The organism is Flavobacterium zhoui, from assembly GCF_042787235.1.
GTDB lineage: Bacteria > Bacteroidota > Bacteroidia > Flavobacteriales > Flavobacteriaceae > Flavobacterium > Flavobacterium zhoui.
On record NZ_JBHZPY010000017.1, the window covers coordinates 1 to 43,632 of the forward strand.

Below are 43,632 nucleotides of genomic sequence, written 5' to 3' on the forward strand. Positions count from 1 at the left end.
ATTAATTGACCAAGTATAGTTTTCACCAGAACAGATTGTAATAGGAGTAGACACTTTACTTGGTTTTGGATTTACGGTCAGCACTAATTCTTGGTCTGCAGTACATCCGTCGTATGTTTTGCTATACGTTCCGGCAGTAGTGTAGCTAGCATTATTAACTGACCAAGTATAGCTTTCACCAGAGCAGATGGTTATTGGAGTGGAGACTTTGGTTGGTTTTGGATTTACGGTCAACACTAATTCTTGGTCTGCAGTACATCCGTCGTATGTTTTGCTATACGTTCCGGCAGTAGTGTAGCTAGCATTATTAACTGACCAAGTATAGCTTTCACCAGAGCAGATGGTTATTGAAGTGGACACTTTAGTTGGTTTCGGAGTTACGGTCAACACTAATTCTTGGTCTGCAGTACATCCGTCGTATGTTTTGGTATACGTTCCGGTAGTAGTGTAGGTAGCATTATTAACTGACCAAGTATAGTTTTCACCAGAACAGATGGTTATTGGAGTGGATACTTTCGCTGATTTTGGATTTACGGTCAACAACACTAATTCCTGGTCGGCCGTACATCCGTCGTTTGTTTTGGTATACGTTCCGGCAGTAGTGTATGTAGTGGCATTTACAGACCAAATATAGTTTTCACCAGAACAGATTGTTATTGGAGTGGATACTTTCGCTGGTTTTGGATTTACGGTCAGCACTAATTCTTGGTCTGCAGTACATCCGTTATTTGTTTTGGTATACGTTCCGGCAGTAGTGTATGTAGTGGCATTTACAGACCAAATATAGTTTTCACCAGAACAGATTGTTATTGGAGTGGATACTTTCGCTGGTTTTGTATTTACGATCAGCACTAATTCTTGGTCTGCAGTACATCCGTTATTTGTTTTGGTATACGTTCCGGCAACAGTGTAGGTAGCATTATTAATTGACCAAGTATAGTTTTCACCAGAACAGATTGTAATAGGAGTAGACACTTTACTTGGTTTCGGAGTTACGGTCAAGTTCAGTACCTGATCCGCAATACAGCCATTATTGGTGATTCTTGTACCAGTTTGAATCGTTGTATAATCTGTACCATTCCATTCGAAAGTCTCCCCGGAACAGATGGTTTTGTCCGTAACTGCATCTGCCGGTTTTGGCGTTACGATCAAATTCAGTACCTGATCTGCAGTACAGCCATTATTAGTGATTCTAGTACCAGTTTGAGTCGTTGTATAATCTGTACCATTCCATGTGAAATTCTCCCCGGAACAGATGGTTTTGTTCGTAACTGCATCTGCCGGTTTTAGCGTTACGGTCAAATTCAGTACCTGATCTGCAGTACAGCCATTATTAGTGATTCTTGTACCAGTTTGAGTCGTTGTATAATCTGTACCATTCCATGTCAAAGTCTCCCCGGAACAGATGGTTTTGTTCGTAACTGCATCTGCCGATTTTAACGTTACGGTCAAATTCAGTACCTGATCTGCAGTACAGCCATTATTAGTGATTCTTGTACCAGTTTGAGTCGTTGTATAATCTGTACCATTCCATGTGAAAGTCTCCCCGGAACAGATGGTTTTGTTCGTAACTGCATCTGCCGGTTTTGGCGTTACGATCAAATTCAGTACCTGATCTGCAGTACAGCCATTATTAGTGATTCTTGTACCAGTTTGAGTCGTTGTATAATCTGTACCATTCCATGTGAAAGTCTCCCCGGAACAGATGGTTTTATTTGTAACGGCATCCGACGGTTTTGGCGTTACGGTCAACACTAATTCCTGATCGGCAGTACATCCGTTATTTGTTTTGGTATAAGTTCCGGCAGTAGTGTATGTAGTGGCATTTACAGACCAAATATAGTTTTCACTAGAACAGATTGTTATTGGAGTGGATACTTTACTTGGTTTCGGAGTTACGGTCAGCACTAATTCTTGGTCTGCGGTACATCCGTCGTATGTTTTGGTATACGTTCCGGCAGTAGTGTAGCTAGCATTATTAACTGACCAAGCATAGCTTTCACCAGAACAGATTGTTACAGGAGTAGAAATTTTGGCCGGTTTTGGCGTTACCGTCAACACCAATTCTTGGTCAGCTGTACATCCGTCGTATGTTTTGGTATACGTTCCGGCAGTAGTGTAGCTAGCATTATTAACTGACCAAGTATAGCTTTCACCAGAACAGATGGTTATTGAAGTGGACACTTTAGTTGGTTTCGGAGTTACGGTCAGCACCAATTCTTGGTCTGCAGTACATCCGTCGTATGTTTTGGTATAAGTTCCGGCAGCGGTGTAGGTAGCATTATTAATTGACCAAGTATAGTTTTCACCAGAACAGATTGTAATAGGAGTGGAGACTTTGTTTGGTTTAGGAGTTACTGTTACAGTTGCTTCAACGGTTGAAATATTATTTCCAGTGCATAGACCTGCACTTGAAAATACGGCTCTATATTTTGTAGTTTGAATCAAATTAGTAGCAGTATAAGTGGTTACCGGATTAATTATATCAATCCATGATGTAAATGGAGTAATTGATGATTGCCATTTATTAATAGTTGAGCTACTTGGAACACCACTTATTGTTAAAGTTGTACTATTTACCCCATAACATACAGTTGAGTTAGGCCCAACGGAACCTTTTAAAGGAATACCAAACGTAATAGGGGTGTCTACACATCTTCTTGAAGTATCAGAGTTACCACTAACAGATTCTAATTTTGTAATATTGATTAAGCCAGAATTAGTATTACATATATCAGTACCAATACTCCCAAAAGGAATATTAAATTCTAAAAATGAACCTCCTCCACTAATACAAATACTTCCGCTTTTAGCAGCAAGTCCATTATTAACAGTAAGTGAAGTTAGAGTACTCCCGTTTCCAGAATATAATTTAAAAGTTGAAGCATTAGAATTGATTTCTATAATATATTCGGCACCAGCTACAGATAAACGACCCCCAAAAGTATCCGATGTTAATCCAGTTGTAGGGTTATTATCGGTGTCTAAATAAAGTCGAAAAAGAGCTGCGCCGCTATTACCGAGATTCATTCCCAATCGCAATACTTGGGTTTGTGTATCTACTTTAGCCCAAATTGTTCCAACCTCACAAGTTGAAGATGGACTAGTCGATAACTGCACGTTAAAAACTATTCCGGTGGCGTATTCATCTCCTATTGCTCTGGGACCTGGACAATAATTTCCATCATAGGTGTCTTGAGCGTAACAATTTGTAACAAAAATTGATAGAAGTAATGAAACAAAACCAAAAATGGGCTTTAATTTTGAAGTGGGTAAAATTGTTTTCATATGATCAATACGATTTATAAATTAATCAATTTTTTTTAATTACTATTCCTGAATGAAATAACATGTATATTTCTTTTAATTAAGGAATAACTGTAAAAGAGTTAGGAGGTTTTTCATCATGATTTTTGATGACTTCAGAATATAAACAAATGGATGGTTTACATAGTAAATTAGGCACATTCTTAACATTCAATAGAGTAGATGATAATTTTTGTGCGTATAATCTCAAATCAGTATAGAATAATTTTTCTTTTTGAATAAAAAGGGTTGAATTATTTTCGCTTGAGACTTGTGCGAAAAGACTTGTACAATAAAATAGAAGTGCCAGTATTGGCAAAAATCTTTTTAAGAATAAAAAGAATAGGTTTCGCGATAAAAAAAAATTGTTTTGTAGGTTAACAATTTGATTTGGGAGGTTTTTTACCATAAATTAATAATTTTTTCAATTATTACTCATTTACTTTAAAATTTTAATAATTAACGTATTAAATACGAATCTAATTAGAAAAAATTATTATTAATATGTTTTTCTATCAATGACCTAAATACTCGTTGAAACGTTGTTTTTACTCTTTATTTAACAAAAAAATAGTAGTTTCATCATTCATAAAAGCTTAAATTTCAGTTGTTTTTAATTATTTTTTGAATCGATAACTTTTTTAAATCCCGTTGATTATAAGAATAATTATTTTTGCAAAGTTTTTTTGAATATAAAGACAATAAAAAACATTAAAAAATCATCTTTTCTTTTGTAAATTGTAGTGGAATATTTCACTAACTGAAACTTGGTTTTTCCTCGATTTCTAAATGATTATTTTCTTATGAAAAATTTAATTTTAATTAGACATGCAAAGTCAAGTTGGGATGCTCCTTTACATGACAAGGAACGGTCTTTGACGCATCATGGAATAAAAGATGCCCATCTCGTTTCTTCAAAAATAAAAGACGCGCTTCCTAAAACATATATTATCTGGAGTAGCTCAGCGAAAAGGGCTTCAGATACAGCAGTTATTTTTGCTCAAAATATTTCTTACCCTATAGAATCTATTGTTTATAAGGATGAACTTTATACGTTTGATGAAAAAAAACTGGAAAAAGTTATCAAATTATGCGATAATCTTTTCGATAGCGTTATTCTTTTTGGACATAATGGTGCTATTACAAATTTTGTTAATAAATTTGGGGATGTCATTATTGATAATGTTCCTACTGCCGGTTTTGTTTCCTTACAATTTAAAACGGACGATTGGAAAGAAATTGATAAAGGCCAAATAAATAAAATTTTATTCCCCAAAGATTTAAAATAAGTACATGCCAGAACATAAATATATTGATAGAGAAAAAAGTTGGTTAGCATTTAATGCCAGAGTTCTTCAAGAAGCAGCTGATGATTCCGTTCCTTTGCTAGACAGACTAAGATTTTTAGGAATATTCTCTAATAATCTCGATGAGTTCTTTAGAGTTCGTTTTGCAGCAATCAGACGATTAAGTCTTTCAGGAATATCCGGCGAAAAATATTTGGGTGGTATTTCGGCTCAAGAATTAGTTAAGGATATAACTGAAATTGTAATACTTCAACAATCTGAAAGTTTACGGATTTTAAGTACGATTGAGGCAAAATTAGAGTCTAAAAATATATTTATAATCAATGAAGATCAGATATCTATCGATCAGGAAATTTTTTTAAAAGATTTTTTCATTCAAAAGTTAAGCCCGGAATTAGTTACGATCATACTAAATGATTTAGCTGAATTTCCATTATTGAAAGACACTTCGGGATATTTAGCGATAAAGCTCATTATGAAACTTAACAATGAGGTTCGATATGCAATTGTTGAAATTCCAAAAACATTAAATCGTTTCGTTGTCTTGCCTTCAGACGATGAAAAGCAATATGTAATCTTAATTGATGATGTGATTAGGTTTCATTTAAGCAGTATTTTTAATATTTTCGATTATGAAAGTATTTCAGCTCATATGATAAAGATCACCAGAGATGCGCAATTAGATATCGATAGTGATTTGAGTAAAAGTATGATTGAAAAAATCACCACAAGTGTAAAAGACAGACGTATAGGGGAGCCCGTTCGATTTATTTATGATCAATTAATTGACAAAGATACGCTGCAGTTTTTTCTGGATAAAATGAATATAGTTGCTACAGATAGCATTATTCCCGGCGGCAGGTACCATAACAGGCGCGATTATATGAATTTCCCAAATCTTGGCAGATTTGATTTATTGTATAAAACTAACGATCCGCTGCCAGTCCCGGGTTTAAGTATGGAAGGGAGTATGTTAGAAAAAATAAGTAAAAAAGATTATTTATTAAATGCGCCTTATCAGTCATTTTCTTACTTAACAAAATTTTTGCGCGAAGCGGCTCTTGATCCAAAGGTAACGTCTATCAAAATTACTTTATATCGATTAGCTAAAAATTCTCAAATTATAAGTTCGCTAATAAATGCAGCCAAAAATGGGAAGAAAGTTACTGTTCAAATAGAACTGCAAGCGCGTTTTGATGAAGCCTCGAACATTTCTTACGCTGAGCAAATGCAAATTGAAGGTATCGAACTAATTTTCGGTATAAAAGGCTTAAAAGTACACAGTAAAATATGTGTTATTGAAAGAATTGAAAACGATAAAATAAAAAGATACGGTTTCATCTCTACTGGAAATTTTAATGAAGCGACAGCAAAAGTATATACTGATGTAACGCTATTTACAAGTCATCAACAAATTTTAAAAGACATCACAAAAATATTTGATTTCTTTGACATCAATTACAGAGTGCATCGATACAAACATCTTATTGTTTCTCCTCATTACACGAGGACTAAATTTTATAAATTGATTGACAGAGAGATTTTGCATGCATTGGCAGGTAGAAAAACATTTATAAAATTAAAAATGAATAGTTTATCAGATTTTAAAATGATTGATAAATTATATGAAGCGAGTACCGCAGGAGTAAAAATACAGCTTGAAGTAAGAGGTATTTGCTCATTGATACCAGGTATTCCTGGAATGAGTGAAAATATTGAAGCGATAAGTATTGTCGATAATTATCTCGAACATTCCAGAATTTACATCTTTGGGAATGCGGGACAAACAGAAGTTTTTATTTCATCTGCAGATTTTATGACTAGAAATTTGGATGGCAGAGTTGAAGTAACTTGTCCTATTTATGATCAAGAAATTAAAAATGAACTCCTTGATAATTTTAATTTAGGATGGAAAGGAAATGTAAAAGCGAGGTATCACTCCTTTAAATTAGATAATAAATATAGAATAAGAAATCAAGACCCCATTTTTAGAGCACAGTGGGAAACTTATAAATATTATCAAAATAAAGTTGAATTCTTGGTAGAAAAAGCAACTTAATGGTATACTATTTGTCATTAATTAAAATTAAAATAAATTTCAAATCATAATATAAGAATGATTAAAATTAAAAAATACGCTGCGATTGATATTGGTTCAAATGCAATGCGTTTGTTAATTACAAATATTGTAGAGCAGGATGGAAAGGAAACTCAATTCAATAAAAGTTCGTTAGTTCGTGTCCCTATTCGTTTAGGACAAGATGCCTTTACCGTAGGTGAAATTTCTGAAGAGAATATGGAGCGAATGTGTGATGCGATGAGAGCATTCTATTTGTTGATGAAAGTACATAAAGTGGAGCGGTATATGGCCTTTGCTACATCGGCAATGCGAGAAGCTTATAATGGTAAAGAGGTTGTTGCACTTATCAAGAAAAAAGCGGATATCAAAATAGAAATAATCGACGGAAAAAAAGAAGCGGCCATAATAGCTTCAACTGATTTGCATCATTTGCTAAAATCAGATCAAACCTATCTCTTTGTTGATGTAGGTGGCGGTAGTACTGAATTTACCTTATTTTCGAATGGTAAAATGATAAATTCCAGATCTTTCAAAGCTGGAACAGTAAGATTGCTGAATGATATGGTTTGCGATGTTGTTTGGGATGAAATTGAAAAATGGATAAAAATAAATACGCAAGACTACGACGAAGTAACTTTAATAGGTTCTGGCGGGAATATAAATAAACTTTTTAAGATGTCCGGAAAAGTGCAGGAAAAACCTTTGTCATATATCTATATGAACTCTCAATATGCTTTCTTGAATTCTCTAACTTATGATCAACGGGTAGCAGAATTGGGATTGAATCCGGATCGTGCCGATGTAATTATCCCTGCTACAAGAATTTATCTAAATGCTATGAAATGGAGTGGTGCCAGAAATATTTACGTACCTAAAATTGGACTTTCTGATGGTATTGTTAAAGCAATGTATCATGGAAAAATATAAGTTAAATTACTGATTTATAACTTATTAATTTAAAAATTGAAATTATCTTTATGATAAAAATTCCAAATGGACAAGCATAGATTAGAGATGTTTAGTGATGGTGTTTTGGCAATAATAATAACCATCATGATATTGGAAATTAAAGTTCCGATGGGGAATAATTTTAGTGATTTGACAGCACTTTTTCCTTCCTTTATTAGCTATGCGCTAAGCTTTATTTTTGTAGGGATTTATTGGAAAAATCATTATCACTTAATGCAGAGTATTTCTAAAATAAATGGTACCATATTATGGGCTAATCTGCATTTTTTATTCTGGTTATCATTGATTCCCATTTCAACTAAATGGATGGGCGTGCATCTTTTTGCCAAAGCCACAATGACTTTGTACGGTATTATTCTCTTTTTATGCTCCCTTCATTTTTGGATTCTGCAATGTGTAATTATTACAAACGAAGGGACAGATTCCTTGCTAGCTAAAGCGGTAGGGAAAGATAGGAAGGGAAAAGTCACTCTTATTTTATATTTTATAGCAATACTTTTTTCTTTTTTGAATGAATGGATTGCTGGGTCAATTTATGTGATGGTTGCTATGATATGGCTCAAGCGAGACAAAAAGATTGAGAGGAAAATAAATTCACATGAAATAGGTCCACATGAATAATAAATGTTTCATATTTCTTCAGTTTAAATTAATCACTTGTGTTTAAACATTTAGGTCAAGCCCAAAAGTAGTTCGCAACAAATCAATATTTGGATTTATTTCAAGAAGTCTGTTGTATCGGTCTTGGTCATTAAAATTTCTCTTACTTTCAACGCTTTCATTAACAATAACTTCTATTGTAATGTCGTGATTGTGCAAATGACCTTTCAAATGACCTAAAAGACCGTTTACTTCTTTTTCAAAATCTAATTTCGAACCTTCATTTGGCAATTCTAATGTGATGGAGGTTCCGTTGAGTTTTGGATCATTTATTAATAATAAAGACTCCATGATTTTATAGCCTTTGTCTCCTAAACGTTGTGCATATTTATTCCAAAACAATAACATTTCGGTTTCCGTGAAAGCTTCTGTAGGCAAATGAAGCACTTCTTTTACAATTCCTTTGTTGCTTTCTTCCAATGCTTTTTTGGCACGAATACTTGACAATGAAAAAGCAGAAACTTTTGTTTCACTTGAATTGGGAATGCCAATTTCCAAAGTAGGAATTGAAATTGTAGGAGCAATAACTATAGCTTCTGGTTGTTTTTCTTGGACTGATTCTACAACTGGGGTTTTTGCGGTACTTTCTACTTTAGCTTTTGAACTCTCTACTATTGAGTAATCGTTCTTTCTAAAATAAGTGGGTGGAATTATAAATTTGTCAACTTTTTTTTTTCTCCATCATAAGTGATAGAGGCCAATTGCATCAGGCAAAGTTCAACAAGAAGTCGTTGGTTTTGACTTAGCTTATATTTCAAATCACAGTCATTTGCAATTTCAATTCCTTTCAAAAGAAAGTCTTGACTGCATTTTTGTGCTTGCACACCATACATTTGTTGTGCTTGCTCGCCAACTTCCAACAAGGATAAAGTTGAAGGTGTTTTAGAAACCAGTAAATCTCTAAAATGCGATGCTAATCCTGATACAAAATGATGCGCATCAAATCCTTTAGAAAGAATGTCATTAAAAGCCAACAGTAATTCAGGAATTTTATTTTCCAGAATTAAATCGGTAACTGAAATGTAAGTTTCATAATCTAAAACATTCAGGTTTTCGGTAACTGCCTGACGTGTTAAATCTTTTCCGCAAAAAGAAACTACTCGGTCAAAAATAGACAAAGCATCACGCATGGCGCCATCCGCTTTTTGAGCAATGATATGCAAAGCATCATCTTCAAAATTTACGCCTTGACTGGTTGCAACTTCGGCAAGATGTTCTTTGGCATCTTTTACGGTAATTCTTTTGAAATCAAATATCTGACAACGAGAAAGTATCGTTGGAATAATTTTATGTTTTTCGGTCGTAGCCAAAATAAAAATGGCATGTTTTGGCGGTTCTTCCAGTGTTTTCAAGAAAGCATTGAAAGCTGCCGAGGACAACATGTGAACCTCATCAATAATATAAACCTTGTATTGTCCCGTTTGTGGCGGGATTCGGACTTGGTCAATCAAATTACGGATATCATCAACAGAGTTGTTTGATGCAGCATCTAATTCGAAAACATTAAAAGCAAAATCTTCATTTGGATCATCATAGCCTGGTTGATTTATTTTTCTGGCCAAAATACGAGCGCAAGTAGTTTTACCAACTCCACGAGGTCCCGTAAATAATAGGGCAGAAGCAAGGTGATTGCTTTCAATGGCATTCAATAAAGTATTGGTAATGGCTTTTTGTCCTACAACATCTTTAAATGTTTGAGGACGATATTTACGAGCCGATACAACAAATTGTTCCATAGAATTTTATTCGAAAGCAAATATAGGTTTTAATTTAAAGATGGAAAAATTTAAGTATTGAAAGATTTTATAATTTTTCAAATGGTTTTTATTTCCCAAATTCCCTAGCCCAGATAAAAGTGTAAATCCTTATGAGCTGTGGTTCGGCGAATAAAATTGCAACGGATAACTGGACACGAGCGAAGCGAACTGACGAAGCGAACTGACGAAGTAAATTGCTCCTAAAAATTGTAATTTTAAAAATATCAAATATTTGCAAATCTGATTGGAATGTTAACTTAGAATGACTTTTGAATAGTTTAAAAATTTCAAACCTGATAGCGGATATTCCAGAACTCCTTTTTGTTGTATTAATACTTTGAATTTCATTCCCATATCGATTAATAATCTATAATTTATGAGTGATTCCTTCATAGCTAATGCCAAATTATGGGGGTTATTATTCAAAACTGAATCTTGATATTCTTTGATCCCTAACGCTAATAAAAATTGCGCTTGATCCACTATTCCGCAACAATCCATCCCGTATTGCGAACCCCAATGTGAAAGCGCAGAAAAGTTGATGTGCGTTGTTATGTCCTGTTGACCAATAAATTGATAGGGGTTGTCGTTTTTTTGATGTTTGTAATAACACATGAGCGTTCCATAACTCCTGCGTTTGTTGTATAATTCAGCCGATAATGATCCATAATCGATAGTTATCACGTATCCTTTCTGCAAGAATTGGGAAACGTCTTTTATCCAAGATTTAGCTTCCAAATTTACTTCCGTGAGAAATCCTTCTGGCAATTGTACCTTTAATTCCGAAAAATAATCGGTGAGTTCCTTTTTTGCAGGTTTCAAAATTTCAATAAAATACTCGTTATAATCTACAAATATTTCTTGAAGCCGGTCTTTCATAATTACCTGATGGACAGAGAAATTATCAATTAATTCATTGGATAAAATACAGCCGTTAATTTCAGGAATTTCTTTAATTGCAGAATACCAGCTTACTTTTTCATGTAAATGTTTCTTTTGAATTTCTCGCATTCTTGGGCTTTTCTCAATAATGCAATAGTTTAAGCTGTCGTATAAAGAAATATTATTCTTGAGATAATCCAAAATATCATGACACAATAATCCTGTTCCGGCACCATATTCAACAATTTTAAAGGGATTTTTTTCTAGGTTTTGCCACATTTCTTCGATCTGGCGGCCTATCATAGCTCCAAAAGCTGCAGTAAGATTAGCGCTGGTGTAAAAATCACCATCTGCTCCAATTTTATTTTTTTCAGAATTATAATATCCTAATTCAGGGTAATACAATGCCATTTCCATGAAATCCCTAAAAGACAATGGACCTTCTTTTTTGATTCTTTCTATTATAATTTCGGAAAGTAACATTGGCTTTAGAAATTAAACCTTATTTTTTTCTCTTTAGACAAACATTATCTGTTTCTTCCTTTGATAGTAATTTCATTCAAGATTCTTGCAGCGTCATTTTCGGAATTTGCAGAAAATCCAGCTACAAAAACGCCTTTTTTACCTGAACTGGATTTTATACCGTACACGGTAGCCTCGTCATCAGGATTACTATCTCCTTCGTATCGATAAATGTGCTCGATTTCGTAGTGATGCGGATTCTTTATAATATCATCTGTGTGAAGGTTGAAATCATAGGTATATCCGTTTTCATTTAAATCATCCAAGGCTTTAGAAACTGTGGCGTAATGATACATATGTGACATAATAGAATATTATTGGTTAATTATTAAAGGTAACTATTTTATTATGAATTTGTTGTCAAAGACTTGTTAAAGTAACTAATCTAAAATCTTAAAACAGGAATAAAATAGTGTAAATTTGCACCGCAGACCGCCTTATCGTCGTTTTGAGTAATCAAGAGGGAGGAAAGTCCGGACACCAAAGGGAAGCATAGCGGGTAACACCCGTCGGTCTCGTCTTTACGGACGAGATTAGGACAAGTGCAACAGAAAGTATGTACAGGTAATGCTGTAGTGAAACCAGGTAAACTCTATGCGGTGAAATATCAAGTATATCAGCATTTAAGGGCTTCTCGTCCGTTGTTGAAGGGTAGATAGTTTGAGTCTCGCAGTAATGCGGGATCTAGATAAATGATAAGGCTCCGATTTATCGGGGACAGAATCCGGCTTATAGGTCTGCATTTTTTTATTAAAAGATTAATAAAATTAGGATTCTGAAATCTAAAAACGAACCATTAAGAAATTAGTTTCATTAAGTTTCAATGCTTAATTTTCTATATTTCTTAATGGTTTAATTTTATTTTTAATTAAGTATTTATGAAAACAAGAATTGGAATTTTAGGAATGGGTGGAGTAGGAGGCTATTTTGGTGGATTATTGGCCAAAGCATATTTCGAATCAGATTCTGTTGAAATAATATTTATTGCTCGTGGGGAAACTCAAAAGACGATTGCACAAAATGGATTGAAAATTATTGTAGATGAAAACGAAATGACCGTTTTTCCCAGTATCGTTTCCGATGACGCCAAGTTAATTGGAAAACTGGATTACCTTATTTGCGCTACAAAAACATATGATATTGAAGAGAGTCTTCTCTCTATTAAAAAAAATATAACCAAGAATACTGTTATTCTTCCTTTATATAATGGTGTCGATGCGCCAGAACGAATAAGTGATTTATTTCCTGATAACGAAGTTTTACAAGGATGTGTTTATATTGTTTCGATGATTGTATCTCCAGGAGTTATCAAAAAAATTGGAGCTTATGAAAAACTCTTTTTTGGATCAAGAACAGCCCCAATCGCTACATTAAATAAATTGCAATCTATTTTTGAAAAGGCTTCAATCGAAAGTTATCTGGTTGATAATATTGAAGAAACAGTTTGGGAAAAATTCATATTTATTTCCGCGTTGGCATCTGCAACATCGTTTTTAGATCAAAATATTGGAGAGATTTTAAACAGTCAATCGAGTCGAGGGGTATATGTTTCCTTATTAAACGAAATTACCATGATTGCCGCCGTAAAAGGATTGAATTTACCGGCTGATATTATCATGCAAACAATTCTAAAATTAGAGAAAACGCCTCGTGATGCTACTTCATCAATGCACCGGGATTTGATTGCGGGACGAAAAATAGAACTTTTTTCTTTGACTGAGTTTGTTGTAAATGAAGGTATTAAATATGAAATTGAAACACCTACTTACCAAATGGTTTTGGATAAATTGTCAAGTGTTTCAATTCCTAATTAAATATATAAGGACTATTCTTCTTCGCCATCATTTTCCGAAGATTCGTCGTCATTTTCGTCATCAGAATCTGATTCAATTTCGAAAAAACTAAAAATAGAACCACCATAACTTTTCTTGAAAGAGAAATTAATCATGTGATCCAGTTTGGTGTATTTAGAATGTTCAATTACCATCATTCCGTCTTGATTAAGCAATTCTTTTTCGAAAATTAAAGATACAATTTTCTCAAAAGTAGCTTGATCTAAAGCATAAGGAGGATCAGCAAATATAATATCATAGGATGTTTTACATCTCTCTAAATAGGTGAAAACATCACTTTTTGTGGCAGCAATATTAAAATCAAATTCTGTTGCGACTTGCTTAATGAATTTTACACAACCAAAATCACCGTCAACAGATGTGATTGGTGTACTTCCTCGAGAAGCAAATTCATAACTGATATTTCCTGTTCCAGCGAATAAATCTAATATTTTAAGTCCTTCGAAACTAAAATGGTTATTCAAAACATTGAATAATGCTTCTTTAGACATATCGGTGGTGGGACGAACGGGTAGGCCTTTTGGAGGAGAAATGCGTCTTCCTTTGTATTTTCCTGAAATGATTCTCATGAGTTGAAAAGTATAAAATGATTTCTGTTTTCGGCCTCAGAAAAATAATTGTTCCATCGCAAATCGTTTACGTCAATAAGCGAAACGTTGCGAATGTATTTATAAGCTATTTTGAAATAATCACTTACGGTGTCAATATTTCCGATTAGTTCCAATGGGAAATTCTCAGGATTTAGGTTCAATTGCTCTGCAGTGAATAATATGTAATACAAGAAATCTTCTGGTGTGTTGTAATCGAAAGAATTGAAAAGTAGTAGTTTTTGGTTTTGAATCACGATGATTTCAAAATGTTCCGAATTAATATGAACGAACATTTTTTTGTCATCTTTATTTTTGGAAGCAACCAATAATTTGGAAACCAAAATACTATTGGCGTGTTTGTAATCAAAAGCTCCAAACTGATCGATAAAAAAGTTATTGATATTCACGTACGGAATATAAACAGCATTCATTTCGTAATTTGCTATTTCATCAAATGCAAAAAAATCAGTCTTAAAAACCTTAGTGTTGTATTGCAAATAACTGCCTAGGAAGTTCTCGTCAAAAAGTGGAGCAGGAACAAACGTAGAAAGGTTGTTATTGTGAATAACCAAAATCTCGTCATAAGCATCCTTTAACTCCGGATAATCGCGAAAAGCATCGGCAAATAAATCTTCTATTTTTGTCGCTTTGTGAAAGGTATCAAAATGCACTTCATTAAAGGAAATAACCGTATCATTCAGCGTATCAAAGCAGCAAAACGAAAGCCCAGTCAGGGAAACCTGAATGGAAAGTTTTTTATATACCTTCTCGGTTATGTTTGTATTTTGTGTTGACATATCTGGATTTATATTCCATTTCTTCATTAGAAACTTGAAAGGAGTAAAAGCGTTGACAAACTTACAATTTTTTTTTATTCTAATGTCAATTTATGCGATTCCCTCGATTTTCATACTTATATTTGATGTTCATTTATAGCAATCCACTTCACATGAATTCCTCCTTGTTTTACAGTCTTTTACAGAAAAAATTCCCTTTTCAACCCACCTACAAACAGGATATTTTTTTTCAAAAAATTGCTATTTTTTTAACGGAGCCCGATAATAGAACCATTTTTGTACTAAAAGGATATGCAGGAACTGGTAAAACAACCGTGATTTCTACGATTGTAAATAATCTGGGCGACATTAATAAGAAGTATGTTTTGCTTGCGCCAACAGGTCGTGCGGCTAAAGTAATTGCCAATTATTCGAATAAACCCGCTTTTACGATTCATAAAAAAATATATTTTCCCAAGAAATCTTCGGGTGGCGGCGTTTCGTTTACGTTACAGCAAAACAAACACAAGAACACGATTTTTATCGTCGATGAAGCCTCGATGATTTCAGATACGAATTCCGATTCTAAATTATACGAAAACGGTTCTTTATTAGACGATTTGATTTCATACGTGTATTCAGGAACTAATTGTAAGATGATTTTATTGGGAGATACCGCTCAGTTGCCTCCGGTGAATTTAGATATTAGTCCTGCTTTAGATATTCAAACTTTAGGCATAAATTACGATAAAGAAGTGGAACATATCGAACTTGATGAAGTAATGCGTCAGGAAGAAAATTCGGGGATTTTGCATAATGCCACCGAACTTCGGGAATTATTGAAAGATTCGTTTATCACGGAATTCAAATTTAATGTTCGAAAATTCAAAGATATCGTTCGACTTACTGATGGATATGATATACAGGATGCGATTAATTCGGCGTACAGTAATTACAGTATAGAAGACACCGCGTTTATTGTTCGTTCGAATAAAAGGGCGAATCAATATAATGAACAAATCCGAACCAAGATCCTCGATAAAGAAAGTGAATTATCTACCGGCGATTTCCTGATGGTGGTAAAGAACAATTATTTTTGGTTGAAAGATTCTGACGAAGCAGGTTTTATTGCCAATGGTGATATTATTGAAGTGTTGGAAATTTTTAATATTAAAGAATTATATGGTTTTAAGTTTGCCAAAGTAAAAATACGAATGGTCGATTATCCAAGCCAGATTCCGTTTGAAACCGTTTTATTATTGGATACCATAAAAAGCGAATCCCCTTCTTTGACCTATGAAGAATCGAATAGATTGTATCAGGAAGTTTTGAAAGATTATGAAGGAGAAACCAAATATAATAAGTTCCAGAAAGTGAAAGCCAATGAATATTTCAACGGCTTGCAGGTTAAATTTTCGTATGCAATAACCTGTCATAAGTCCCAAGGTGGTCAGTGGAATACGGTTTTTATAGAACAGCCGTATTTGCCGGATGGAATTAATAGAGATTACATCCGATGGTTGTACACCGCTATGACCAGAGCAAAAAATAAATTATATTTGATAGGTTTTAAGGACGAAAGTTTTGAAGAATAAATTTCAAAATTTAAACCATTAAGAAATTAAGCTTTATTAAGAAAACCTAAGCCTTAATTTCTTAATGGTAAAAAAATATTTATCATGAACGCACTAAACGACTTGCATAAAATATCAGGTTCTTTTTCGAATACCGAAAAAATGCCGGTGCTGTTTTTGGGACACGGAAGTCCGATGAACGCTATTGAGGAAAATCAGTTTGTTACCGGTTTTAGGAACTTGGCTAAAACGTTGCCGCAGCCGAACGCCATTTTGTGTATTTCGGCGCACTGGTTTACCAATGGAACCAAAGTTACCGCAATGGAAATGCCCCGAACGATTCATGATTTTGGAGGTTTCCCGCAAGCGTTATTTGATGTGGAATATCCTGCAAAAGGAAGTCCCGAATTAGCTTTAGAAACTAAAGAATTACTGCTACCAACGGAAGTCGAACTAGACGAACATTGGGGCTTAGATCACGGCGCTTGGAGTGTAATCAAGCATTTATATCCCGAAGCCAATGTTCCTGTGATTCAGTTGAGTATTGATTATACTAAATCAGGGCAATACCATTTTGATTTGGCTCAGAAACTAAGTGCGTTGCGTACTAAAGGAATCCTTATTGTAGGCAGTGGAAATATCGTTCATAATTTGAGATTAGTAGATTTTCAAAATTTTGAAAAAGACAATTACGGTTACGATTGGGCTATTGAGGCAAGGGAAACAGTCAATAATTATTTACTGGACGGGAATTTCCAACCATTGATAGATTTTGAAAAACAAAGCAAAGCGTTTCAATTAGCGATTCCTACGCCAGAACATTATTTGCCTTTGATTTACACTTTGGGTTTAAAAGGAAAAACAGAGGAATTGAGTTTATTTAATGATAAGTTATTGGGTGGTTCTTTGAGTATGACTTCAGTGAAGATTGTATAGAATGATTTTGTGAAATAAATCTTATATTTGGAGGATTGAATTAAATTAAAAAGTCAAAAATGGCTATACCAAAACACGATGAAATTAGAGTTCCTGCAATGGAACTATTGTTGAAAAACAGTGAGATGAAACTTAGAGATTTTATCGAACCACTTTCTAAATATTTCAATCTTTCAGAAGAGGAAATTAATGAAATGTATCCTTCTGGGAATGGACATATTTTTTATGACAGAATTTCTTGGGCGTTGAGTTATTTGAATATGGGTGGTCTTTTAGATAAACCAAAACGAGGAATATTTAAGATTAACCAAAAGGGAATTGATTTACTTAAAACGCCTGAAAATGTTGATTTATTTATAGAAAAACAATTAGAAAAAAGAGAACCAAATAGGACAAAAAAGAAGTCAACAGAAGAGCAAATTAATGTTGAAGAAATTGCTTCGGAATTAACACCTCAAGAAAGACTATATTCATCTTTTTCCAATATTCGTAACTCTGTTTATTCGGATATTTTAAATACAATTTTGACAAAGACACCAACTTCATTTGAAAAATTAGTAGTGCTGCTTTTGCAAAAAATGGGATATGGTGGAGAAATTGAAAATTCTGGTTTAGTAACTAAAGTATCGAACGATGGAGGAATTGACGGTATTATTAAAGAGGACGTTCTTGGACTTGGGAGAATACATATTCAAGCTAAAAGATATAAAATGGATAGTTGTATTGGAAGAGAAGAAATTCAAAAATTTGTCGGTGCTTTAGCTGTAGCTCAATCAAATAAAGGTGTATTCATAACAACTTCTTATTATTCGAAAGGAGCAATGGAATATGTGAATAATTTGAATGGATCAACAACGATAGTTCTAATTGATGGAAAACAATTAGCAGAATATATTTATGATTATAGTCTTGGAATGCAAGTTGAACAAACAATCGAAATAAAAAAACTTGATGCTGATTTTTGGGACTCTATGAAAGATGAAAATTAAATGAATAATACTTTGCTATTTTCTAGCAAAAATTAAAAACTTCAGCTAGCGCGAGCGTCCCGCTCGTGACCATAATAAAATTACAATTAATATATTTGTGTTAGATACGAGCGGGACGTTCGCACCAGCAATTTAAAATAAAACTTTGCGACTTACTGTCTTCGTGACAAATTAAAAAAACATAAAAATGAAAATAATAGCCGTCATTCCCGCCCGATACGCTTCCACACGATTTCCCGCTAAACTGATGCAGGATTTGGGAGGCAAAACCGTGATTTTAAGAACCTATGAAGCTGCCATAAACACACAATTGTTTGATGATGTTTTTGTGGTAACAGATTCGGATATAATTTATGAAGAAATTATTTCTAATGGTGGAAAAGCCATTAGGAGCATCAAGGAACACGAATCAGGAAGTGATCGAATTGCGGAAGCGATTGAACATTTGGATGTGTCTGTTGTGGTCAATGTGCAGGGAGACGAACCTTTTATAGATGCGGAACCTTTAGCAAAGCTTATTGAAATTTTCAGACATGATTCGACTCAACAAGTTGATTTGGCTTCTTTGATGCGCGAAATAAAAAATGATGATGAAATCCATAATCCTAACAATGTAAAAGTGGTCGTGGATCAAAACGAATTTGCGTTGTACTTTTCGCGTTCGGTAATTCCATATGCAAGAGAGAAGAATGTAGGTGTTCGTTATTTTCAACACATCGGGATTTATGCTTTTAGAAAACAGGCATTATTAGATTTTTATCATTTACCAATGAAATCTTTGGAAGCATCCGAAAAACTGGAGCAATTGCGTTATCTGGAATTTGGAAAACGCATCAAAATGGTCGAAACCACTCATATCGGAATTGGAATTGACACTCCAGAAGATTTAGAAAAAGCAAGAAAGATGTTGTAAATTAATTTTCATTTTCTTGCTCAAAATACCCTTTTGATTTTATTTTGGTGGAGAAAAAATTTAAAAATAACACTACAAAAAATAAAAAAAGTAAGGCTTGTGTACTTACTAAAAATTTACCTTGCGTAGTTACCGGATAGAAATCTCCATACCCAATTGATGATGAAGTTATGATACTGAAATAAACAGCATCAAACCAGTTGCTAAAAGGTTTATTCAAATAACTGTCACAAGAATACAAAACGGCGTATGCAAAAACAATTTCCAGATAGTTAAGGAACAGCAATAACATGGATCTTTTATAAGATCGTGGTTTTGAAAATAAGTCGGAAGCGAAAATCAATGTTGGTATATACAAGATTGTTTCCAGTAAAACATAAACTAAAAGTGCAACAAGAAATGGGTTGTTGTGTAAACCGCTTACTAAAAGCACTAAAGGGAATGTGACTTTAAGCAAAACATAAAAATCGACTGCCAAATCTTCATATTCAGGACCTCTTTTGAAAGCAAAATATTTGATGTAAATTCCTGGGAAGAGCAACTGAGAAGAGGAAAGAAATAAACGAACCATTTTTTCTATTCCATTATCATCCTGATGGTCGTTGTTCCAAATGGCTTTTATATTTTGAATGCGCTTCTCAACAGGATTAAATTCTGGAGGGGCAACCTTGGAAATATTTCCCAACAGCAATTTTTTTATGATTTTTTTCACTGAATTATTGTTTAGGAAATCCTATCTAAATGTACAAAATAATTTGCGGAACTTTAAAAGCGCGGGGCAAACTTTTATTACACCATTTTTTCTATTACAATCAATTCATTGTGAACTTCTATTCTTGGAATAGTTCTGATTTTGAATTGGTGCTCGTTAAAATCAGTCAAGTATTTTTTATTTCTTATATTTTGACTTTCATTCAGAATCATGGTATTGAAAAGTACGAACCCTTTATTTTTTAAAAGGTAACAAATTCGATTGATAAAGAAAGTTTCAAATAAAAAGTTGGGCATAGTAATATCCTGAAAAATGTCTATGATTATTAAATCGTATCTATCTTTGGTTTTTAAAACAAATTCAAATGCGTCTCCAATAACAACTTCCAGATTTTTAATTTCATTCAGCTTGAAATATTTGTTAGCCACTTTGATTATTTCAGAATCAAGTTCAACACCCGTTATTTTTCCTTCAAATTTAATTTCATCCACCAAAGTTTTTATAACGCTACCACCTGCGACACCCAAAACTAAAATGGAATCCATGGCGATTATTTTTTTATAACCAATGTTTTTCAAACCAACTTTTAAAATGCGTTGCAAACTGCCGTACGAATAATTAGTATTTTCTGAATCTAAAACCAGCTCACCGTTTGCCCAAGTAACTTCTATAGATTTACTCAGAGCTGATTTTGCCTCATAAATTTTTACGGGAATAAGATAACTGAAAAGTTTTTTAATCATAAGTGACGGTTTTACTCAAAAATAAGATTTAAATTATTTATTTTGTACGAAAGAACGAAAGAATGAAGAAACAAATATATAAATGGATATTTTTCAGGCTTATGGGTTGGAAAATTAAGGGTTCAATAGATCCTGCTATACAGAAATGTGTAATGATGGTGATGCCGCATACCAGTGCTCATGATTTTTATTTGGGAATTTTCACCAGAGGAATTACAGGATTAGAGATGAATTGGGTGGGTAAAAAAGAATTGTTCCGTTTTCCATTAGGGTTTTATTTTCGCTACATGGGAGGAGAGCCTTTAGATCGAGCAGGAGGATTGAATAAAGTAGATTCTATTGCCGCTATTTTTCAAAGAAAAGAAACGTTCAGACTTGCCGTCCTTCCTGAAGGAACCCGAAAAAAAACAGATGCATTAAAAACAGGTTTCTATTATATTGCATTAAAAGCAAATGTTCCTATAATTCCAGTTGCTTTTGATTTTGGTAAAAAAGTAGTTAATTTGGGAAAGCCGTTAATGCCTACTGGTAATCTAGAGGAAGACCTACTTATTTTAAATAAACATTTTATCGGTGTACTTGGCAAAGTTCCTGAAAAAGGATTTAAAGTATAAGTTTAAGTTTAAAATAAAAAGACAAATTCTTTAATTTGGGTTAAATACTTTAAACGTTCCATTTTTATAAAAGAAAACAATTTTTTCCACTTCGCCCGAAAATGCTTCTTTAGGTATATTTTTATTTTCCATTTTTTGTGTTTCCAATGCATTTTGATGTATTGGATTTTGTATTTCAGAAAATAAGTTTTTTGAAATATTTTCTTCTTTCAAAGATGTAGGGATGTTTTGTTTAAAAACTTCCTCCGTTTGATTTTCTCTCTTTTCAATAGCAATGGCATTTTTTGGAAATGTTCCTTTTCCGTTCAAAATCCAATAAAGATCTACTTCCGGAAATACCTCTAAAATTTTAAGAATAAAATCCAAACTTGGTTTGTTTCTGCCTGAAAGAAGGTGAGACAAACTAGAGCGTTGTACCCCAATTTTATCGGCAAATGAAGAAGCGTTTATGCTATAATAATCCAGTATTATTTCTAATCTTTTTATAAAATCCTCTATGTTTACCATTGTAAATTATATTTAAAAATAAGCTATTTACAAATGTAATCAAAATAAACCAAACCCCCAAAATTACAAGTATAAAGTAATGTTTTTAATGTAATAGATGTAAAGTTATAATGCAGCTAGAGTTATTTAAACTGCTGATAATTAATTATTAATAATATAAAAATTAAAAAGATAACAATTGTCATTTGCAATGGGTTTGAATAAGCTACGTAACCCATCAAAAGTGTTTACATATTTAAAATAAAACAAAAAACCATTGTTTACAAATGTAAATATAAAGATGTTTACTTTTGTAAATCAATAATACAGTATGAATTTAGAAGAATTATTTACAGAATTTAAAGAAGAATCTATACAAGGTCGTTATATTACTTTAGATTCAATTGAACCTTTATTGCAGAAATTAAGCACTAAAAATCAGCTTAAAATTGTTGGTGAATCAGTGCTTGAAAAACCAATTTATACTTATCAAATTGGGGTTGGAAAAACCAAAGTTTTTCTTTGGTCACAAATGCATGGAAACGAAGGCACGACAACTAAAGCACTTTTTGATTTTTTAAATGTACTAAACAGCGATTCTGAATTAGCAAAAAAATTACTGGAAGCATTCACTTTTTGCTGTATTCCAATGTTGAATCCAGATGGAGCCAAGTTGTACACTAGAGAAAATGCGAATAAAGTTGATTTAAATAGAGATTCTCAAAATCTATCTCAGCCCGAAAGCAAGGTTTTAAGAGCTGTTTTCGAAGATTTCGCTCCTCATTATTGTTTTAACCTTCATGATCAGCGTACTATCTTTGGTGTTAGTGATACGGGTAAACCGGCGACCTTATCTTTTTTAGCGCCTTCTTACAATGAGGAACGTGAAATAAATGAATCAAGATTAAAGGCAATTAACTTGATTGCTGGAATAAATGATGTTTTGCAACAATATTTGCCGGGTCAGATAGGGCGTTTTGATGATTCTTTTAATATTAATTGTATAGGAGATACTTTTCAATTTTTAGGCGTCCCTACTTTATTGTTTGAAGCGGGGCATTTTCAAAGTGATTATCAAAGAGAAGAAACACGAAAATATGTTTTTATGGCGTTAGTTTCCAGTTTTACGATACTTAGCGAAAACGATATAGTTAGCAATGGAATTGACAAATATTTGAATATTCCTCAAAATAAAGTCATTTTTTATGATTTTATGTATAAAAATATCAAGATAAATTATGATGGTATCGAAATAATCACCAATTTTGCATCACAATACAAAGAAGAATTAATTGAAAATGAGATTTGTTTTAATGCCTACATAATACAAGTAGGGGAATTAGAAAATTATTTTGGTCATTGTGAATTTGATGCTAAAGATGCAGTATATAAAGATGACTATAATGGATTTCCGAAATTAAATCAAAAAGCTGATTTTTATTTAGATAATGATATAAAATTTGTTAACGGAATGATAAAAATATAATATTAATGTCATTTTGTTGTTTTTTATGTATATTTTTATACTTTGTAAGAGTTATTAGTAATAAAAATTAAAGAATTATGAGTAAGTTTCGTTTAGATGAAGTAGATCACCAGATATTAGATATGTTAATAGACAACACGAGAGTTCCATTCACGGATATCGCAAAAAAATTGCTTATTTCAGCTGGAACAGTGCATGTCAGAGTTAAAAAAATGGAAGATGCAGGAATTATAATGGGATCTTCTTTAGTTCTTGATTATGATAAGTTAGGGTATTCTTTTATTGCTTACGTTGGTGTTTTTCTTAATAATACATCTCAAACGAAGTTTGTTTTAGAAAGAATTAATGAGATTCCTTACGTGACTGTTGCTTCTGTAACAACCGGTAAGTTTAATATTTTCTGTAAAATTAGAGCTAAAGATACCAAACACGCTAAAGATGTAATCTTTATGATTGATGATATTGATGGTGTTTACAGAACTGAAACTATGATTTCTCTTGAAGAGAGTATTAATGATAAGAAGCGGTTAATGCATACTATTTTTAAAAATATGTAATTAATCTTGAATGCTATATTTTAAAATATAACCTCAAGTTAATTCTTGAGGTTTTTTTTATAACAAATTTTCCTATTAAACCAACCACAACTAAATTATGTACACACTACCAAAAATAGAACGTTTCAATCAAGACGTTCTTTCGAAATACCACATTTATAATAGTGTTTTTATAACATTGCCTTTTGACTCCATTGATAATACAGGTGTTTTACTTCCTTTATTTACAGATGTTTGCGATACTGGTTTTAAAAAACAAGAGACTCCTAAAGAGATTGTGGATTTTTTTGCTAAAAGATATTTGCATAACGCTTCAGAAACAGACAAAATTGATTTGATGTTTCGTTTTATTCAATACATTGAACGCCAGATAGTTTTATTTGATGCTATCGAAGATGCTGCATTTCCGGCCGTTAATAATATGGAAGGAAGAGGTTCTTTGAGGGATATTAAAGAGAAATCAGAGGCTAAAGATAAAGAAGAAGAACTGATTGAGTTTTTAGAGAACTTTAATATAAGAACGGTTTTGACTGCACATCCTACGCAGTTTTATCCGGGAGCTGTTCTGGGAATTATCAATGATCTAACGGATGCAATCCGAAAAAACAACTTACTGGACATTAAACAGTTACTGGCTCAATTAGGAAAAACTCCTTTTATTCAAAATGAAAAGCCAAATCCTTTTGATGAAGCGGTCAGCTTGATTTGGTATCTTGAAAATGTATTTTATGAAACTTCTGGCGAAATGGTGCAATACCTTCAGAAGAATATTTTTCATGGAAAGTCAATTAATAACCCATTAATTCAACTGGGTTTTTGGCCAGGTGGAGATCGCGATGGTAACCCATTTGTAACTACAGAAATTACTTTGAAAGTTGCAGAACGTTTGAGAACGTCAATATTAAAATGCTATTACATTGAAATTAGAAATTTAAAAAGAAAGTTAACTTTTTCAGGTGTAGATGTTTTGATATCTGAACTTGAATATAAACTTTATAGATCAGTATTTTATTCTAAAGGTGAAATTTTTATCACTTTGAATGAATTTAAATCTCAATTAAATAAAGTTAAACAAATTATTATAGATCAACATCAATCTTTATATTTAGACGAAGTTGATGCTCTTCTTGTTAAAGTGAATTTATTTGGTTTCCATTTTGCTTCTTTAGACATACGTCAAAATAGTAAAATACACGATGCCGTGTTTAATGATGTCGTAAAATATTATTTGAATTATGATTCTTCCGTTTTTCCGGAGAACTATTTTCAATTAACAGAGGCAGAAAAATTTGCAGTGGTTTCTACTATTAGTGGTAATCTTGATTCGAATGTATTCGACAATGAAATGACACGTTCTACTATCGAGTCTATCCAGGCCATAAAAACGATACAGGAAAAGAATGGGGAATTTGGTGCAAACCGTTATATTATCAGTAACAATGAAAGCGCGCTTAATGTTATGGAAACCTTTGCTCTTTTTAAATTGAGCAATTGGGAAAACCCTACGGTAGATATCATTCCTCTTTTTGAATCTGTTGATGATTTACAGAATGCGCATGTAATTATGGAAAAATTATATACTAATCCTGCTTATGCTGTTCACCTTAAAAACAGAAATAACAAGCAAACGATAATGCTTGGTTTTTCTGATGGTACGAAAGACGGTGGTTATTTGATGGCAAACTGGAGTATTTACAAGGCTAAAGAAGAACTTACTGAAATCTCTAGGAAATATGGTATAAAGGCAATTTTCTTTGATGGTCGCGGTGGTCCTCCAGCTCGTGGCGGTGGAAAAACACATAAATTTTATGCTTCACTAGGACCAAATATTGAAAATAATGAAATTCAGGTTACGGTACAGGGACAGACGATAAGTTCAAATTTTGGTACTTTGGATTCTTGTCGTTATAATCTAGAGAACCTATTAAGTGCAGGAGCTACTAATCAGGTTTTTAGTAAAGGTCAAAATGAGTTGACAATAAATGAAAAAGAAATTTTAGACCAACTGGCTGAACTAGGATATGAAAAATACTTGAGTTTTAAGAATCATCCTAAATTTATTCCTTATTTGGAACAAATGAGTACTTTAAAATATTATGCTAAAACTAATATTGGTAGCCGACCTTCAAAAAGAAGTAAATCAGAGCAATTGGATTTTGCTGATTTACGTGCGATACCTTTTGTCGGATCTTGGAGTCAATTAAAGCAAAATGTTCCTGGTTTCTTTGGAGTGGGTACAGCATTGAAACATTTTGAAGATACAAATCAGTGGGATAAAATACAAAGTGTTTATGATAATTCATTGTTCTTTAAAACGCTGCTCGAAAACAGTATGATGTCATTGGCTAAATCATTTTTCCCATTGACGGCGTACATGAAAAAGGATCCTGAATTTGGAGAATTCTGGCAAATTATTTATGATGAATTTCTAGAAACGAAAAGATTATTGTTGAAAATTGCAGGTCATAAAACACTTATGGAAAATTATCCTGATGGTAAAGCTTCTATTGACATTAGGGAGCATATTGTATTGCCATTGTTAACAATACAACAATATGCTTTATTGAGAATCAATGAAATTAATAAAGAGGAAAAACCAGATTTAGAATTGATTAAAGTGTATGAAAAAATTGTAACACGTTCTCTTTTTGGAAATACAAATGCGAGTAGAAATTCAGCTTAATAAAAAAATATGGAATCAAATCAATTACCGGTAAACGAATATGCCGCATTTTACTCTCCTTATATTAATGCTTTAGATAATGTAATTTTAATTGAAGAATTGGAAATTTGTCTGCATGATTTTATCAAATTTGTGCAGAATATTCCAATGGATAAATTTGATTATAGATACGCCGAGGGTAAGTGGACAATTAAGGATATTATTCAGCATCTTATTGATGCCGAACGTGTTTTTAGTTATCGTGCCCTTCGGATTTCAAGAAACGATAAAACACCCTTACCCGGTTTTGAGGAGAACGACTATGTAGATAATACAAATGCTAATGCTAGAGGTATTCAAGATTTATTAACTGAATTTTCTGCAGTAAGGCACGCTACTTTGTTGCTTTTCAAAAGTTTCTCAGAAGAGCAATTAAAAAGAATGGGGATAGCTTCTAATGCAGCTGTTTCTGTCCGAGCTATTGGTTTTATTATTATTGGACATCAAAAACATCATCAAAAAGTTTTTCAAGAAAGGTATTTGTAGTTTAGTCTAAAAATGTGGACCAAATTTTCAATTTATTTTCAAAAGACACCGTATTGGCAGGACTTGTAGAAGGCATTACATAGTAAGTAATGCCTTCTATTTGTCCAAATTTTTTCAAAAAGTATTTATGAGCTTCTTTTCCATTAAAGACGATTTTAGTAATCGCAGGAAATTCTTTAAACAACGTTTTAAAATCATTTTCTGCTTGATTTTTAATATGAATGTCAAGACTTCCTTTTCTTTCACAGTTTTCGAGCACGTCCCAAAGACCGATTTTATTCGTTTGAAGTAATTTTATCTTTTCTTCAAAAACTTCAGAAACAGGTAAATTATTTAAAAGGGTATAAATGATTTTCCAGAAATGATTTCTTTGATGAGCATAATATTCCTGTTTGGCAAGAGAAGCTACTCCAGGTATAGTTCCCAAAATCAAAATTTCAGTCGAAGAATTAACAAAAGGAGGGAATGAATTTATCATGTTAATTTTAAATTGCTTTTTTCTTTTTCAATTATGGCTAAACCTATTCGGATTTTATCATAGGTTATCTGTTCTTCAAAAAAATCAAAATAAGGTTTTAAAGTAGTAGGGAATTCTAGTTTGATTTGCGCTTTTGTAATTTTCGAAACTTCATCCAATGACACAAACCCACTTAAATCGATTTCATGTCCATCCACACATAATTTGGCTAAGTGAGAAATGATTGTAGTTATTCCTAATTTTCTTTTGGCCGCAATCTCCGCTGCAGAAAAACCATCGTGGAATAAAAGCAACGTTTCTTTGTAGGTTGTTGCTTCTTTCTTTTTCTTATTATTTTTAGATTTCTGAAAATCAATAATGGCTTTTATGAATGCGTCTCCGTATTTTTCTAATTTTGCTTTCCCAACTCCGTCAATTGCTATTAATTCTTCCTCGCTCATTGGTCTTTCGGTTTCCATTTGGCGTAAAGCGGCGTCACTGAAAATGACATAAGCAGGAACGTTTTCTTCTTTTGAAATTTCGTAGCGTAATTTTCTAAGAGTTTCAAAAAGAGAATTGGCAACAGCTTTGCTTTTAACTTCCTGGATTTCGGATTTATCAATATTGATTTTCTGAACAGTTGTCAATTGCACTTTTTCACCTTCAAATAGGACTTCAGCGGCTAAGGAGGTTAGTCGGATTTTATTTTGTTGGTGGAAAGCAATTTCACAAATCCCTTGATTTATTAACTGAATAATGTATTGATTCCAGTCGTGCCAAGAGATATCGCTACCCACGGCATAAGTTTTCAGATTTTGGTATCCTTTTTCGAAAATATAAGCGTTTTTGGAGCCTCTCAGAAAATCGACAATTATAGGCAAAGATTCGTTTTCCTGTAAACGAATAATTGCCGATAATGCCTTTTGGGCAATAATGGTTCCGTCAAAAAAGGCAGGCGGATTTTTGCAAATGTCACAATTACCGCAATTTTCGGTAACCAATTCCCCGAAATAAGAAAGCAATATTTTTCTTCGACAACTCAAAGCATCGGCATATTGCTTCATTCTTTCCAATTTTGCCAGTTGTACCTCAGCATTTAAGCCTTGTGAGGCAAATTTTTGAAGTTGAATTACATCGCCATAACTTTCGAATAAAACTGTTTCTGAAGGTAATCCATCCCGACCGGCACGACCAATTTCCTGATAGTATCCTTCTATGTTTTTTGGTAAATTATAATGAATAACCCAGCGCACATTCGATTTATCGATTCCCATTCCAAATGCTATTGTAGCACAAACCACCTGGCAATCATCGTTGATAAATTCATCTTGGGTTTTTGAACGGATTTTATTATCTAAACCTGCATGATATGCTTTTGCATTGATACCAATTTTCTGTAGCTTCTCGGCAAGTTCTTCGGTTGTTTTACGGCTTAGGCAATAAACAATACCTGACTCATTTGGTTTTTCTTTTATAAAATCTATAATTTGTTTGACTCTGTCTAAAGCGGGACGCACTTCTAAACTTAAATTTTTTCTGTCAAAAGAAGCTACGAAAGTTTTAGGATTTACTAAGTTTAATTGATCGCTAATATCCTTACGTGTAGCTTTGTCCGCAGTTGCAGTTAAAGCTAAGATTGGAGTAGAAGGGAAGCGTTTTTTTAGATAACCTAAATTAGTATAGGCAGGCCTAAAGTCATGTCCCCAAGCCGAGATGCAATGCGCTTCGTCTATAGCAATAAGGCTTATGCTTAGACTATTGAAAATATTGTCCAGATAGGACAAACTTTCTGGTGCAATGTAGACTAATTTTATTTCGTTTGATTTTAAGCTTTCAATATAAAATTGGCGTTCGTCTTCCGTTTGACTACTGTTAATAAAACAGGCTTGAATACCATTTGCTTTCAAACTATCGACCTGATCTTTCATCAAAGCAATTAAAGGCGAGATTACGATTGTAATTCCGGGTAAGATTAATGCGGGTAGTTGAAAACAGATTGATTTTCCTCCGCCAGTAGGCATAATTGCCAATGTATCGTGGCCAGCGAGAATACAATTTATAATGTCTTCCTGATTGGGTCTGAATTTTTCAAAACCAAAGTTTTCTTTAAGCGTGGCGTGTAAAATAGACGTTGTCATTTTGGCTTTGTATTTTGATCTAAATTAAAAAAAAAGGAACTCATGGAGAGTTCCTTTTATGTTTATTGCAACAGGGGAGTGTTAATCCTCGTCTTCGTCTTCAAATTCATCTGATAATACTTTTTCATCATCATCATCGTCGTCTCCATCTTCTGAATCAGTATCTGGTTTGTCTAGATTATCATCGTCATCGTCATCATCTTCAATTGCATCATCGTCGTCAAGTTCAATTCCGCTAATTGGCTCTACAACGCTATCAATTTCATCATCTTCATCATAATTTTCAATTCTGTCAGCGAGTTTTGTACTAACTTTTACTAAATAAATAGTATCTTCAGTTCGCACTTCTACTGCTTCAATTAATTCGTTTTTAGCATTTCTAAAACGTACAATGTTCGAATCATCATAACCATCAGGAAACTTTTCAACTAAAAGATTTAAAATTTCATTGGTAAGTTTTGCGTAATCTACAATTACTCTTTTCATAAAGTTATTCTATAAATCTAATAAATAAGCGAAAATTAAAGGTGCTACAATAGTAGCATCGGACTCAATAATAAACTTTGGAGTTTTGATATCTAATTTACCCCAAGTAATTTTTTCATTCGGTACCGCCCCAGAATACGAACCATAACTCGTTGTTGAATCTGAAATCTGACAAAAGTAACTCCAAAACGGAATGTCATGCATTTCCATATCTTGGTACAACATTGGAACAACACATATTGGAAAATCTCCAGCAATTCCTCCACCAATTTGAAAGAAACCAACACCATTAGTACTGTTTTTAGGATACCAATCTGATAAGAAAACCATATATTCAATACCGGATTTCATTGTAGATGCTTTCAAATCGCCTTTGATTACATAAGATGCAAAAATATTTCCCATTGTACTGTCTTCCCATCCTGGTACAATAATAGGTAAGTTCTTCTCAGCTGCTGCATACATCCAGCTGTCTTTCAAGTCAATTTCGTAATATTCCTCAAGAACTCCAGAAAGTAACATTTTGTACATAAATTCATGCGGAAAATATCTTTCCCCTTTGTCATCAGCATCTTTCCATATTTTGTAAATATGTTTTTGCAAACGTCGGAAAGCCTCATGTTCCGGAATACAAGTATCTGTAACTCTGTTTAATCCTCTTTCTAATAAATCCCACTCATCTTGTGGAGTCAGATCTCTGTAATTCGGCACTCTTTCGTAATGTGAATGAGCTACTAAATTCATGATGTCTTCTTCAAGATTTGCACCTGTACAAGAAATAATATGAACTTTATCCTGACGAATTATTTCAGAAAATATCTTTCCAATTTCGGCTGTACTCATTGCACCAGCCATACTCACCATCATTTTGGCACCATTTGCTAATTGTTGTTCGTATGCTTTTGCAGCATCAACTAAAGATGCAGAATTGAAATGCAAATAATGCTTTTCAATAAACTGACTGATAGGTCCTTTACTCATTTTATTGGATTTAAATATTTAAAAGTTCTATATATTTGAATCTATGCGTATATTCAAATATAATGAATTTTTAAATTGACTAATTGTGTATTTAATTATTTATTTTTTATCGTAACCTAAAATTTTTAGCACATCTTCGGATGTTTGTTGTTCTGAAAACACTTCAGTTGCCAAAATTCCATTTTCATCGCGATCAATTAAAATATGTTTGGGCTGAGGAATAAGACAGTGGTGTAAACCTCCATATCCACCTATAGTTTCCTGATAGGCTCCTGTGTTGAAAAAACCAATATATAATGGTTTTTCCTTGTTGTATTTTGGTAAATAAATGGCATTCATATTTTGTTCTGAATTGTAATAATCATCACTATCACATGTCATTCCGCCCAACAGTACTCTTTCGTATGTTTCATTCCAGCGGTTGACAGCCAACATAATGAAACGCTTGTTAATTGCCCAAGTATCAGGTAAAGTTGTAATAAAAGAGGAATCAATCATGTTCCATTTCTCTCTGTCATTTTGTTGTTTTTGATACAATATCTGATAAATAGCACCGCCACTTTCTCCCACTGTAAAAGAACCAAACTCTGTAAAAATATTTGGAACATCAACTTCGGCTTCATCACAGGCAATTTTTATCTGATTGATAATTTCGTCAATCATATATTGATAATCATACTCAAATGCCAATGAATTTTTGATAGGAAAACCACCACCAATATTTAATCCATCAAGACTAGGACATTCTTTTTTTAATGCAATGTAAACTTTGATACATTTTACTAATTCATTCCAATAGTAAGCATTGTCATTTATTCCCGTATTAATAAAAAAGTGCAACATTTTAAGTTCCAATTTTTTATTTTCCTGAATCTGCTTTTTGTAAAAATTTACAATGTTTTTGTATCCAATTCCTAACCTTGAAGTGTAGAACTCAAATTTAGGTTCTTCCTCGGCAGCAATACGAATTCCGATTTTGAATTTTCCTTTAATTTGTTCTTGTAAGAGATCTAGCTCTTCATAATTATCAATAATTGGAATCGCATTTTTATGTCCATTATTGATGATTCGGGCTATATTTTCAATGTACTGGTCTCTTTTGAAACCATTACAGATTATATAAGTGCTTTTATTGATTTTACCGTTTGCCAATAAATTTTCGACAATATTGATATCAAAAGCGGAGGAAGTTTCGATGTGAATGTTATTTTTGAAAGCTTCATTCATTACGAATTCAAAATGGGAGCTTTTTGTACAATAACAATAATAATATTTTGCCTCATACTTATTTTTCTCCATTGACTTACGAAACCAGCTTTTGGCTTTGTTAATGTTATTGGAAATTTGAGGCAGGTAGGTAAACTTTAATGGTGTACCGTACTTCTCAACAAGTTTCATCAAATCAATATTGTGAAACTGAAGATTATCTTTGTTTAGTGTAAACTCTTCTTGAGGGAAGTAATAGGTTTGATTTATTAAATCAGAATATTTTGTATTCATTTGATATTTAATATAATAGATTGAAAGTAATGTAAAAATAAACTAATCTAAAATTCAAACCCGAATATTTGCATAAATAATTTGAAGCTTTTCATGATCTGCTTTCAAATATTGAAAAATATCAAAACTAAAGTTTCCTTTGATAGAATAAAAACGTTTCAACATTCTTAGAAAAGACATGTTGTTTCTGCTTTTATTGGAACTATAATTTATTTTGTTTTGACTTTTTTTCATCGTGGCAAATGTAAAAAATATTATATACGCAATGCAATCCTTTTATTAAAAATATAATTATGATTTATAATCCTGAAAGGCTTCAAGAATTAATTCATTTTCAACAGATTGATTAATTTTGATTTTTCCTATTCCTTCTATTAGCGCGAACTGTATGTTGCCATACTCATTTTTTTTGTCGTGAATCAGTAATTCCAGAATAGGTTTTATATCATTTTTATCAAATAGAATGTCGTCATAAATGCTTTTAATGGCTGATTTTATTTGAGTATATTCCTCTGGATTGATTAGTTTTTTATGCAGAGAGATGTAACTTTCCAAAATCATTCCAACAGCTATTGCTTCGCCATGTAATAAGGTCGTCTTGTTTTCATTCTCCAAAAAATAGCTTTCAATAGCATGACCAAGTGTATGACCAAAATTCAATGATTTACGAATATTTTTTTCAGTTGGATCTTGAGAAACAATTTCATTTTTTATTTCGACTGAACGATAAATTAATTCATCAAAATCAGCAAAATCGATTGCTTTTAAATCTAAAAATTTCTCCCAATAGTTTTTGTCATATATCAATCCGTGTTTTAGCATTTCGGCGAGTCCGGAGCGCATTTCATTTTGTGGTAAAGTATCTAAATATTGTGTGTCAATAAGAACCATTTTAGGAACATTAATAACTCCGATTTGGTTTTTTAAATTCCCTAAATCAACCCCGTTTTTTCCACCAACGGAAGCGTCAACCATTGATAGTAGGGTGGTAGGAATATGAACAAAATCAACTCCTCGTTTGAATGTTGAAGCGACAAAACCACCTAGATCAGTAACAACACCGCCACCTAAATTAATGACGAGGCTTTTTCTATCGGCACCTAACTCAGTAAGCACATTCCAAATTTGGACACAAGTTTCAATGTTTTTATTTTGTTCGCCTGCTTCAAATTCGATGATTTCAATGGTAAGTTCCGTTTCTAAAAAAGGTAAAAACTTTGGCAAACAAAACTCATTGGTATTACTATCTACAATAATAAATAGATTGGAATACTTATTTTCTTTTAGATAAAGGTTAAGTGCTTCATATCCTTTTTCGTTGAAATAGATTGGGTAATTGTTGGCTTGAATTGTTTGCATCTTTGTTGATTAATTGAAAGCGCAAAATAAGGTAATTTTTGGTAAATAATATTCAAAACTCTCTCTATATTTGTACAAAAATTATAACAAATAATGGAAAAAATATTTGATAATACACAAGTTGCCTTTGCTTTAAAAAGCGACACCGAACTTGATAGAGCTTATTTTCTTTTTAAAATGATTGACAATCAGCCGCTAGTTCGAATAGGAACAGCTGTTACTAATTTTGCTTTAAAAGCAAATCTTCCTGTTGAAGGTTTGATTCGCGCTACTGTTTTTGATCATTTTTGTGGAGGGGTAAATGAAGTGGACTGTCTTTCTGTAGTTGATAAAATGTATACTAAAGGTGTTTCTTCGGTGTTGGATTATTCAGTGGAAGGAAAAGAGGAAGAAGAACAGTTTGATGCAGCCCTCGAAATGACTTTGAAAACAATAGAATTTGCCAAAGAACGCCAAGCGATTCCTTTTGCAGTTTTTAAACCAACTGGTTTTGGACGATTTGAGCTGTACGAGAAATTAGGAGAAAAGCAAACCTTAACTATTGAAGAACAAGCCGAGTGGAATAGAGTTGTGGAGCGATTCGATATGGTTTGTAAAGACGCCCATTCGAAAAATGTAGCGCTTCTTATTGATGGCGAAGAAAGTTGGATGCAAGATGCAGCCGATGATTTAGTTACTGATATGATGCGCAAATACAACAAAGAAAAGGCTATTGTTTTTAACACGCTGCAAATGTATCGTTGGGATCGTTTAGATTATTTGAAAAAATTACATCAACTTGCTAAAAAAGAAGGATTTTTCATAGGAATGAAATTGGTTCGTGGAGCTTACATGGAAAAAGAAATTGTAAGAGCTAATGAGAAAGGATATACATCGCCAATTTGTCCTTCGAAAGAAGATACTGATGAAAATTATGATGCAGCAGTTAGTTATATGATTGAACATTTAGATACTATGGCTATTTTCGCAGGAACTCATAATGAATTAAGCACTTACAAATTGATGGAATTGATGCAAGAAAAAGGCATAAAAACCAACGATGACAGAATTTGGTTTGGTCAGCTATATGGAATGAGTGATAATATTAGTTATAATTTAGCCGCTCACGGTTATAATGTGGCTAAATATTTGCCATTTGGTCCTGTAAAAGATGTTATGCCATACTTGATTCGTCGTGCGGAAGAAAATACTTCAGTAGCGGGACAAACTAGTCGCGAATTGTCAATGATTAAGTCGGAACGCAACAGGAGAAAAGAGAAATAACATTAAGTTTTATCATATAAAAAAAACTCCATTCTGTAAGCTGAATGGAGTTTTTTTATGTCAAATTAGTAACGAATACTAAGAATTGCTAAACTGCAGATTACTTAAATTTTTATACATTCCATTCTCTAAAGTAATTAATTCCTGATGTGTTCCCTTTTCAGCTATTTTTCCACTGTCAAGAACTAAAATTTGATCAGCACTACGAATTGTTGAAAGACGGTGTGCAATAATGATACTTGTTCTTCCTTGCATCAGAATTTCAAGTGCTTCCTGAACTAGTTTTTCACTTTCACTGTCTAATGAAGATGTTGCTTCATCCAGGATTAAAATACTTGGATTTTTTAGTAATGCTCTCGCAATGGCAATACGTTGTCTTTGTCCGCCCGAAAGTTTAATTCCTCGTTCACCAACTATTGTTTCAAATTTTTCTGGAAAACTTTCGATAAAATTATAGGCATTTGCTTGCTGTGCCGCTATAAGAATTTCCTCTTCGGTTGCATTTGGTTTTCCGTAAGCAATATTTTCTCTGATGGTTCCACCAAATAAAATAACATCTTGCGGAACAATACTCATATTTCCTCGAAGATTTTCCAAATCATAATCATAGATATTTTTGCCATCGATCAATATTTCTCCTTCGTCAATATTATAAAAACGCAATAATAGCGAAGCGATAGTCGATTTTCCTGTTCCACTTGGACCTACAATCGCTATTTTCTGTCCATAATTAGCGGTGAAACTAACATCTTTCAATACTTTTATTTCTTTTCTAGAATGATAACTGAAAGCTACATTTTTGAAAGTGACATTCCCTTTTATTTTATGTGCAGAGGATGCATTTTGGATTGAATTAATTTTTTCAGGAGTTTCATCCAATAATTCAAAAACACGTTCGGTTGCACCAATTGCTTTTTGGATTTGGGCATAAAGTTCCGCGATTCCACCAAAGGAAGCACCCACAAAAGTGGAGTACAATACAAACGAAATTAGTTGCCCTACGCTCATTTCTCCGCGGATGCTTAAACGAACGCCAAACCAAACTACGGCAACAATGGCTCCAAAAAGACAGAAAATAATAAATGAAGCAAAGTATCCTCTGTATTTTCCTCCTTTAATGGCTATTTTAACCACTTCTTTTATTTTACCATTGTAACGAGCGATTTCATACCATTCATTGGCAAAAGCCTTAACAATAGTAATTCCCTGCATGGTTTCTTCAACAATAACCTGACTTTCTGCAACTTTATCTTGAACATTTTTTGAATATTTTCTGATAAATCGGCCAAAAATAACAGCAGCTATCGCCACAAGAGGAACAACAGACAACATCAATAGTGTTAATTTGATACTTTCATTAGCCAACAAAAGAACCCCACCGATAATTAAAATAAATTGTCTTAAAAACTCTGCAATCGTTGAAGTTAAAGTGTCTTGTATTTGGGTTATATCAGAACTTATACGGCTATTTAATTCACCTACGCGTTTTTGTGAAAAGAAAGACATAGGTAACTTAACCAAATTACTGTACAACGCTAACCTAAGATTAGCTAAAGTATGTTCTGTAAAATTGACAAATAACGACAACCTGAAAAACGAAAAAATAGATTGAAAAAACAAAATAACAATTAATCCCAAAGCAATAAAATTAGCCTGAGAATTATCTTTGTTTTTTACACAATCGATAAGCATTCCCATTAATTTAGGAAAAGCCAGCGCGGTTGCACCTGTTAACAATAAAAATATTAAACCAACATAAAATTTCCAACGATGATTTCCTGCATATTGAAATATTAGAGTTGCTTTAGTAAGTGAACTTGCAGTAATTTTTGATTTTGGTAAATCATTTTCTTTAAACCTTGCCATTATGTATAATTTATGTCACAAATGTAAGACTATAACAACTCAATACAAAAAAATAGTATGGTTTCATCCTGTATATAAAGTGCTATTAGCGAGAGTAAAAGAAAATTATTGTTGTTTTTTATTTTATTTTTTTAATATTTCATTTGCAAATACGATTTCTAGACGTATATTTGCACTCGCAATGAGGAAATGAAAATTACCAAATTGTATTAGGGCGATTAGCTCAGCTGGTTCAGAGCACCTCGTTTACACCGAGGGGGTCGGGGGTTCGAACCCCTCATCGCCCACAAGTTTAATAACAAATGGTTTCAAAAGCCGATAAATCTTAGGATTTATCGGCTTTTTTCTTTTGTGCATACTTCAAATTATTCATTCAATCTTAATTGGAAAGGGACAGAATCGAGATCTTAAAGAAATTGGCGATTTATGCGACATTTCAAAAGAAATAACTTTTCACATGGCACGACATACATTTGCAACGTCCGTAACACTAACAAATGGTGTTCCCATTGAAACCGTAAGTAAAATGCTTTTTCATAAAAACATACAGACAACTCAGCATTATGCTAAAATATTGGATAAAAAAATGAGTGAGGATATGATGAATTTAAGAAATAAATTTAAAATCCAAACACAAACAAAAGATGCAATCTATAAATGAGAAGTGAATTTTAAATAAAAATTGCTGCAATAGATATTTGTCTATTATAATTCAAAACCAGATTACAAAAACCGGCATTAGATTGGCGACAAATTCACAAAAAGTCAGATCAAAAATATACCTCGCTTAAAAACCCCTAAACTTGGGGACAAACGAGGTTCTTTTATTTTCTTTATGTTGATTTAATTTTCGGTTTTATTATTTTTTACAAAAAATGAGAAGTAAATGCTAATAAAAACTGTTGCTATTCCAGTAATTATAAATGTAGCATTTGCACCAAATTGATACCAAATTAAGCCTGCTAATGAACTCGCTAACATGGTACAAATACTTTGAAAACCTGAATAGGTTCCGATTGCTGTTGCAGTATCTTTTCTGTCGGAAATATTGCTAATCCAAGCTTTGGAAATCCCCTCAGTTGCTGCTGCATAAACTCCATAAATAAAGAACAGCATTGCAATAGCATAAATATTCGTACTAAAAGCCATCCCAAAATATACGATTGCAAATAAAGAAAGCCCAAAAACAAACATTTTCTTTAATCCTATTTTGTCTGCAAAAATTCCTACTGGAAATGCGCAAAGCGCATAAACTAAATTGTAAAAAATATAAATCCCGATTACCGCTGTATCATTTAATCCTACCTGTTTTGCTTTTAGCAATAAAAAAATATCGGAACTGTTGAATAAGGTAAATGCCAGTAACCCGATTAGTAATTTTCGATACTGTAATGGACTTGTTTTCCAATAATTTAGAAAGGAGAAAAAAGGTGTCGGTTTTCTTTCTATTGGATGGACTTTCGTTTTGTCTTTCAAAAAAAAGGAAGCCAATACAGCAAGTAGCCCAGGAATAAAAGCGACATAAAAAAGTGTCTTGTAATCCTGTGGATAAAAGTATAGATACACTAATGCCAATGCTGGCCCGATAACTGCTCCAAAAGTATCCATTGATCGATGAAAACCAAAAATTTTTCCTTTTGTTTCCGGAGTTGCCTCATCCGATAAAATAGCATCTCTTGCACCTGTGCGAATTCCTTTCCCGAAGCGGTCAATAGCTCGTGCAAAGAAAATCCAAAGCGGAAAAGTAAAAACTGCCATCATTGGTTTTGAAATAGTGCTTAATGCATAACCGAGTTGAACAAACGGAACTCGTTTTCCGGAATTGTCCGATAATTTCCCGAAATATCCTTTGCTTAAACCTGCCAAAGCTTCGGCAAAACCTTCCAAAACACCAATCAAAATAATAGAAAATCCGATTGTTTTTAAATAAATTGGCATAATTGGGTACAGCATTTCACTTGCTGTATCAGTAAATAAGCTGACAATGGATAATATCCAGACGGTTCGTGTGATTATTTTTGTTTTCATTTGGCTTTTTTACAGCTTAATTTTAATTCCTCCGTTTAATATAAATCCATCTGTAGGAGTATAAACTTCTCTAAATTGTGGATTTTGAATTGTTCCCGAATACATATTCTCCCATTTCGATTGTCGGCTGTCCAAAAAGTTTTCAAGATTCAAAAATATGCTGAAATACTTGAATTTGTATTCTCCTGACACTCCCATAATCAAATAATCCCTAACTTTTTCGTTGTTTGTCAAATACTGATTTCCAACATAAAAAACTTCGTAAGCAATCCGCAATTTTTCTTCCCATTCATACATTAAGTTTGCATTTATTCTGTGTTTTGCCGTTAATGGATTTAATGTTGAATTATTATCAAAATTTCTTTGTGCATCAATGTAAGTGTAACCAATGTAACAAGAAATATCCTCAAAACGAAGTTTTACGTTTGTTTCAAAACCTTTGGTTTCTATATTTCCGTTGGCATTTTCAAAGGCATAATTTACCGTCGATGGAACTGGATTAAGGACCAACGGGTTTTTGATAATGGTGTAAAAAAACATTTGATTAACGGCAAAACTTACTTCGTCAAAAATGGTAGTTTTGTAATTGACATCAGCATTTAATCCATACGATTTTTCAGGATTGATTTTTGAAAAATCAAGTGAATTTATATTTTGAAATGCTTTTTCTTCGGTTTCTTCCGAGAAAATGGTTGGTGATTTGTAACCTAAACCACCGCCAAATCGTGAAGATAATTTTTCGTTGATTTTATACAATAATGACAAACGAGGCAAAACAAAAACATTGCTTCTGTTTGTAATGTCTAAACGTAAACCGCTTTCCAAAATAAATTTTTCGGTTATGTTCAGATTGTTTTGGGCAAAAATACCAAAGGCAGCATTGTAATAATCTAACTTGTCAGCGACTAAATTAACTTGTTTGAAATTATCCGAAACTAAATTAGCTCCCAAATTCCATTCTGATTTTTCGTTAGGGATTAAATAATTGGCTTCAGTAAAAGTGGCTATTTGTTGTCCTTCAAAATTATAAGCTTGCTTCTCAATTTTTCGATTAAAATACCCAACGCTATTTTTAATTGTCAATATGTTCTTATTGTCAAAAGTTTTTTCAAACTTTGCTTGTGTCGAATATCGATTACTATTGTTTCGCTCAAAAAACGTATGCGTAGCATCTGCTTTGTTGTCTATCACTTGCATATCTCCACCAATTCGTTTTTCAAATCCAGCATTTACACCTAAACTAAATGTTGTTTTTTTGTTTGGATAATAGAAAAATTTTGGACTTATGGTATATCTGTCAAATTTTGGAATATCTGAAAATCCGTCATGATTCACATCATAAGCATTTTGAGAATTGCTCGAAACATACATTGTAAGTCCTGATTTATTGTATTTATCAGCATAAAAACCGCTTAAATCCAACGCTTGTGTTTGATTTACGTTCGCCAAAAATGAAATTTCTCTTTTATCAGTAGGCTCTTTTGTAATCAGGTTTATTAATCCCGCAATTGCTCCACCCCCGTAAAGGGTCGATGTTGAACCCTTGATAACTTCTACACGCTTTAAATTGAGTGGCGGAATCTGTAAAATACTCAAGCCACTTGCAAAACCCGAGTACAAAGGAAATCCGTCTTGTAAAAGTTGCGTATATTTTCCGTCTAATCCTTGAATGCGAATACTTGCACTTCCCGAAACTTGGGAAGTTTGTTGGGTTTGAATTCCTGTACTTTCGGTAAGTAACATTTTGATATTTCCGGGTTGCATTGAAGATTTTTCTTCTAATTCGCCCGCTGCGATCGCTTCGATTCGAGTCGGAGTATTTTTTATTGTTCGGCTACTTCTTGTTGAGGTAACTTTAACTTCTTCTAATTCTTCCGATGTTGGTTCAAGAAATATTTCAATGGTTTCATTTTGAGGAAATAAAATGTTTCTTTCAATTTTTCGATAACCAAAAGAACTGAAAACAATGGTTTGTTTACCGTTGGGAATGTTTTCAATTACCACAAAACCTTTCTCGTCAGAAGTGGAACCGTTTTGAGTTCCGTTTAGGAATACAGAAACGCTATCAAGGGCTTCTTTTGTTTTTTCATCTTTGATGATGGCTTTAAAAGTGTTTTGGGCTGTTGCTAAAAATGGAAATAGCAAAAGAATGAATATTATTTTTTTCATTTTTGATTTAAATAGAATTGTTCTGAAATAGTAAAACTGACAACTGCGTAGCAATTGCCAAAAAAAAGTCAAATCAGAAAATCATCAAATCAAGTAAGAAGAATATAGGATAAAAAGCCTATCCGGTTTTGAAAAGAAAGAGCTTTTGTAGAATGAATTGCATTTAGATGCAGGTAGAATTACACTTAAATGGCATTGAATATGCGTGTCACAATTAATGTCGCAATGCGGAATACTTTGTGTTACGCTGTTTGCAAAGATTTGGTCATTAAATTGTTGAATATAGGCGTGACTTTCATTTTCAAAATTAGCCTTCTCCTCGGTATCTGAAAATTCAAACACAGTGTTGACATAGCAGCACGATATCAGAATTAGAAGTACTATTTTAATGTATCCTTTCATCGTCGCAAATGTACAAACAATAATTTTGTTTTGTTGGCAATTGATGTAATCTTTGTCAGTTTAACTATTTTTTATACGGTCTCGGATCATTTCACACAACTTATAGATAAACGTCGTATATTTGTAAAGCAATGAAATTTTCAACACTCATATTAGCAACAATAATTTTATTCCTCGCTATTAAGCCGGGAATAGATTTGATTTCATTGCAAAATAACAATGAACAAAATTGTTATGACGGACAATGCAAATCGATTGCTGACAACGAAAAATCATCCAGCCAACAAAAACAAAAAGACGACCGTTCGGGAAAATCGTGTAATCCTTTTCAAGTTTGCAGTTCTTGTGTGTTGCAATGTTCTACAAATCAACTTGCTGAAATATCTAAACCTGAAATTTCAACTAACCAAAATTTTACTTACCAATCAGTTTTTACCTCTCAATTCGCACCTGACTTTTGGCAACCTCCTAAAATTGTTTAACAATATTAAATTAAACTTTTGCTCCGACAACTTCGAAGCAACATTTCTTTATTGTCAACAATTTTAAAATCAAAAAAATGAAATTTATAAAATCATTAGTTTTGGTATTCATTATATTGATTACCTCAACAAGCATTGCGTTTGCTCAAGAAACAACACAAAATACCGACAGCTCAAAAACAGTTACCATCAAAGTAAAAGGAATTACTTGTTCTATGGACTTGAAAATGATTGCTGCCAATGTAGAAAAATTGAAAGGCGTTAGCAGTTGCAGATCAGGAAAAATGGGAACAACCTCTTCATTTAAAGTAAAATTCAATCCTATACTGGTTACCGAAAAAGAAATATACAGAGTCATCGAGAAAACAGGTAGTTGTGAGAATCCTGAAGAAAAAATATATAAAATAAAACAGTAAACAAAGAATATGGCAAGATTTATTTTCTAATAAATCTTGCTTTATTTTAAAAAAATTAAACAATGAAAAAATACATATTCATTGTTGGATTACTGTTTCCGTATGCACTATTTGCACAAACCATTTTAGGAAAAGTAACCAACGACAAAAAGGAACCGCTTATTGGTGCAAATGTATATTGGCTTGGCCAAACAACAGGAACATCCACAGCCGACAAAGGAGAATTTGAAATTACAAGCAAAGACATCAGCAATAAAAAATTAATTGCAAGTTTTGAAGGTCACGTATCAGATACGATCGAAATTACCAATCAAACATTTGTAGTGTTTAAATTAAAGCAAGCAAAAACACTTGAAGAAGTAATTGTAAAAAGACAACGAGACGGTGTAATTATTTCTAACATCATCCCAATCAAAACAGAAATCATTACTCAAAAAGAATTGGGTAAAGCTGCTTGTTGTGATTTAGCAGGTTGTTTTGAAACACAAACGACTGTGCAACCACAAACAACCAATGTAATTACCAACTCAAAAGAACTTCGCATTTTGGGATTATCCGGCATTTACAATCAGGTTTTGATTGACGGTTTCCCAATGATACAAGGATTATCATATACATACGGGATTAGTGGAATTCCCGGAACATTGGTTGACAACATCTATGTATCAAAAGGTGCTAATAGCGTTTTGCAAGGATATGAAAGTATTAGCGGGCAAATTAATGTTGAAACCAAAGACCCTGATAACACTGATAAATTATTGCTTAATGTGTATATGAATAATTTTGAAGAAAAACATTTTAATGCCAACTATGCTTTGAAGAAAGGCAAATGGACTAATCTTACTGCATTTCATACAGTACAACCTGCAAATAAAATTGACCGTGACAATGATAATTTTCTCGATTTACCCCTATTGACACGCTATATGATTTCAAATAAATGGAAATATGGTAATGAAAAAGATTGGGGCTGGAGCAGTAAAATTGGTTTACGATTTTTGAATGAAAAACGAATTGGAGGTCAAAGATTCTATAATCCAGATAACGACAGTTCGTCTAAAAACCTCTACACGAACTCTATTTGTTTAATCAGTGAGTAAATATATGAGATTTAAACTACAATTAAAATTCTTTTTAAGAAAAGTGACTTTCTCTTTCTTAAAAG

Annotated in this window: 39 protein-coding genes, 1 tRNA gene and 1 other RNA gene; 22 read left to right on the plus strand and 19 right to left on the minus strand. The window is 32.9% G+C overall.

Translation table 11 applies throughout. The features are described from left to right. Positions 1-3,288 (minus strand): DUF8696 domain-containing protein (locus ACFX5F_RS15245; RefSeq protein ID WP_489753083.1); only part of this gene is annotated, 3,288 nt, incomplete at its 3' end. An 821-nt stretch (positions 3,289-4,109) separates the two neighbouring features. On the opposite strand from ACFX5F_RS15245, the gene ACFX5F_RS15250 reads away from it, so the two are divergent. The 4 genes from ACFX5F_RS15250 (at position 4,110) to ACFX5F_RS15265 (ending at position 8,283) form a co-directional block, all read left to right on the plus strand. Further along, complete coding sequence (locus ACFX5F_RS15250; protein WP_379852892.1) at positions 4,110-4,595, plus strand: SixA phosphatase family protein; 486 nt, start codon at positions 4,110-4,112, stop codon at positions 4,593-4,595. A 4-nt stretch (positions 4,596-4,599) separates the two neighbouring features. Further along, positions 4,600-6,672: a polyphosphate kinase 1 gene (gene ppk1, locus ACFX5F_RS15255; protein WP_379852893.1), complete on the plus strand. Its 2,073-nt coding sequence runs from the start codon at positions 4,600-4,602 to the stop codon at positions 6,670-6,672. Positions 6,673-6,729: 57 nt separating this feature from the next. After that, entirely contained in the window at positions 6,730-7,620 is an 891-nt protein-coding gene (locus ACFX5F_RS15260; RefSeq protein ID WP_379852894.1) for a Ppx/GppA phosphatase family protein, read from the plus strand. A gap of 66 nt (positions 7,621-7,686) precedes the next feature. Next, positions 7,687-8,283 (plus strand): TMEM175 family protein, encoded by a 597-nt coding sequence (locus ACFX5F_RS15265; protein ID WP_379852895.1) that lies wholly within the window; start codon positions 7,687-7,689, stop codon positions 8,281-8,283. 42 nt (positions 8,284-8,325) lie between these two features. On the opposite strand, the gene ACFX5F_RS15270 is transcribed toward ACFX5F_RS15265, so the two are convergent. Then, positions 8,326-8,820, minus strand: coding sequence for a DNA polymerase III subunit gamma/tau (locus tag ACFX5F_RS15270; protein ID WP_379852896.1), 495 nt, complete (start codon positions 8,818-8,820; stop codon positions 8,326-8,328). Here ACFX5F_RS15270 and ACFX5F_RS15275 point away from each other — a divergent pair. After that, complete coding sequence (locus ACFX5F_RS15275) at positions 8,807-8,944, plus strand: hypothetical protein (RefSeq protein WP_379852897.1); 138 nt, start codon at positions 8,807-8,809, stop codon at positions 8,942-8,944. The genes ACFX5F_RS15270 and ACFX5F_RS15275 overlap by 14 nt on opposite strands. A gap of 28 nt (positions 8,945-8,972) precedes the next feature. Here ACFX5F_RS15275 and dnaX read toward each other — a convergent pair whose 3' ends face one another. The 3 genes from dnaX to ACFX5F_RS15290 all read right to left on the minus strand — a co-directional run bounded on the left by dnaX (position 8,973) and on the right by ACFX5F_RS15290 (position 11,788). Continuing rightward, the gene (gene dnaX, locus ACFX5F_RS15280) at positions 8,973-10,058 is read right to left on the minus strand and encodes a DNA polymerase III subunit gamma/tau (RefSeq protein ID WP_379852898.1); all 1,086 of its coding nucleotides are present in this window, start codon (positions 10,056-10,058) and stop codon (positions 8,973-8,975) included. Positions 10,059-10,331: 273 nt separating this feature from the next. After that, positions 10,332-11,444 carry a class I SAM-dependent methyltransferase gene (locus ACFX5F_RS15285; RefSeq protein WP_379852899.1) on the minus strand — a complete coding sequence of 371 codons (1,113 nt, stop codon included), beginning with the start codon at positions 11,442-11,444 and terminating at the stop codon, positions 10,332-10,334. 44 nt (positions 11,445-11,488) lie between these two features. After that, entirely contained in the window at positions 11,489-11,788 is a 300-nt protein-coding gene (locus ACFX5F_RS15290) for a hypothetical protein (RefSeq protein ID WP_379852900.1), read from the minus strand. Positions 11,789-11,907: 119 nt separating this feature from the next. Between ACFX5F_RS15290 and rnpB the strand changes: the two genes are divergently transcribed. Both rnpB and ACFX5F_RS15300 read left to right on the plus strand, forming a co-directional pair. Next, an RNA gene (gene rnpB, locus ACFX5F_RS15295) (RNase P RNA component class A) lies at positions 11,908-12,231 on the plus strand. Between the two features lie 130 nt (positions 12,232-12,361). Further along, positions 12,362-13,297, plus strand: coding sequence for a ketopantoate reductase family protein (locus ACFX5F_RS15300; protein WP_379852901.1), 936 nt, complete (start codon positions 12,362-12,364; stop codon positions 13,295-13,297). An 11-nt stretch (positions 13,298-13,308) separates the two neighbouring features. Here ACFX5F_RS15300 and ACFX5F_RS15305 read toward each other — a convergent pair whose 3' ends face one another. Together ACFX5F_RS15305 and ACFX5F_RS15310 are read right to left on the minus strand one after the other, a co-directional pair. Beyond that, complete coding sequence (locus tag ACFX5F_RS15305) at positions 13,309-13,905, minus strand: RsmD family RNA methyltransferase (protein ID WP_379852902.1); 597 nt, start codon at positions 13,903-13,905, stop codon at positions 13,309-13,311. Further along, positions 13,902-14,723: a DUF3822 family protein gene (locus tag ACFX5F_RS15310; protein WP_379852925.1), complete on the minus strand. Its 822-nt coding sequence runs from the start codon at positions 14,721-14,723 to the stop codon at positions 13,902-13,904. Before ACFX5F_RS15310 ends, ACFX5F_RS15305 begins: the two co-directional genes overlap by 4 nt. A gap of 152 nt (positions 14,724-14,875) precedes the next feature. Here ACFX5F_RS15310 and ACFX5F_RS15315 point away from each other — a divergent pair, with 152 nt between their 5' ends. The 4 genes from ACFX5F_RS15315 (at position 14,876) to kdsB (ending at position 19,114) form a co-directional block, all read left to right on the plus strand. Then, on the plus strand, positions 14,876-16,297 hold the full coding sequence (locus ACFX5F_RS15315) for an ATP-dependent DNA helicase (RefSeq protein ID WP_379852926.1): 1,422 nt from the start codon (positions 14,876-14,878) through the stop codon (positions 16,295-16,297). A gap of 84 nt (positions 16,298-16,381) precedes the next feature. Next, positions 16,382-17,212, plus strand: coding sequence for a 4,5-DOPA-extradiol-dioxygenase (gene ygiD, locus ACFX5F_RS15320; RefSeq protein WP_379852903.1), 831 nt, complete (start codon positions 16,382-16,384; stop codon positions 17,210-17,212). A gap of 59 nt (positions 17,213-17,271) precedes the next feature. Continuing rightward, the gene (locus tag ACFX5F_RS15325; RefSeq protein WP_379852904.1) at positions 17,272-18,201 is read left to right on the plus strand and encodes a restriction endonuclease; all 930 of its coding nucleotides are present in this window, start codon (positions 17,272-17,274) and stop codon (positions 18,199-18,201) included. Positions 18,202-18,388: 187 nt separating this feature from the next. Beyond that, complete coding sequence (kdsB, locus tag ACFX5F_RS15330; protein WP_379852905.1) at positions 18,389-19,114, plus strand: 3-deoxy-manno-octulosonate cytidylyltransferase; 726 nt, start codon at positions 18,389-18,391, stop codon at positions 19,112-19,114. A 1-nt stretch (position 19,115) separates the two neighbouring features. On the opposite strand, the gene ACFX5F_RS15335 is transcribed toward kdsB, so the two are convergent. Both ACFX5F_RS15335 and ACFX5F_RS15340 read right to left on the minus strand, forming a co-directional pair. Then, on the minus strand, positions 19,116-19,826 hold the full coding sequence (locus ACFX5F_RS15335) for a potassium channel family protein (RefSeq protein ID WP_379852906.1): 711 nt from the start codon (positions 19,824-19,826) through the stop codon (positions 19,116-19,118). Positions 19,827-19,903: 77 nt separating this feature from the next. Further along, a complete protein-coding gene (locus ACFX5F_RS15340) occupies positions 19,904-20,569 on the minus strand; it encodes a spermidine synthase (protein ID WP_379852907.1) in 666 nt (221 codons plus the stop codon). 62 nt (positions 20,570-20,631) lie between these two features. On the opposite strand from ACFX5F_RS15340, the gene ACFX5F_RS15345 reads away from it, so the two are divergent. Further along, positions 20,632-21,183 (plus strand): 1-acyl-sn-glycerol-3-phosphate acyltransferase, encoded by a 552-nt coding sequence (locus tag ACFX5F_RS15345; RefSeq protein ID WP_379852908.1) that lies wholly within the window; start codon positions 20,632-20,634, stop codon positions 21,181-21,183. Between the two features lie 30 nt (positions 21,184-21,213). Here the strand turns inward: ACFX5F_RS15345 and ACFX5F_RS15350 are convergent, their stop codons facing one another. Beyond that, positions 21,214-21,690 carry a helix-turn-helix domain-containing protein gene (locus ACFX5F_RS15350; protein WP_379852909.1) on the minus strand — a complete coding sequence of 159 codons (477 nt, stop codon included), beginning with the start codon at positions 21,688-21,690 and terminating at the stop codon, positions 21,214-21,216. A 310-nt stretch (positions 21,691-22,000) separates the two neighbouring features. Between ACFX5F_RS15350 and ACFX5F_RS15355 the strand changes: the two genes are divergently transcribed. The 4 genes from ACFX5F_RS15355 (at position 22,001) to ACFX5F_RS15370 (ending at position 26,920) form a co-directional block, all read left to right on the plus strand. Further along, complete coding sequence (locus ACFX5F_RS15355; RefSeq protein WP_379852910.1) at positions 22,001-23,155, plus strand: M14 family metallopeptidase; 1,155 nt, start codon at positions 22,001-22,003, stop codon at positions 23,153-23,155. Between the two features lie 77 nt (positions 23,156-23,232). Next, positions 23,233-23,712, plus strand: a complete 480-nt coding sequence (locus ACFX5F_RS15360; RefSeq protein WP_066082003.1) for an Lrp/AsnC family transcriptional regulator — start codon at positions 23,233-23,235, stop codon at positions 23,710-23,712. A gap of 97 nt (positions 23,713-23,809) precedes the next feature. Continuing rightward, entirely contained in the window at positions 23,810-26,395 is a 2,586-nt protein-coding gene (locus ACFX5F_RS15365) for a phosphoenolpyruvate carboxylase (RefSeq protein ID WP_379852911.1), read from the plus strand. A gap of 9 nt (positions 26,396-26,404) precedes the next feature. After that, on the plus strand, positions 26,405-26,920 hold the full coding sequence (locus ACFX5F_RS15370; RefSeq protein WP_379852912.1) for a DinB family protein: 516 nt from the start codon (positions 26,405-26,407) through the stop codon (positions 26,918-26,920). 1 nt (position 26,921) lies between these two features. Here the strand turns inward: ACFX5F_RS15370 and ACFX5F_RS15375 are convergent, their stop codons facing one another. From ACFX5F_RS15375 to aroB, 6 genes are all read right to left on the minus strand, one after another. Further along, positions 26,922-27,398 (minus strand): DNA-deoxyinosine glycosylase, encoded by a 477-nt coding sequence (locus ACFX5F_RS15375; protein ID WP_379852913.1) that lies wholly within the window; start codon positions 27,396-27,398, stop codon positions 26,922-26,924. Beyond that, complete coding sequence (gene recQ / locus ACFX5F_RS15380) at positions 27,395-29,515, minus strand: DNA helicase RecQ (protein ID WP_379852914.1); 2,121 nt, start codon at positions 29,513-29,515, stop codon at positions 27,395-27,397. Before recQ ends, ACFX5F_RS15375 begins: the two co-directional genes overlap by 4 nt. Before the next feature lie 81 nt (positions 29,516-29,596). Further along, positions 29,597-30,001 (minus strand): DNA primase, encoded by a 405-nt coding sequence (locus ACFX5F_RS15385; protein WP_379852915.1) that lies wholly within the window; start codon positions 29,999-30,001, stop codon positions 29,597-29,599. A 9-nt stretch (positions 30,002-30,010) separates the two neighbouring features. Further along, on the minus strand, positions 30,011-30,982 hold the full coding sequence (locus tag ACFX5F_RS15390; protein ID WP_073208830.1) for a deoxyhypusine synthase family protein: 972 nt from the start codon (positions 30,980-30,982) through the stop codon (positions 30,011-30,013). Between the two features lie 99 nt (positions 30,983-31,081). Beyond that, on the minus strand, positions 31,082-32,482 hold the full coding sequence (locus ACFX5F_RS15395) for a type III PLP-dependent enzyme domain-containing protein (protein ID WP_073208827.1): 1,401 nt from the start codon (positions 32,480-32,482) through the stop codon (positions 31,082-31,084). A gap of 291 nt (positions 32,483-32,773) precedes the next feature. After that, the gene (gene aroB, locus ACFX5F_RS15400) at positions 32,774-33,841 is read right to left on the minus strand and encodes a 3-dehydroquinate synthase (RefSeq protein WP_379852916.1); all 1,068 of its coding nucleotides are present in this window, start codon (positions 33,839-33,841) and stop codon (positions 32,774-32,776) included. Positions 33,842-33,934: 93 nt separating this feature from the next. Between aroB and ACFX5F_RS15405 the strand changes: the two genes are divergently transcribed. Beyond that, positions 33,935-35,104: a proline dehydrogenase family protein gene (locus tag ACFX5F_RS15405; protein ID WP_379852917.1), complete on the plus strand. Its 1,170-nt coding sequence runs from the start codon at positions 33,935-33,937 to the stop codon at positions 35,102-35,104. 78 nt (positions 35,105-35,182) lie between these two features. On the opposite strand, the gene ACFX5F_RS15410 is transcribed toward ACFX5F_RS15405, so the two are convergent. After that, the gene (locus ACFX5F_RS15410; RefSeq protein ID WP_379852918.1) at positions 35,183-36,970 is read right to left on the minus strand and encodes an ABC transporter ATP-binding protein; all 1,788 of its coding nucleotides are present in this window, start codon (positions 36,968-36,970) and stop codon (positions 35,183-35,185) included. Between the two features lie 212 nt (positions 36,971-37,182). Between ACFX5F_RS15410 and ACFX5F_RS15415 the strand changes: the two genes are divergently transcribed. Beyond that, positions 37,183-37,257 (plus strand) — tRNA-Val (locus tag ACFX5F_RS15415). Positions 37,258-37,319: 62 nt separating this feature from the next. Next, positions 37,320-37,631, plus strand: coding sequence for a tyrosine-type recombinase/integrase (locus ACFX5F_RS15420; protein ID WP_379852919.1), 312 nt, complete (start codon positions 37,320-37,322; stop codon positions 37,629-37,631). 182 nt (positions 37,632-37,813) lie between these two features. Here ACFX5F_RS15420 and ACFX5F_RS15425 read toward each other — a convergent pair whose 3' ends face one another. Next, the gene (locus tag ACFX5F_RS15425) at positions 37,814-38,998 is read right to left on the minus strand and encodes an MFS transporter (protein ID WP_379852920.1); all 1,185 of its coding nucleotides are present in this window, start codon (positions 38,996-38,998) and stop codon (positions 37,814-37,816) included. Positions 38,999-39,007: 9 nt separating this feature from the next. Further along, the gene (locus ACFX5F_RS15430; protein ID WP_379852921.1) at positions 39,008-41,167 is read right to left on the minus strand and encodes a TonB-dependent receptor; all 2,160 of its coding nucleotides are present in this window, start codon (positions 41,165-41,167) and stop codon (positions 39,008-39,010) included. A gap of 533 nt (positions 41,168-41,700) precedes the next feature. Here ACFX5F_RS15430 and ACFX5F_RS15435 point away from each other — a divergent pair. The 3 genes from ACFX5F_RS15435 (at position 41,701) to ACFX5F_RS15445 (ending at position 43,567) form a co-directional block, all read left to right on the plus strand. Next, on the plus strand, positions 41,701-42,051 hold the full coding sequence (locus ACFX5F_RS15435) for a hypothetical protein (protein ID WP_379852922.1): 351 nt from the start codon (positions 41,701-41,703) through the stop codon (positions 42,049-42,051). A 77-nt stretch (positions 42,052-42,128) separates the two neighbouring features. Next, a complete protein-coding gene (locus tag ACFX5F_RS15440; protein ID WP_379852923.1) occupies positions 42,129-42,467 on the plus strand; it encodes a heavy-metal-associated domain-containing protein in 339 nt (112 codons plus the stop codon). A gap of 62 nt (positions 42,468-42,529) precedes the next feature. Beyond that, the gene (locus tag ACFX5F_RS15445; RefSeq protein ID WP_379852924.1) at positions 42,530-43,567 is read left to right on the plus strand and encodes a TonB-dependent receptor; all 1,038 of its coding nucleotides are present in this window, start codon (positions 42,530-42,532) and stop codon (positions 43,565-43,567) included. The last annotated feature ends 65 nt before the right edge of the window (positions 43,568-43,632 follow it).

Excerpts from the sequence above, each read along its gene's own strand:
- ACFX5F_RS15250 (WP_379852892.1), top strand. The coding sequence starts at position 4,110 with ATGAAAAATTTAATTTTAATTAGACATGCAAAGTCAAGTTGGGATGCT.
- ppk1 (WP_379852893.1), top strand. The coding sequence starts at position 4,600 with ATGCCAGAACATAAATATATTGATAGAGAAAAAAGTTGGTTAGCATTT.
- ACFX5F_RS15260 (WP_379852894.1), top strand. The coding sequence starts at position 6,730 with ATGATTAAAATTAAAAAATACGCTGCGATTGATATTGGTTCAAATGCA.
- ACFX5F_RS15265 (WP_379852895.1), top strand. The coding sequence starts at position 7,687 with ATGGACAAGCATAGATTAGAGATGTTTAGTGATGGTGTTTTGGCAATA.
- ACFX5F_RS15275 (WP_379852897.1), top strand. The coding sequence starts at position 8,807 with ATGCCAATTTCCAAAGTAGGAATTGAAATTGTAGGAGCAATAACTATA.
- dnaX (WP_379852898.1), bottom strand. The coding sequence starts at position 10,058 with ATGGAACAATTTGTTGTATCGGCTCGTAAATATCGTCCTCAAACATTT.
- ACFX5F_RS15285 (WP_379852899.1), bottom strand. The coding sequence starts at position 11,444 with ATGTTACTTTCCGAAATTATAATAGAAAGAATCAAAAAAGAAGGTCCA.
- ACFX5F_RS15290 (WP_379852900.1), bottom strand. The coding sequence starts at position 11,788 with ATGTCACATATGTATCATTACGCCACAGTTTCTAAAGCCTTGGATGAT.
- ACFX5F_RS15300 (WP_379852901.1), top strand. The coding sequence starts at position 12,362 with ATGAAAACAAGAATTGGAATTTTAGGAATGGGTGGAGTAGGAGGCTAT.
- ACFX5F_RS15305 (WP_379852902.1), bottom strand. The coding sequence starts at position 13,905 with ATGAGAATCATTTCAGGAAAATACAAAGGAAGACGCATTTCTCCTCCA.
- ACFX5F_RS15310 (WP_379852925.1), bottom strand. The coding sequence starts at position 14,723 with ATGTCAACACAAAATACAAACATAACCGAGAAGGTATATAAAAAACTT.
- ACFX5F_RS15315 (WP_379852926.1), top strand. The coding sequence starts at position 14,876 with ATGAATTCCTCCTTGTTTTACAGTCTTTTACAGAAAAAATTCCCTTTT.
- ygiD (WP_379852903.1), top strand. The coding sequence starts at position 16,382 with ATGAACGCACTAAACGACTTGCATAAAATATCAGGTTCTTTTTCGAAT.
- ACFX5F_RS15325 (WP_379852904.1), top strand. The coding sequence starts at position 17,272 with ATGGCTATACCAAAACACGATGAAATTAGAGTTCCTGCAATGGAACTA.
- kdsB (WP_379852905.1), top strand. The coding sequence starts at position 18,389 with ATGAAAATAATAGCCGTCATTCCCGCCCGATACGCTTCCACACGATTT.
- ACFX5F_RS15340 (WP_379852907.1), bottom strand. The coding sequence starts at position 20,569 with ATGATTAAAAAACTTTTCAGTTATCTTATTCCCGTAAAAATTTATGAG.
- ACFX5F_RS15345 (WP_379852908.1), top strand. The coding sequence starts at position 20,632 with ATGAAGAAACAAATATATAAATGGATATTTTTCAGGCTTATGGGTTGG.
- ACFX5F_RS15350 (WP_379852909.1), bottom strand. The coding sequence starts at position 21,690 with ATGGTAAACATAGAGGATTTTATAAAAAGATTAGAAATAATACTGGAT.
- ACFX5F_RS15355 (WP_379852910.1), top strand. The coding sequence starts at position 22,001 with ATGAATTTAGAAGAATTATTTACAGAATTTAAAGAAGAATCTATACAA.
- ACFX5F_RS15360 (WP_066082003.1), top strand. The coding sequence starts at position 23,233 with ATGAGTAAGTTTCGTTTAGATGAAGTAGATCACCAGATATTAGATATG.
- ACFX5F_RS15365 (WP_379852911.1), top strand. The coding sequence starts at position 23,810 with ATGTACACACTACCAAAAATAGAACGTTTCAATCAAGACGTTCTTTCG.
- ACFX5F_RS15370 (WP_379852912.1), top strand. The coding sequence starts at position 26,405 with ATGGAATCAAATCAATTACCGGTAAACGAATATGCCGCATTTTACTCT.
- ACFX5F_RS15375 (WP_379852913.1), bottom strand. The coding sequence starts at position 27,398 with ATGATAAATTCATTCCCTCCTTTTGTTAATTCTTCGACTGAAATTTTG.
- recQ (WP_379852914.1), bottom strand. The coding sequence starts at position 29,515 with ATGACAACGTCTATTTTACACGCCACGCTTAAAGAAAACTTTGGTTTT.
- ACFX5F_RS15385 (WP_379852915.1), bottom strand. The coding sequence starts at position 30,001 with ATGAAAAGAGTAATTGTAGATTACGCAAAACTTACCAATGAAATTTTA.
- ACFX5F_RS15390 (WP_073208830.1), bottom strand. The coding sequence starts at position 30,982 with ATGAGTAAAGGACCTATCAGTCAGTTTATTGAAAAGCATTATTTGCAT.
- ACFX5F_RS15395 (WP_073208827.1), bottom strand. The coding sequence starts at position 32,482 with ATGAATACAAAATATTCTGATTTAATAAATCAAACCTATTACTTCCCT.
- aroB (WP_379852916.1), bottom strand. The coding sequence starts at position 33,841 with ATGCAAACAATTCAAGCCAACAATTACCCAATCTATTTCAACGAAAAA.
- ACFX5F_RS15405 (WP_379852917.1), top strand. The coding sequence starts at position 33,935 with ATGGAAAAAATATTTGATAATACACAAGTTGCCTTTGCTTTAAAAAGC.
- ACFX5F_RS15410 (WP_379852918.1), bottom strand. The coding sequence starts at position 36,970 with ATGGCAAGGTTTAAAGAAAATGATTTACCAAAATCAAAAATTACTGCA.
- ACFX5F_RS15425 (WP_379852920.1), bottom strand. The coding sequence starts at position 38,998 with ATGAAAACAAAAATAATCACACGAACCGTCTGGATATTATCCATTGTC.
- ACFX5F_RS15430 (WP_379852921.1), bottom strand. The coding sequence starts at position 41,167 with ATGAAAAAAATAATATTCATTCTTTTGCTATTTCCATTTTTAGCAACA.
- ACFX5F_RS15435 (WP_379852922.1), top strand. The coding sequence starts at position 41,701 with ATGAAATTTTCAACACTCATATTAGCAACAATAATTTTATTCCTCGCT.
- ACFX5F_RS15440 (WP_379852923.1), top strand. The coding sequence starts at position 42,129 with ATGAAATTTATAAAATCATTAGTTTTGGTATTCATTATATTGATTACC.
- ACFX5F_RS15445 (WP_379852924.1), top strand. The coding sequence starts at position 42,530 with ATGAAAAAATACATATTCATTGTTGGATTACTGTTTCCGTATGCACTA.